A 55,176-nucleotide genomic window follows, 5' to 3' on the forward strand; every position below is an offset into this window, starting at 1 on the left:
GCATCCGCCACCGGCCCCGGACCGCCCGAGCGGGGATCAAGCCGCCGCCCGCTCCGCAACGGCGCTGCCTCGACCTCGTGATTTCGGCTGCCCCGTGACCGCGAACGTGGTGATCTCGATCGCCGTCGGCGCGGCGTCAGGGCGCAAGAGCATGCCGCACGGGACGGCTATCGGCCGGGGGTCACGAGTTCTGGGCCTCGTCGACGGTGGGGTAGACACGGAGGAAGGCATCCGCGCCGACGACGGCGAGCAGGCGCTCGATCGTCTCGGAAGGGGCGGCGATCCGCAGATCGGTGCGTTGGTGGGTGGCGATGAGGAGCCTGAGGAACATGGAGTCGGCGAAAGTGATGCCGCTGGCGTCCAGGACCACGCCGGGGTGATTGGCCAGAACCGTGTCGATCTGTGCTTCGAGGGGCGGGAGGGAGTCCAGATCGAATTCGCCGCGGGGCGCTATGACGGCCAGTGGCACGCTGCTCTGCCTGTGTTCGTGGGTCGACATACGGGGCAGTATCCCCCGCCGTGAGCCGGGGTCACGTACCGGGGGCATGTCTGCCGCGACGGCGTGGGGCGGGAGGGCCGGTGTTGTGCCGGACAGTTCGGCCTAGGCGTCGGACAGGGTGGGCAGGACGATAAAGAGCGCATCGGCGCCGGTGGTGTCCAGGCGGCGCTGGAAGGATGCGCTTAGGGGCCCGACAAGGAGAACGGGGCAGCGGGAGAGCGCTTTGATCAGGTGTCCGAGGAGCGTCTCGTCGCCGAAATGCAGAGCTCCGAGATCAACGATGAGAGGGAGCTTTGACAGCATGGCGCGGGTGAAGGCGGCCTGAACACCACCCTCGTCGTCACAGGAGGCCCCGCGTAACGTGAGCACGTAGAAATCCGGATCCCGGAAGACGGCTTCGAGGATCAGCAGGCTTTGGCCTGGGGCGCCCCTCACCGATACCGCGCGACAGGCCCCAGGGGGGTGGGCAGGCGTAGAGCGAGCAGAGCGGTGTCATCGCTGGCCCAGCCGTCGTGATGGGCGGCCAGCGCGCTGCTGATGCTCTCCACGGTCGCCGCCGCGTCCAGCCCTGTGGTGCCGGCGAGGGCGGCGGCCAGCTCCACCTCGCCGAAGACCAGCTGTCCCGATCCGGGCGCGCGGCCGGGGCGGGGGCGGGCTTCGCAGGCGCCGTCGGTGTAGAGCAGGAGAAGGTCACCCGGGGCGAGACGGAACCGGACGTCGGTCAGCTCGACGTCCTTCACGACGCCGAGAAGTGTTCCCGGTGCCCCGAGCTCCTCGACACGGCCGTCGGCGCGGCGGATCAGCGCCGGAGGATGGCCGGCCAGGCTGATACGGCCGGCCAACCCGGTCGTGGTGAGGCGGAAGGCGGTGTAGACGGCTGTGAGAAACCGGGGAGCCCGCTGGTCGAGCATGGCGGCGTTCAGCTCGCTGAGCAGCGCGGCAGGTGGCAGGGGGCGGGTGGCGTTCGCGCGAACTGTGTAGCGGGCCAGGGCGGTGACCTTGGCGGCTTCCACGCCCTTTCCGCACACGTCGCCCAGAACAGCCGCGTGGGCGCCGCCGCGGATGGCGAAGAGGTCGTAGAAGTCCCCGCCCACTTCGACGCCGCTGGTGGCACCCGACGAGGCCGGGAGGTAGGACGCGGCGACGTCCAGTCCCGCCACCGGGTGCAGAACCGGAGGAAGGAGCCCCGCCTGGAGGGAGCGCGCGAGCTCGGCGGTGTGGCGGAGGATCCGCTCGGCTGCTTCCAGGGACTGCCGCAGGTGGAGCTCGGCGGAGACCGAGCGGGCCAGGGTCTCCAGCGTGGTGAGGTCCCCCTGGGACCAGGTCCGAGGAGCGTCGTCGATGACGCAGAAGCTCCCCAGCACGTCACCGTCCGGTGAGAGCAGAGGGAAACCGGCCCAGGCACCGATGTGCATGGGCCCGACCGAAGGGTGCTCCCGGGTCCGGGGATCTCGTGCCGCGTCGTGGATGACGAACGGCTTGCCGTCCAGCCCGATCAGAAAGTAGCAGAAGCTCTCGCGCACGGGGTTCTGGCGATCGGCGATCTCCGGGGCGTCCACAGCTTGCAGCAGAAGTACCGGTGGCTGCACAGGTACCCCGCGCCGCCAACTCTCGCCGGCGGGCGGGACTGTCGGGCGGGACTGTCAAGGCGGGCCTACCAGACCGTCCGGCCCGAAGGGCTCTTGTCGGCGCTGTCCTGCAGGGCAATCTGTACACACACGCGTTTGCCGACAGCTTCACGACGGAGTTCAAAGCTCTGGCAGACCGCGAGAACGAGCTCCAGGCCGTGCTGCCCGACCCGGTTCGGATCAGCGGGCGAGGGAGAGGGCAGAACCGGGCCCGAGTCCCACATCGAGATGCTCAGCACGGTGCCGTCGGATACGACATCGAGGAGGCACGGGCCCGGAGCGTACTTGCACACATTGGTGGCGAGCTCACTCACCACCAGCTGCGCGACGTCCGCCGCTCGCCCCGAAACCGTCCATGCGCGCAGCGACTGACCCGTGGAGAGGAACTCCCGTACGAAGCCGCGGGCACGACCGATGTCACCCGAGGTCATCTCGTACGCAGCACTGCTCCGCATAGTGGTCGTGGTGACCTCCTCCTTGCCTCTTCGGCTCACGTAACCGTCAGCAACTGTCAGCCGTTGCAGCCCCGTCCCAGTCGGCTGCACCAAGCAGCCGCGATGCCGCGTACCCGCTCCTGAACCTTTCAAGTCGCCCGCCTCGATCGGACGGCACGCGCGACATTGGGCCGCGTTTCCACAGTGTGAAGGGCGTCTCGCAGTCGCCGTGGCCCTCCGCGGAAGAGGCGAGGCGGGGCGGGGCGGGGCGGTCAAAGCATGGCGAGAGCGAAACTACGGGAAGGCATTTCGCCTCCCTGGTCCGGTGGTCTTGTGCACTTCGCCCCTGGTCGATCCCAGACCGGTCTCCGGATAATGACGCTCATGCCCGCAAACTCCTCGCGCTCGCCGCCGGGCTCGACCTGCGGTCGCGACGGGGCCGTCGGGCGTCGCGGCTGCCTTCGATGCAGTACGCAATGGACATAAGGCCGCTGCGCGGACTCCTGGTGGCCGCCCCTGCGCAGCGCCTGACACGGATGGGAGTGTGATGTCGTGACGACGGTGCTGGACTGGAAGCCGGATGCGCTGGAGGGATACCACCACCACACCTTCGACCTCGGCCCGGATCCGGACGGGGAGGGCAGGGCGAAGGCGGTTCTGGTCCGCAGGACGGGAGACGCGGCCGGCGCTGAGCCGCCGCAGGCAGCAGTCCTGCACGTCCACGGCTTCACCGACTACTTCTTCCAGGTCGATCTGGCGGAGTTCTATGCCTCCCGGTCTCATGCTTTCTACGCCCTGGACCTGCGCAAGTGCGGCCGCGCCCGCAGGCCCGGCCAGACGCCCCACTACGTCAGCGACCTGACACTGTACGACCAGGAGCTGAATCTGGCTCTGGATGCCATCGCCGCGGAACACCCGGGGTTGCCCATCCTCCTGGCCGCCCATTCCACCGGCGGCCTGATCCTTCCGCTCTGGCTCGACAGGCGCCGCGCGGCCGGCATGACGGGGCCCGACATCTCCGGGCTCGTCCTCAACAGCCCCTGGTTCGACCTCCAGGGCAGCACCGCGCTACGGGGCCCGATCACCCAGATCCTCCGCGCGGCGGCACGAGTGGTGCCGATGCGCACTCTGCCCCTCCCGAGCAGCCCCTATGGCGACACGCTGCACAAGAGCCGCAGAGGCGAATGGGACTGGGACCTCGGACTGAAACCCCTCCAGGGCTATCCGGTCAGCATCGGCTGGCTCAACGCCGTCCGCCGCGGCCATGCCGCCCTCCACCGCGGCCTCGACATCGGCGTCCCGTCGCTGATCCTGCGCTCGGACCGCAGCCATTTCTCCACCGGCCTCTCGGACCTGAGCGACGGGGCGGACCTCATCCTGGATGTACGCCAGATCGCCCGCTGGTCCGGCTGTCTCGGGGACGAGACCACGGTGGTCCCCGTCGAGGGCGCCCGCCACGACGTCTTCCTCTCCCGCACCGAGGTGCGGCAGAGGGCGTATGCGGCGCTCGCCGACTGGCTGGCCCGCCCGCGCCGCGTCCGTACGGCGATGATGCCCTGATCGTCGGTGCGGCGGACGGGCCAGGGTGCGGCCAGGTCACGACAGCGTGCGCCCTGGGGCGCCCCGGGGGCTCAACGTCTACATGAGTGCCTCCGTGGGGTGCGCGGCGGCGGCCCGGTCGACGGTGGCGCGGGCCTTGGCCGCAGGGACGCCGAGGGTGAGCAACTGGCTGTAAGCAACGTCCGTTTCGTCACCGTCCCAGACCCCCTTCTGCTGGGCGGCGTGGAAGGTCAGGGAGCAGGCCTCGATCAGGTGAGCGAGCAGGTCGGCGTCCAGGGGTGACTGGAAGGCGCCCTGTTCCTGGCCGTGGCGGATCAGGGCGGCGACGGTGGTGTTGAACGGTTCCATCGCCGCGAACAGCGCATCTGCGGCACCGCGGCGCGCCACTTCGATGACCGGGCCGAACCGACTCGCCGTACCCCAAGTGCGCAGGATCAACCCCGCCATCTCCGCGGGCGCGTCGTCGGCGTGCACGTCGACCTCCCCGACGTACGCGATCAGCTCCTGCGCCCCGAGCCGCACCACGGAGGCGATCAGGTCCTGGCGGGTGGAGAAGTGACCGTACACGGTCCGGCGGACCATGTTGGCGGCCTCCGCGATGTCGTCCATGGAGGCGTCCGGATTGCTGGACAGGACGTTCTGCGCAGCGGTCAGTATCGCCAGCCGGTTCCGCTCGCGGGCCCGTAGGGACCGGCCGCGACCGGGCGCCGGTTCCGGGTGCTGAGAGTCAGGGAGCCTCACCACCTCATGTTTACACACTCCGAGCCCCTTCAATTTGCACGAGGTGAGCAAAAATGCTCAACTCGTAGTGACGGTGCCGGGGGCCCGCCCCCATCGCGGCAACCGATGCCTGCGTCCCCCGGCCCGGACATCAGGAGGGCGCAATGAGCATCACGACCGTGAGCTTCCCCTCGGGCGGCGTAGAACGGAAGGGTGCTCTGTACCTTCCGGACGACGCGCTCGGCCCGGGAACCCGCCGTGGCGTACGGGCCGCGCTTCGGCGGCGTCAAGAAAATGCTGATCCCGTACCAGGCGACACCGCCGAGCCGGGCCGGCATCGCCGTGCCGGCGATCGCACGGAGACCTCCATGAGCCCGACCGAACTCATCCCGAAACAAACCCACTTCGGCATGGAGGGGCGATGAACAGCCTCTTCGCGAACACGCCGGTCGAAAGGATGACCGGCCCATATCCGCGGCGCTGGTGGGCGCTTGCCGTGCTGTGCCTGAGCCTGCTGATCGTGGTCATGGCCAATACGTCCCTGATCGTCGCGGCTCCGGACATGACCCGGGACCTGGAGCTCAGCAGCAGCGACCTGCAGTGGGTCATCGACGGCTACACCGTCCCCTACGCCGCGCTGATGCTGGTGCTGGGGTCGCTCGGCGACAAGTACAGCCGCCGCGGCGCCCTCATCACGGGCCTGCTGATCTTCGCGGGCGGTTCGGTGATGGGCAGCCTGGTGGACCAGACGGGCCTGGTCATCACCGCCCGCGCCGTCATGGGCGTGGGCGCCGCCGTGGTCATGCCCGCCACACTGTCCCTGCTGGTGGCGACCTTCCCCAGAAACGAGCGAACCCGGGCCATCACGGCCTGGACCGCCACCTCCGGCCTGGCCATCGCGGTGGGCCCTCTGGTGGCCGGCTGGCTGCTCCAGCACTACTCCTGGGGCTCGACCTTCCTGATCAACGTCCCCATCGCGGTGGTCGCCGTGCTGGGCGCGCTGGCCCTGGTCCCGCCCTCCAAGGCCCAGGCCATGGGCCGTATCGACTACGTCGGCGGCCTGCTCTCGATCGTCTCCGTCGGCGCTCTGGTCTATGCCATCATCGAGGGCCCGCACTTCGGCTGGGGGGCCGGCCCCGTCGCCGCGGCCGTGGTCGCCGCAGTGGGTCTCACCGTCTTCGTCCTGTGGGAACTCAGGCACCCGCACCCGATGCTGGACGTCCGCAAGTTCAAGCTGCGCCCTTTCAGCGGCTCCATGATCGCGGTGCTGTTCTTCTTCTTCGGCACCTTCGGATCGATCTACTACTCCACGCAGTTCCTTCAGTTCGTCCTCGGCTACGACGCCCTGGAGACCGGCGTGCGACTGCTGCCGCTGGCCGGAGCGGTCTTCGTCGGTGCCGCGGTGACCGGAAAACTGACCCCGAAGCTCGGGGTCAAGGCCATGATCATTCCTGGTATGGCCCTCGGCACCGTGGGCGTGTTCCTGCTCGCCCAGATCGACAAGGGCTCGACGTACACCGACTTCCTGCCGTCGCTGCTCCTGCTCGGCTTCGCGATCGGTCTGAGCGTTTCCCCCGCCACCGACACGATCATGGACGCCTTCCCCGAATCCGAACTCGGCGTCGGCGGTGGCGCCAACGACACCTCGCTGGAACTCGGCGGTTCCCTGGGCATCGCCGTTCTGGGCTCCCTGCTGGGCACCGCCTACAAGGACAAACTGGGCGACATGGTCGGCGGACTGCTCCCGTCCACCATCCTGGACACCGCCAAGGACTCCGTCGGCGGTGGCATCGCGGTCGCCGAACAGATCGCGAAGACCCCCGAGGGCGGTCCCGGCCAGGCCCGGGCCCTGGTCGACGCGGTGAACGAGTCCTTCGCCCACGGCGTGGCGCACACCAGCCTGATCGGCGGCATCATCATGGCCGTCGGCACCCTGATCGTCCTGGCCGTTCTGCCCGGCCGCCGAGCCGGCGGCCAACACCGCCAGGAGAAGACCGAAGCCGGAAAGCAGCACGCCTCCACGGACGCCGCCCCCCGTAACGGCGCAAGGAAGGACGGGCTCTGAACTCCGGCCGTCCTACGCTCGAACACGGATGGCAGGCGCGCCGACCGGGACGGCGTACGCGCTGCCGCCGGTACGCCCCCGCCCGAACAGCCCTCGCCATGCAGGTAGGCGAGGGCTGTTCGGGCGAGAATCACTCAGCTTGTCGCCACCGCAGTACGTCCAGGGCCGCGGCCACCGACACGACGTTCTCCGCAAGGGGCCGGGGGAGCAGTTCGTCGGCTTGGCCGAGCCGACGAATCACCGTGTTGCGATGGGTGAACATGCGCTTCGCGGTCCCCGTGACATTGCATCGTTCGCGCACATAGGTGTCCACGGTGCGCTGGATCTCGATATCCGCATGCAGGAGCCGGCCGAGTGTGTCGCGGAGGAACTCATCCACCTGGGTGGGGTCGTTGGCCAGCATCGCGACCAGCTGGACGTCCTCGTAACGAGCGGCCTGCTGGGGCGAGTCCAGTCGGGCCAGCATCCGCTGCGTGGCGACCGCGTCGAAATGGCTGCGACGGAAGCCGTCGATCCCGGTCGCGGGGCGCCCGAACGCCACACGGACATGCGGGCTGTCACTCAGTACCTCCGACATCTGCGCCAACGCGGGCACGTCGGCGGCCGGAAGCCAGATCCACAGCGCGGAGGCACCGACCGCGATCGTCAGGCGACGGGTGGCCCTGGCCATGCGCATGACCGCCTCGGTGACAGCCTCCAGTTCACCTGATGAACTCGACGCGTCACTCCATACGATGGCCGCGGTGTGCCAACCGCCCAATGGATATCCCAGTTCGGCCTCGGCGCGGGCCGACGCGACCGGTGCCCCTTCGAGCAGGAGAGTGACGATGGCCCGCCGCTCCGCCTGTGCGTCACGGAGGAGCTCAGCGCGTTCGGTCTCCATGCGGACGGAGACGGCAGCCACCGTGTCGTCGATGAACGTCGTCATCGACAACCAGGACACTTCCAGCAGTTCCTGAAGCTCAGCCGGGTCGCGCGTCAGGTCGAAGCAGATCGGCATCCACAGTTGCCAGGCCACGTTCTGACTGACGCGATACGCCTCCAGCCCCCGCTCATCGATGCCGCTGCGTACCAGGTTACGGGCGATCTCGGCCGCTTCGGCCGCAGAAATCGTGGGCACGGGGTCGCCGGGGTGGTGCACGTTGGCCAGCGACCAGCGGAGCACGTCAGCGAGACTCGACCGCCGCGTCGACGCGAACAGCGCCGGGTCCTCGGTCGCCGCGCGCATGCGCTGACGGCTCAACGACGCAGCGTGCAGCAGATCCACCCACTCATCGCGACTGGCGAGCACGCGCTCCGACGCCTGCCGCAGAAGTTCCCGGACAGGTGGAGAGACGGCGGGCCATGACGTAGCCGGTGTAGCGCTATGCACCATTTCAAGATTATCGCAGTGCACTTTGCGCCTGTGCAACGTCTCGGAGGGCGGCAATCCTTGTTCGTGTCGAAGGATCACAGGCTCACCGAGACCACCCTGAGGAGGCCCACCCCATGGCCGATTCGCAGCCAGTCGTGGAGCACTTGGATGTGCTCGTCATCGGAGCGGGTCTGTCCGGCATCGGAACAGCGTGCTACGTCAAGAAGCTGCTTGAGGCGAAGAAGCTTGCCATTCTGGAGTCCCGTGGTGCGGCAGGCGGCACGTGGGACCTGTTTCGCTATCCCGGTATCCGCTCCGATTCCGACCTGCAAACGTTCGGCTACGAGTTCAAGCCGTGGCGCGAAAAAGAAGCGATCGCCGACGCACCACAGATCCTTTCGTACCTCCGCGAGACGGCGGCTGAGCACGGAGTCGACCGCGATATTCGCTACCACCATCGAGTGGTGCGCGCTTCGTGGTCCTCGTCCGCGGCCCGTTGGACGGTCGACGTCGAGCGTACCGACACCGGCGAGCGCGTCCAGCTGTCGGCGTCCTGGATCTTTTCCGCGGCCGGCTACTACCGCTACGACGAAGGATTCACGCCGAAGTTCGAGGGCCGTGATCAGTTTCGCGGCACGATCGTGCACCCCCAGCACTGGCCGGAACACCTCGACTACACGGGCAAACGCGTCGTGGTGATCGGAAGCGGCGCTACAGCGGTCACCCTTGTCCCTGCCATGGCGGACGATGCCGAGCATGTGGTCATGCTGCAGCGCACACCCTCTTACGTGCTGCCGATCCCGCGCCGGGACCGCATAGCCAACGCGCTCCAGCGTTTTCTCGGCGCAGAGCGCGGTTACGCGATCACGAGGCGCAAGAACATCGGTCGCATGCGGACCATCTACTGGCTGTGCCGACGATACCCGAATGCGGCCCGGCGGTTCATCAAACGGCAGATCCGCAAACAGCTGCCGACGGGCTACCCGGTCGACAAACACTTCACCCCACCCTACGACCCGTTCGACCAGCGGTTGTGCATGGTCCCCGACGGCGACCTGTTCCGTTGTGTCGCCGATGGCCGGGCGTCGATCGTGACCGATCGCATCGCCACCTTCACACCCTCCGGCATCCGGCTTGAGTCCGGACAGGAGATCGAAGCCGACGTTGTCGTCACCGCCACCGGTCTGAACCTGCAAGCCTTCGGGGGCATCGAACTGACCGTCGACGGGGTGCCGACGCACCTGTCCGACACCGTCACCTTCAAAGGCATGATGCTTTCCGGCATACCGAACTTCACCTACGCACTCGGCTACGCCCACTCCTCCTGGACCTTGAAGATCGGTCCCGTCAGCGAGCACTTCAGCATGCTGCTGGATCATATGGACACCCGTGGGCACGAGATCTGCCGTCCGATGCTCGCCGATCCCCTGATGCCGCGTCGCCCTTTGATGGCCCTGTCGTCCGGCTACGTCCGGCGCAGCGTGAACCAGCTCCCTCACCAAGGTGACCGACGGCCGTGGACGAGTTCCGTCGACCTGCGCGGAGATGTGGCGCTGCTGCGGAAAAGTGGCGTCGTCGATCCGGCGCTCCACTTCTCCAAAGCAGCCGTACCTGCCAAGGCCCAGGTGCCACAAGAGGGCTGACTCGTCTGGAGAAACCGGTGAACAGGCACGTTGGGTCCATGCCGACGTGACGAACCGGAGCCGGCAGAAGGACGTGCCGGTGGCCTTCGAAACCCAACACGATCTTGCGGAGCGAAAAGGCGGCCGAAGAAGGCTTGGACTACGGCTGGTCTGCTGTGACAAGACGGCCCATCCGTAACGATGAAGAAAACGAGGTTCCGATGTCTGACGACGCACCGCTGGTCGACGTCCACGCCCACTACACGACCGCGGAGTACATCGCGAGCGCGAAGGCTGCTGGACACCTGATGGCCGATGGCATGCCTGCCGATTACTGGCCTTCGTGGACGCCCGACGCGCATATCGAGCTGATGGACCAGTGCGGCATCGGCAAGTCCTATCTGTCGATGTCCTCCCCGGGGGTCCACTTCGGTGATGACGCCGCCGCTCGCGAGCTGGCACGGCAGGTCAATGACGCGGGCGCCGAGGCCAAGGCGGCGTTCCCGGACCGGTTCGGACTGTTCGCCAGTCTTCCGATTCCCGACGTCGGCGGGTCGCTCGACGAAATCACCCGCGCCTTCGACGATCTCGACGCGGACGGCTTCATCGTCATGTCGAACGCCGGCGGAACGTATTTCGGCAGCGTCGCAAGTCGTCCGATTCTCGAAGAGCTCGACCGGCGCAACGCCGTGGTCCTTCTTCATCCCACGTCTCCACCGGAACACGAGCTCATCGATCAGGGCTGGCCGCGACCGATGATCGAGTTCTTCTTCGACACCGCGCGATCAGTCGTCTCGTACATCGCCAACGGCTTCATCGACGAGTTCAGCAATATCAGACTGATCCTGCCTCACGTGGGCGGTGTGCTTCCGTTGCTGGCGATGCGCGTCGAAATGTTCCTGCAAGGAGGCGGGCTGGCCCAGAACCGGACGGTGCAGGAGCTGCTCGGTGACTGCTACTTCGACCTGGCCGGCAACATCGGGCCCGAGCACCTCGCCGCACTGAGCTCCGTCGCCCAACCGGACAAGATCCTCTTCGGCAGCGACTACTGCTGGACGCGGGCAGAGCCCACCCGATTGCGTCTCGAATTCGTCGACGAGCTGTTGGAAGCGAGCCTTCCGAACTGGCGAGCAACGACTTCGAACAACGCCCGCAAGCTCTTCACCTAGGTACTGTCTCCTGGAAGGCTACCGGCACCATTCCTGCAGGTAAGTGGAAGAGGTGATCTTGCAATCGTGCCCGGCGGTGTCGAGCCGATCTGCCGTGTGACGTTCCGGTGAGCTGGTGGCTGCAGACATCTGGGACAAGCGGCGGACACCGACAAAGCAGCGACCACAACCGCCGGAAGGACGTTCGATCATGCTTCGAGCCAGACCATGCATCCGCGTCTCCACCGTTGGTACTCAACGGCGGTACGTCTCCAGCAGCCGCAGCCACACCTCGCTGATCGTCGGGTACGCCGGGACCGCGTGCCACAGCCGGGCGATGGGGACCTCGCCCGCGACCGCGACCGTCGCCGAGTGCAGGAGTTCGCCAATTCCCGGGCCGACGAAGGTGACGCCGAGCAGGATCTCGCGGTCCAGGTCCACGATCATCCGGGCGCGGCCCCGGTACCCGGTGGCGTAGAGGCCGGAGCCGGCGACCGAGGCGAGGTCGTAGTCGACGGCGCGTACGCGGTGGCCCGCGCGTTCGGCCTCGGCGAGGGTGAGGCCGACGGACGCGGCCTCGGGGTCGGTGAAGACGACCTGGGGGACGGCCGCGTGGTCGGCGGTGGCCGCGTGGGCGCCCCAGGGGGCCGTGTCCAGGGGAGTCTTCAGGGCGCGGGCGGCGATCGCCGCGCCCGCGATGCGGGCCTGGTACTTGCCCTGGTGGGTCAGGAGGGCGCGGTGGTTGGCGTCACCGACCGCGTACAGCCAGTCCGTGCCCTCGACGCGGCAGCTGTCGTCCACGGTGAGCCAGGAGCCGGGTTCGAGGCCGATCGTCTCCAGGCCCAGGTCGTCCGTGCGCGGGGCCCTGCCGGTGGCGAAGAGGATCTCATCCGCCTCGATCCGGTCGCCGTCGTCCAGCTCGACGGTGACCGGGCCGTCGGGTGCGGGGCGGTGGACGGCTGTGACGGAGACGCCCGTACGGATCGTGGCCCCGGCCTCCGTCAGTGCCTCGGCCACCAGCTCGCCCGCGAAGGGCTCCATCTTCGGGAGCAGGCCGCCGCCCCGGATCAGCAGGGTCACCTCGGAGCCCAGCGCCTGCCAGACGGTCGCCATCTCGACGCCCACGACTCCCCCGCCGACGACCACGAGCCGACCGGGGGCCTCCTTGGCGCTGGTGGCCTCGCGGCTGGTCCAGGGGCGGGCCTCCTCGATGCCGGGGAGGGCGGGGACCACGGCCCGGGTGCCGGTGCAGACGGCGACGGCGTGGCGGGCGGTGAGCCGGTGCTCCGTGCCGTCGGGGGCGGTGACGGTGACCGCCCGGGGGCCGGTGAACCGGCCCGTACCCCGGTAGACGTCCGCACCGACGCTCTCCAGCCAGGCGACCTGGCCGTCGTCCTTCCAGTGGCTCGTCTCCTCGTCCCGGTGGGCGAGGACGGCCCCGACGTCCAGGGGGCCCTGCACGGCTCCGCTCAGTCCCGGCACCCGGCGGGCGTCGGCACGGGCGACGACGGGGCGCAGCAGCGCCTTGCTCGGCATGCAGGCCCAGTAGGAGCATTCACCGCCGACCAGTTCCGATTCCACGACCGCTGTGGAGAGCCCTGCGGCGCGGGCCCGGTCCGCCACGTTCTCTCCCACCGGACCTGCGCCGATGACCACTACGTCGTAGGCCGGGCTTTCGGAGGTCTTCCCTGCGTCAGTCATGGAAACAGTGTCCTCTCGGGTGTGCCCGCCGGCCACATGGGCAGGCGGAATAGCGCAAGTGCCGTCACCGTTGTGCCGGACAGGACCGTCAGGATCCCCGGCAGAGGAAGAGGTATCCCCAGCATGAGCACCGTCGAGCTCACCAAGGAAAACTTCGATCAGGTCGTCAGCGACAACGATTTCGTCCTGATCGACTTCTGGGCTTCCTGGTGCGGCCCCTGCCGGCAGTTCGCGCCGGTCTACGACTCGGCCTCCGAGCGCCACCCGGACCTGGTCTTCGCCAAGGTCGACACCGAGGCGCAGCAGGAGCTGGCGGCGGCCTTCGAGATCCGCTCCATCCCGACGCTGATGATCGTCCGTGACAACGTCGCGGTCTTCTCGCAGCCCGGGGCCCTGCCCGAGGCGGCGCTGGAGGACGTCATCGGGCAGGCCCGGAATCTGGACATGGACGAGGTCCGCAAGTCCGTCGAGGAGCAGAAGCGGGCGGCCGAGGCGGGGCAGGGGCAGGGGCAAGGGCAGGGACAGCCGGAGCCCCAGTAGCCGCCCGACCGGCACACGGGACGCCCCGGGGGCCCTGACCGACACCGTCGACACGGTGTACGCGGTCGGGGCCCTCAGTCGTGCCCGGGCGCGCGGCCAGCACGCGGTTGTCGGGGCCCTGGGTCTCGGTCATGCCCGGCCGTGCGTACGCGTTCTCAGGGCGCGGGGCGCTCGCCCTCGGCTCCGGCTACGCGGACCGACATGCCGTAGTCGAGTTCCTCCCCGTCGATGAGCACGGCCTCCACCGTCCGGGTCTCCGGATCGACGTCCGCCTCCATGCCCTCGCCCGCGTACCGGGGGTAGCCCGAAGCCCCCGTCTCGCCGGTGGCGGCGACGACCGCGGACCGGATCGGCCGGCCGGGGGCTCCGCTGCGCGTCCTGCTGTGGTCGGGGATCAGGAGGAGCTCGTAACTCTGCGGATGGCTCATGCCTCCGACGCTAGACACCCGCCGTGCACCGCGCATGTCGTCGCGCCGGAGGCGGTCAGCTGGATTCCCGGTGGACCACGCTGGTGCGGAGCAGGTCGTGGTGGACCGGTGACCCGCCCGGGTGCTGGACCATGCGGTCGATCGTCTCTGCCAGCGGTTGCGGCATGGCGAGTTCCATCCGGACCGTGCTGAGCCGGGGGCGCAGCAGTCTGCCGATGAGGGCGTCGTCCGCGCCGATCACCGCCGTGTCGGCGGGCACGGCCACCCCGGCGTCCTGGAGGGCGCGCATCATCAGCATGGCGTACTCGTCGTTGTACGCGAACACCGCGTCCAGTCCCAGGTCCGGCCAGCGGTCGGCCAGCCGCTGCGCGGACTCCTCCTCGTACCGCAGCGGCAGCGGGCAGATACGGGCCGCGGCGGCTGCGGCGGCGCGCCGGGCGCCGGCGAGGCGGGTTTCGGCGAAGGACGCCCGGCTCGGTTCCTGGGGCATGACCACGCCGATGTGGCGTCGGCCGCGGGCCAGCAGGTGTTCGACCGCGCTCACCCCGACCCGGCGTTGGTCCATGACCAGGCCGTGCGCCCCCGGCACCGGGTCGGGGCCCAGGGTGATCACCGCCTTGGCGCCGGAGCGGGTCAGGATGCCGGTGCCGTGCGGTGTGAGCGCGATGCCCGGCGGTACGACGACGGCGACGGGCCGCAGTTCGGCCCAGGCCGTGGCCGCCTCGTCGGCGGTGAGGCCGACGCTGCCGTACTGGACGACGGTGTAGTCCAGGCGGCGCAGTCCGGACTGGAGTTCCTCGAAGAAATACTGGTGCGGTGGCCCCCCGGGTATGTGGCCGGAGGGCAACAGGACCATGCGGCTGTGTCCGGCGCGCAGACTGCGGGCAGCCGCGTGCGGCACGTAACCGAGTTGGAGGGCGGCCTCCCTGACCCGGCGTCGGGTGGGATCGCTGATCCGGACGGTGGCGTTGTTGTTCAGTACGTACGACACGGTGGCCCGGGACACTCCGGCGAGGCGCGCGACATCGGCGCTGGTCGGGACGGAGACTTCGGCGGGCTGCTGGGGTAACTGGCTCATGGCGTCGGGCAGTCTTCCAGACCCGTGGGGGCGGGTTTCGGCCCGGGGCCCGCAGGTCCGGTCACGGTGGCCGGAACGCCGCCCCGCGGCCCCGGTCCGACGCCCCGCTCCCGGGATCGGGGGTCAGGCGTTCTACGGTGTTGCGATGACGTTCCACGACAGCGCGTACCGTTCCGACAACCCCTTTGACGTGCCCGGCAGCAGCGGGCCGACCGCCACCGTGCAGGCCGATCCCGACGATGTGGGGTCCGTGCGCACCTCCTACGCCCCCGATCGCGACGGCGATCCCGACCCCGGCGAGATCGTCTGGACCTGGGTGCCCTTCGAGGAGAACGACGGGCGCGGGAAGGACCGGCCGGTGCTCGTGGTGGCCCGGGAGGAGGCGGGCACGCTGCTCGCCGTCCAGCTCTCCAGCAAGCAGCACGACCGGGACCACGAGTGGGTGGCGCTGGGCGCGGGCCCCTGGGACAGCTCGGGGCGGCCGTCCTGGGCCGATCTGGACCGGGTGCTGCGGGTCCACGAGGACGGGATGCGGCGGGAGGCGTGCGCCCTGGACCGGGAGCGCTTCGACCGGGTCGTCGGGCGGCTGCGCGAGCGGTACGGCTGGAGCTGAGCGGGCCTGCCGCCGCGTGGTCGGCAGGACCTGGGCGGGGCCCCTGCCGCAGACCCCGGGGGGCGGAACCCGGGCCACCCGGGGGCCAGGATCCGGGCCACAGACCCTGGGCAGGCCCCCGGCCGCAGACCCCGGAGCGGAGCCCGTGCGGCATGCTCTTACGGCCGCCGCCGGGCGGCACGCCCTTGCGGGCCCCGGATCAGGCGAAGGCCCGCGCGAAGGCGGCCCGGGCGGCGGAGTCGGGGTTCCGGTCCAGGATGCCGAAGACGATCTGCTCGAAGTGGCCGCCGAACCGGCCGCCCTCGCCGATCAGCGCCCGGAACGCCTCCGCCACCTGCCCCGGGTCGTGTCGGAACACTCCGCAGCCCCAGGCGCCCAGGACGAGTCTGCGGTAGCCCCGTACGGCCGCGACCTCCAGCACCCGTTCGGCGCGGGAGGCGAGGGCGGCCGGGACGCGGTGGGCGGCCTCGGGGGTCTGCCGTCGGATCACTCCGGCGTTCGGCGCGGGCGAGGTGAGGAATCCCGCCGTGTACGGGGCGTCCAGGAAGTGGCCCCGGTCGTCGCGGAAGACCGGCACGGCGGGCGAGTGGATCACCCGGTCGGTGTAGAAGGCGCTGCGCTCCGCGCGGTGGTGCGCGTAGTACTCGGGGGCGCGCAGCAGGGTCGTGTGGAGGGCCGATCCGCGGCACAGGGCCTCCTCCTGGGCCTGGGCGCCGTTGAGGTAGCCGCCCCCGGGGTTGCGGGCCGAGGCGTAGCTGAGGACGGCAACCCGGCCGGGGGCCTCGCCGGTCATCCGGCGGGCGGCTGCGAGGCTGCTCTCGCCGGTGACCTCGATGTGCGGGGTGCGGTCGGTGTCCAGGGCGGCGACGGGCACCGGATCCGGGCCGTAGAGCCTGGTGCCGGAGCGTGCGGCGGCCACGGCTCGCTCGATGGACACGTCCTGACCTGCTGCGTTGCGGTACCGCCCGGCCTCGACGACCGCTTCTGTCTCGCGCGCGATGCCGCGCAGCCGCGCGCTCACCGGCGCTCCCCCGTGTGGTGCATACGGGGCATGCTGGCGGGGAACCCGGCCTGGGCGCAATCGGATTTTCCTGGCTCGGGGGCACCCTTGTGCGATCTCCGGGTACGGGTTTGGCTGGTAGGCAGGCAGCTGAGAAGGAGGCCCTCATGGCCTTGGACATTCCCGGCGCAACCGGCTCGCGACCGGACGCCGCCCCCCTCGATGAGAGCGGGGCAGAGGATTTACTGCGCGGCATATGTTTCAAGACGGGTCCGCCCCGAACCGTGGGCGTGGAACTCGAATGGCTCATCCATGACCGGGAACGTCCGGACGTCCCGGTCGGGCAGGAGCGGCTGGACAGCGCCGTCGAGGCGGTCCGCGCGCTGCCGCTGAGCGCCGCGCTGACGTTCGAGCCGGGCGGGCAGCTGGAGCTGAGTTCGCAGCCGGCCGGCTCGTTGATGGAGTGCGTCGAGACGACTGCGGGCGATCTGGCGGCGGTCCGCGCCTCGCTCGGCGCGGTCGGGCTCGCGCCGGTCGGGCTCGGTGTCGACCCGTGGCAGTCGCCGCGCCGCCGCCTGCGGGAGCCCCGTTACGACGCGATGGAGGTCGCGCTGGACCGGTCGGGGCCGGCCGGGCGGACCATGATGTGCGCCTCCGCGTCGGTCCAGGTCTGTCTGGACGCAGGCGAGGAAGAGCCGGGGCCGCTCGGTTACGGACGGCGCTGGCAGCTCGCGCACCTGCTGGGCGCGGTGCTGGTGGCAGCGTTCGCGAATTCGCCGTTCCAGCAGGGGCGGCGGACCGGCTGGCGCTCCACCCGGCAGTCGCTGTGGGCCGACCTCGACCCGGGCCGGACCCTCGCCCCGGGCCACGGGCGCGCCCCGCGCGAGGCCTGGGCCGCACATGTTCTGGACACGACCGTGCTGTGCATCCGGCGCGAGTCGGGCCCGTGGGACGTGCCGGAGGGGCTCACCTTCCGCGAGTGGATCCGCACCGGGTCGCCCCGGCCGCCGGTGCAGGCAGATCTCGACTACCACCTCACCACGCTGTTCCCGCCGGTCCGGCCGCGTGGCCATCTGGAGCTGCGCATGATCGACGCGCAGAGCGGGCCCAACGGGTGGCTGGTGCCGCTCGCCGTCGCCACGGCTCTGTTCGACGACCCGGAGGCCGCCGAGACCGTTTACCGCGCCGTGAAACCGCTGGCCGAGACGGCGGGGCCCGCGGCCGCCCCACGTAACCCGCTCTGGACGACCGCTGCCCGCGAGGGTCTCGCCGATCCGGAGTTGCGGGCCGCGGCCACGGCCTGCTTCGGGGCGGCGCTCCCGGCGCTGGGGCGGATGGGGGCGAGCGACGCGGTGCGCGACACCGTGGCCGCCTTCACCGACCGTTATGTCGCCCGGGGCCGATGTCCGGCCGACGATCTGCCGGACCCTGGCGACCTCACCGACCCGAGCCTGCTCACCGATCCGGGGCCGCTCACGGATCCGAGCCCGTTCTGCGACCCGGGCTCGCTCGCCGATCCGAGCACGCCGTCCGATCCGAGCTCGCTCTCCCGCCCCGGTCCGCCGACCGGACCGCCCGCGGGCCCGGTCGTCGGCCGGCCGACGATCCCGCCGCATCCCGGAAAGGCGGCCTCCGCATGACCGAGCCCCGTGAGGACTTCGCACACCGCGAGCACTCCGACGCCTTCGACCCCGCCCGTTCCACCGCATCGGCCGGCTTTCCCGTCGCGTCGGGCATCGATCCGGAGACCCTGCGGAGGCGCGCCCTCGACGCGCTGCTGACCGCCCGCGACCGTACCGCCCTGCTCACCGACAGTGTGGACGATGGCGAACTGACCGCGCAGCACTCCCCGTTGATGTCGCCGCTGGTCTGGGACCTGGCGCACATCGGCAACCAGGAGGAGCAGTGGCTGCTGCGTGCCGTCGGTGGCCGGGAGGCACTGCGCCCGGAGATCGACGGGCTGTACAACGCCTTCGAGCACTCCCGCGCCTCCCGTCCCTCGCTGCCGCTCCTGGCCCCCGCCGAGGCCCGGACGTACGCCTCCGACGTACGGGGGCGGGCGCTGGACCTGCTGGAGGGCGCACCTCTGCACGAGGGCGGGCGGCCGTTGGAGCGTGCCGGGTTCGCCTTCGGGATGATCGCCCAGCACGAACAGCAGCACGACGAGACCATGTTGATCACCCATCAGCTGCGTACGGGACCGGCGGCGCTCACCGCACCCGCCCCGCCCGCACCCGTCGACGCCGAGGCGTTCTCGGACGAAGTCCTCGTTCCCGGGGGCCCGTTCACGATGGGAACCTCCGCCGAGCCGTGGGCCCTGGACAACGAACGCCCCGCGCACCGGCGCGAGGTGGCGGCGTTCCACCTGGACACCTCGCCGGTCACCTGTGGCGCGTACCTCCGCTTCATCGAGGACGGCGGTTACGGGGACGCCCGTTGGTGGGCTCCCGAGGGCTGGACCATGATCCAGGAACACGACCTGGAAGCACCGCTGTTCTGGCGCCGGGATGCCGGGCAGTGGCTGCGCCGCCGGTTCGGGGTGACCGAGCCGGTGCCGGACGACGAGCCGGTGCTGCACGTCAGCTGGTACGAGGCGGACGCGTACGCCCGCTGGGCGGGGCGGCGGCTGCCCACGGAGAGCGAGTGGGAGAAGGCCGCCCGGCACGATCCGGTCTCCGGCCGCTCCAGGCGCTATCCGTGGGGCGACGAGGATCCGACGCCGGAGCGGGCCAACCTGGGGCAGCGCCATCTGCGTCCGGCGCGGTCCGGGGCGTATCCGCAGGGCCGGTCGCCCTCCGGGGCGGGGCAGCTGATCGGCGATGTGTGGGAGTGGACCGCCAGCGACTTCCTGCCCTACCCGGGGTTCGTGGCGTTTCCCTACCGCGAGTATTCGGAAGTGTTCTTCGGCCCGGGCCACAAGGTGCTGCGCGGTGGTTCGTTCGCCGTGGACCAGGTCGCCTGCCGGGGCACCTTCCGCAACTGGGACCTCCCGGTGCGGCGGCAGATCTTCGCCGGTTTCCGTACCGCGAGGGATGCCTGATGTGCCGCCATATCGCCTACGTGGGCGGTCCGGTGGCGCTCGGCGATGTTCTGCTGCGGCCTGAGCACTCGTTGGTGCGGCAGTCCTGGGAGCCGCGCCGCCAGCGCTACGGAACGGTCAACGCGGACGGTTTCGGCGTCGGTTGGTACGCGGACGGGGATCCGGTGCCCGGACGCTACCGCCGGCAAGGCCCCATATGGGGCGACGAGACCTTCACCGACCTGGCCCGGGTGGTCCGCAGCACCGCGCTGCTCGCCGCCGTACGGGATGCCACCGAGGCGGGTGCGGACGGGGAGGCCGCGGCCGCGCCGTACGCCGCCGGGCGGATGCTGTTCAGCCACAACGGGGCGGTGAAGGGCTGGCCCGGTTCGCTCGCCGGCGCGGCCGCCGCCCTGCCCGCGGAGAAGCTGCTGTCGCTGGCCGCCCGTAACGACTCGGCACTGGTCTGGGCGCTGATCCGGCACCGGATGGACGCCGGGGACGACGTGCCGCGCGCCGTCGCGGAGACGGTCCGCGAGGTCGCGGCCGCCGCGCCCGGCTCCCGGCTGAATCTGCTGCTCACCGACGGCGCCACCATCACGGCGACCGCCTGGGGCGACACCCTCTGGTACCTCACGGAGCCGGGCCGCCGCACCGCGGTCGCCTCGGAGCCGTACGACGACGACCCGCTCTGGCGCGAGGTCCCCGACCGCACGCTGCTGGTCGCGACCGCCTCGGACGTCCTGCTCACCCCGCTCAAGGAGCCCGCCGCGTGAGTCCCTTTCTGCTGACCCGTACCCTGCCGGTGGACGCGACGGACGCGGCGCTGCGCGCCGACGTTCTGAGCGGCCTGACCCGGCATCCCAAGACGCTGCCGCCGAAGTGGTTCTACGACGCCCGCGGCAGCGAGCTGTTCGAGGAGATCACCCGGCTGCCGGAGTATTACCCGACCCGCGCGGAGCGGGAGATCCTGCAGACCCGCGCCGAGGAGATCGCCGCGGCTTCGGGGGCCCGGACCGTGATCGAGCTGGGCTCGGGGTCGTCCGAGAAGACCCGCCATCTCCTGGACGTCCTCCCCGACTTGCACAGTTACGTTCCCGTGGATGTGAGCGAGAGCGCGCTGACGGGGGCGGCCGAGTCGCTGCTCGCCGAACACCCCGAGCTGTCCGTCCACGGACTGATCGCGGACTTCACCGGCGGCCTGGCCCTGCCGGGGACGCCGGGGCCGCGCCTTGTGCTGTTCCTGGGCGGCACGATCGGCAATCTGCTGCCGGAGGAGCGGGCGGCGTTCCTGCGGTCGGTGCGCTCGCTTCTCTCGCCCGGTGACGCGCTGCTGCTGGGCACGGACCTGGTGAAGGAGGAGGAGACGCTGGTGGCCGCGTACGACGACGCGGCGGGGGTGACGGCGGCCTTCAACAAGAACGTTCTGAGCGTCGTCAACCGTGAGTTGGGGGCCGATTTCCCGCTCGACGACTTCGATCACCTGGCGGTGTGGAACCCGCGGGAGCGGTGGATCGAGATGCGGCTGCGGGCCCGCCGGGCGCTGAGCGTCAAGATCCGGGAGCTGGATCTCGTGGTGCCGTTCGAGGCCGGTGAGGAGCTGCGTACGGAAGTGTCGGCGAAGTTCCGGCAGGAGGACGTCCGCGAGGAACTGGCCGCCGCCGGTATGCGGCCGGCTCAGTGGTGGACGGACTCGGCGGGCCGGTTCGCCCTGTCGCTGGCCACGGCGGTCTGACAGCAGCGGCAGGGTTTTTCCGTGTTGAGGACGGCCGTTCGTGCCCTGTCGGCCAGGGCGCGGCGGCCGTTCTCGCCGTCTGCGGGGATCGGCGCGAGCACGTCGATGTGGGCGGTGAGCCCGGCCGCCCGCACCACCCGCCACAGGGAGGCAGCGAGCGGGTCGGACCCGACGAAGGCGACGGCGCCCGCGGCCGGTCCGTCGTGGTGTGCCGCGGTGCGGTAGGCGACGCGGACCGGCCGGACCGTCGCGCCGACGTCGATCGCCGCCTGGAACGCGGCGGGCCGGAACGCGCCGCCGCCTCCCCGTCCGCACCAGGTGCTGCCCTCGGGGAAGACCACGACCCGGGAACCGGAGCGCAGGGCCGTCGCGATGGTCCGTACGGCGGCGGGCAGGGCGCGCAGCCGTTCGCGGTCGATGAACAGGGTGCCGCCGAGCGCGGCGAGGGGGCCCAGCAGCGGCCAGCGCCGGATCTCGCTCTTGGCGACCATCCGCCCGGGCAGCACGGAGGCGACCAGCGGTATGTCGAGCCAGGAGATGTGGTTGGCGACGACGAGTTCCCCGCCCGGGGCGTCGCCCGAGGGGTGGTCCACCGCGTGCCGCCGGACCGTGACGCGTACGCCGAACGCCCGTGGAACGGCGTGCGCCCAGCGCCGGATCAGCCGGCGCCGCGGGGCGGGCCCGAGCAGCCGGACCAGCGGGACGCAGGCGACTCCCAGCAGGACCAGGGTGCACCCGGACAGCAGCAGGAGGGCGGCGGGCAGCGGAGCGCGTACCGCTCCGGTGTGCCGGGCGCAGCCGGCCGGGGTGCACGGGGCGACGGGCAGCCAGACACTCATCGCAGCGGGGCCAGGGAGAGGAAGTGGCGCAGGTAGCGCGGGTCGGTGCGGCGCATCGAGAGCAGGACGTACAGGTCGGCGACGTTGAAGTCGGGGTCGTACGCCGGGGCTCCGCAGACCTGGGCGCCGAGCCGGAGGTAGCCGCGCAGCAGGGGCGGGAGGTCGGCCCGGGAGCCGGCTTCCGTGCCGTGGGCGGAGGAGTCCCAGAGGCGGTGCGGGGTGACCCAGTGCTCCTGGGGCGCGAGGTGCGACGCGCGTACGGTGTTCCAGCTCCGGGCGGCCGACACGCCGCCGTCGGCCAGCGGCAGGGAGCAGCAGCCCGCGATCCAGGTGTGGCCGGTGCCCTCCATGTAGCGGGCGAGTCCGGCCCAGACGAGGGCGACGACCGCGCCGTCGCGGTGTGCGGGGTGGACGCAGGAGCGGCCGACCTCTACGAGGTCGTGGCGGATCGGGGCGAGCCGGGTGAGGTCGAACTCGCTCTCCGCGTAGAGGCGTCCGGCGCTCCGGGCCCGGTCCGGGGGCAGCAGCCGGTAGGTGGCGACGTCTCCGGTGGCGGTCTCGCGGACCAGGAGGTGGTCGCAGTACGCGTCGAAGGCGTCGCTGTCCAGACCGGGTTCGGGCCCCTCGAGCCGGGCTCCGAGCTCACCGGCGAACACCAGGTGGCGCAGGCGCTGCGCCGCGCGCAGGTCCTCCTGGCAGGTGGCGAGGGAGACGCGGTAGGCGGGTTCCGGGGCGGTGGCCGGTTGGGGGCCGGAGGCAGAAGCGGGGCCGGGGACGGAGGCAGGAGCCCGGGCGGAGGCGAGGGCCGGGGCGGAGGCGGGAGCGGCGGGGTGCGGGGCGGGAGCGGCGGGGTGCGGGGCGACGGGCAGCACGGTCATGGCGGTCTCCGGGGACGGGAGCGGTCAGGGGCCGGGCCGTCGCGGGTGCGACGCACCGACCCCCTACTTCTCCCGTTACCGGCTGGATTCGACGTGACCGCCGTGGGGAGCGCGGATGTGCGACGGCTGAATCCCAGGGACGGAGCGTCCGCCGGGCCGCCGCCCGGATCCCCCCGGCCGCCGTCCGCCGCCCCGGGCGTGGGCTCAGCCGCTGCCGGTGAGCATGGCCGTGATGCGCTCGGAGGCGGTCTTGGCCTCCTGGGCCGGGTCGCCGCCCTGGAGCACGGCCGTCATGTAGGGCTTGATCGGGTTCTCCGCCTCGACCCTGGCCCACTGGGACGAGTTGGGGGTGGCGCGGCCGCGCGTGGCGCCTTCGGCCATCGCCGCGGTGCCTTCGTCGCCCTCGATGACATGGGCGAGGTTCGGCTTGTTGGGAACGTAGCTCATGCTCCGGGCGAGCTCCGTCTGCCACTTCTCGCTCGCCAGCGCCTTGACGACGGCGATGCCGGCGCTGCGCTCGTCGGCGTTCTTCGGGACGATGAGGTCGGAGCCGCCGGTGAATACCGAGCCTGGGGCTTTCGCGGTCTTGCCGGGAATGGGGAAGTAGCCGAGTTTTCCCTTGAGTTCGGGATTCTTCTGCTCGATGAGCGCGGCGCTGCCAGGCACCGAGATGATCTGGGCGACATCGCCCTGGGCGAATACGTCGGTCTGCGGGGGCTTCTCCTCGTCGGCGTCCTTGGGGCCGTCGCCGAGCGCCTGGAGTTCCTGGTAGAACTCCATGCCCGCCAGGGCCTGCGGGGTGTCCAGGGCGCCCTGCCAGTCGCCGCCGTTCTCGTCGGCGAGCTCGCCGCCCTCGTCCCAGATGAATCCGGCGAGCACGTACCAGTTCTGGCCGGCCAGGTAAATGCCTTGATTCCCCGCGTTGTTGAGCTTCTCGGTGGTGGCGATCCACTCGGTGCGCGTCTTCGGGACGGAGTCGATGCCCGCTCCCTCGAAGATCTCCTTGTTGTAGATCACCACCCGGTTGGCCGCGTACCAGGGGATGCCGTACTGCACACCGTTGATGCTGCCGGGCTGGGCCAGGCCGGGCAGCCAGTCCTCGCTGCCCAGGTCGCGCATCGATTCGAGGGTCAGATCCCGCAGGCCGCCGCTCTCCGCGTACTGCGCGACCTGCGTGTTTCCGACCTCGATCACGTCCGGGGCGTCGTCGCCCTCCAGCGCGGAGATGACCTTGGGGCCGATGCCGCTCCACTCCTGGATCTTGAAGTCCAGCTCGATCGAGGGGTTCTCCTCCTCGTACGAGCGGGTGAACTTGTCCAGGAAGCCGGGCGAGACGCTGTCCTTCATCAGCCAGACCGTCACCGTGCGGTCACCGCCGCCCGAGCCCGATATGTAGCCGCATCCGCCGAGTGCGACGGTCGAGACGAGCGCGATGGCTCCGGCCAGGATGCGGTTCTTCACGTGGTCACCTTCTGCGAAACGGCACGACGAAATCGGACCCGGTGTGGGGGATTGCGGGCGGCGCTCGCACGGGTGGTTGGCTGAATTTTGGTATGGACCAATCAGTAGGTCAAGGCGGACGCCCGTCCCGATTCGCCCCGCCCTCCCCCTCGCGGGACACCCGGGATTGGGGCAACGTGGTCACAGGAGAGGAGACAAACAATGGCGAACCACACCTATCGGGTCACCGAGATCGTAGGAACCTCCGAGGAGGGCATCGACGCGGCGATCCGGAACGGCGTCGCAAGAGCGGCGGAAACGTTGCACAATCTCGATTGGTTCGAGATTAATCAAGTTCGCGGCCATATCGAAGATGGCCGAATCGCGCACTATCAAGTCGGCCTGAAGGTCGGTTTCCGGCTCGACGAAAATACCTGATCAGGTACGCCCCTCGCGTTCCTGCGCATCCTTCAGCGCCGCCGAAGGATCGGCCAGGCGGGCCCGCACCACGGCAAATCCGGCCACCTCGGCCGCATCGCAGACCAGCTCGTCGTCGTCCACGAGCATGCGCACCTGCCCCGTCCGCCCCAGCCGCCGGAGGATGTCCAGCTTCGTCCGGCGGGCGGGGCGGCGGTCGTCGTTGCGCCGCATGAACAGCGTGCCCTCGGGCAGCCCCTGACGGCTCAGCCAGCGCACGGTGTCGCGGCGGCACCGCTCGGGCCGTCCGGTCAGATAGACGATGCGGCACTCCTCGGCGCTCGCGAGCACCATCCGTACGCCCGCCGGGAGCGGCGGATCGTCCACGGCCGCGGCGAAGAACCCGGGCCAGTCGCGCTTCGCGCCCTCCAGGAAGTGCTGTCGGTGGGCGGTGTCGGCAAGCGTGCCGTCCAGGTCGAAAACGGCCAGCGGCCGTGCGTCGTCACTCACTCCCCCAGCTTAGGAACAGCTGAGGAAGCGCCTCGGGAATCCCTGCGGAACGAGCGCGTTGAACTGAGCGTGAGCTCCGTGATCGCGTCGACCCGCTTCTCCGTCCTGGACCGTTCCCGCACCCGTGAAGGGCACGACGCCCCCCGGGCGCTGCGCGACACCGTGGACCTGGCCCGGGAGGCGGAAGCGCTCGGCTTCCACCGCTTCTGGGTCTCCGAGCACCACGGGGTGCCGGGCGTCGCGGGGTCGGCGCCGACGGTGCTGGCGGCCGCCGTCGCCGCCGCGACCTCCACCATCCGGGTCGGCACCGGCGGAGTGATGCTGCCCAACCACCGGCCGCTGGTCGTCGCCGAGCAGTTCGGGGTGCTCGCCTCCCTCTTCCCCGGCCGGATCGACATGGGGCTCGGCCGCTCCGTGGGTTTCACAGACGGCGTACGGCGGGCGCTCGGCCACGGCAAGGAGGACGCCGAGGACTTCCCCGGACGCCTCACCGAACTGCTCGGCTGGATCGACGGCACCCAGCAGGCCCACCCCGGGGTGCACGCCCACCCGGCGGAGGGCCTGCGCATCCCCGCGTACGTGCTCGCGATCGGCGAGGGCGCGTCGGTGGCCGCGGCCACCGGGCTCCCCCTCGTCATCGGCGATCTGCGCGGCAGGGAGAAGGTGCTGCGCGCCATCGAGGTCTACCGCCGCGACTTCCGCCCCTCAGCCCGCGCCGAGCGGCCCGAGGTGATCGTCGCGGGCACGGTGGCCGTCGCGGGCACCGAGGAAGCGGCCCGCCGGCTGCTCGTACCGGAGGCGTGGGCCATGGCGTACTCCCGTACGCACGGGGACTTTCCGCCGCTGGCCCCGGCCGAGCGGGTCGAGGCGCTCACCATGACGGCCAAGGAGCGGTCGCTGTACGAGCGGGGGCTCGACGGCCACATCCACGGCACCGAGGACCAGGTGACCGCCCAGCTGGAGCGGGCGATCGGGGAGACCGGGGCGGACGAGGTGCTCGTCACGACCAGCACGTACGACCGGGAAGGGCTGATTGACTCGCTGCGGCGGCTCGCGCGGATCGCCCGCCCGGGCTGATGCCCATGCCGCGCGCTGCCCGGTCCCGGGCGGCCGCCACCGGCACTGACGCCTAGAATCGAACTGTTTGTCCCTCCAGGTCCAGGCGTCAGCACCCCACCCGTACGGAGCCGAGCCCCATGCCCTCCCCCCACGATCCGTACGTCCGGGTGCGCGGCGCCCGCGAGCACAACCTCAAGAACGTCCGGGTCGACATCCCGCGCGACACCCTGACCGTCTTCACGGGCGTGTCGGGGTCGGGGAAGTCCTCGCTGGCGTTCGGAACCATCTACGCGGAGGCGCAGCGCCGCTACTTCGAGTCGGTCGCCCCGTACGCCCGGCGGCTGATCCATCAGGTGGGCGCGCCGGCGGTCGGGGAGATCACCGGGCTGCCGCCCGCCGTCTCGCTGGAGCAGCGGCGCTCCGCCCCGGGGGCCCGGTCGTCCGTCGGGACGGTGACCACGCTCTCCAATTCGCTGCGGATGCTCTTCTCCCGCGCGGGGGACTATCCGCCGGGGGCCGAGCGGCTGGACTCCGACTCCTTCTCCCCCAACACCGCTGTCGGGGCGTGCCCGCAGTGCCATGGGCTGGGACGGATCCACCGGACGGACGAGGAGCTGCTCGTCCCCGATCCCTCGCTGACGATCCGGGAGGGGGCGATCGCCGCCTGGCCGGGTGCCTGGCAGGGGAAGAACCTGCGGGATGTGCTGGACGCGCTGGGGTACGACGTCGACCGGCCGTGGCGCGAGCTGTCGGCGAAGGACCGGAAGTGGATCCTGTTCACCGACGAACAGCCGGTGGTGACGGTGCATCCGGTACGGGACGCAGGCCGGATCCAACGCCCGTACCAGGGTACGTACATGAGCGCCCGGCGCTATGTGCTGCACACCTTCGCCGACACCAAGAGCCGGTCGCTGCGGGCGAAGGCTGAGCGCTTCCTGGCCAGTGCCCCGTGCCCGGTGTGCGGCGGGAGCCGACTGCGGCCCGAGGCGATGGCGGTGACGTTCGCCGGGCGGACCATCGCGGAGCTGGCCGGGCTGCCGCTGTCCGTGCTGTCCGAGGTGCTGGCGGAGGCCGGGGCCCACGGCGAGGAAACGGCCCGGGTGCTGACGGGCGGTCTGCTGGCGCGGATCGGGACGGTGACGGAGCTGGGGCTCGGCTATCTGAGCCTGGACCGCACGGCCCCGACCCTGTCCTCCGGTGAGCTTCAACGGCTGCGGCTGGCAACGCAGTTGAGGTCGGGTCTTTTCGGTGTCGTCTATGTGCTGGACGAGCCGTCGGCCGGGCTGCATCCGGCGGACACGGAGGCGCTGCTCGAAGTCCTGAGCCGGCTGAAGGAGGCCGGGAACTCGGTCTTCGTGGTGGAGCACCAGATGGACGTGGTGCGGCGGGCGGACTGGCTGGTGGACGTGGGCCCGCTGGCGGGGGAGCACGGCGGGCGGGTGCTGCACAGCGGGCCGCCGGAGGGGCTCGCCCAGGTTCCGGAGTCGGCGACGCGGCGGTTTCTGTTCGAGGAGGGGCCCGCGCCGGTTCGGGAGCCGCGCACGCCGTCCGGGTGGATCCGGCTCACCGGCGTGGAGCGGCACAATGTGCGGGGCGTCGACGTGGCGTTCCCGCTCGGGGTGTTCACGGCGGTGACCGGGGTGTCCGGCTCGGGCAAGTCGACCCTGGTCGGCCAGGTGCTCGCCGGGGTGCTCGCGGACCGGCAGGCGGGCGAGGAGCCGGGACCGGGCGAGCGGTACTGCCGGGCGGCCACCGGCCTGGAGGCGGTGGACCGGCTCGTCCAGGTCGACCAGAAGCCCATCGGCCGGACGCCGCGGTCCAATCTGGCCACGTACACCGGCCTGTTCGACGGCGTACGGAAGCTGTTCGCGCGGACGGAGACAGCGCGGGAGCGCGGCTACGGGGCGGGGCGGTTCTCGTTCAACGTGAGCGGCGGGCGGTGCGAGACCTGCCAGGGCGAGGGCTTCGTCTCGGTGGAGCTGCTGTTCCTGCCCAGCACCTACGCGCCCTGCCCGGACTGCCACGGTGCGCGCTACAATCCGGAGACCCTGGACGTCACGCTGAAGGGACTGACGGTCGCTCAGGTCCTGGATCTCACCGTGGAGTCGGCCGCCGAGTTCTTCGCCGGGACGCCGGCCGTCGAGCGCGCACTGACCACCCTGCTGGACGTGGGGCTCGGCTATCTGCGGCTCGGCCAGCCCGCGACCGAGCTGTCCGGAGGCGAGGCGCAGCGCATCAAGCTGGCGGCGGAGCTCCAGCGCACCCGGCGCGGGCACACGCTGTATCTGCTGGACGAGCCGACGACAGGGCTGCATCCGGCCGATGTGGAGGTGCTGATGCGGCAGTTGCACGCGCTGGTCGACGCCGGGAACACGGTGGTGGTCGTGGAGCACGACATGGCCGTGGTGGCGGGCGCGGACCAGGTGATCGACCTGGGCCCCGAGGGCGGGGACCGGGGCGGCCGGATCGTCGCGGCCGGCACCCCGGCCGAGGTGGCGCGGGAGGCCGGGAGCCGCACGGCGCCGTATCTGGCGAAGGCGCTGCGGAGCTGACCGTGCGGGGCTGATCCGGTACGGCTCGCAGCTCTCCCCCGTCCGGCTCTCACGCCGCTGATCCCGTACGGCTCCGGATGCGAACCCGGGTCCGTACGGGATCAACTCCCCCGTCAGCGGCGGACTTTACGGGTCGCCCGCAGCCACTCCTTGTTCATCGCGGCGATCGACGGCAACGGGATGCCCTTCGGGCAGGCGGTCGCGCATTCGCCGGTCAGGGTGCAGCCGCCGAAGCCCTCCTCGTCCATCTGGGCCACCATGTCCAGGACGCGGGTCTCGCGTTCGGGGGCGCCCTGCGGCAGGACGTTGAGGTGGTTGACCTTGGCCGCGGTGAACAGCATCGCCGAGCCGTTCGGGCAGGCCGCGACACAGGCGCCGCAGCCGATGCATTCCGCGTTCTCGAAGGCGAGTTCGGCATCCGGCTTGGGCACCGGGGTGGCGTGGGCGTCCGGGGCGGTGCCCGTGGGGGCGGAGATGTAGCCGCCGGACTGGATGATCCGGTCGAACGAGGAGCGGTCCACGACCAGGTCCTTGATGACCGGGAAGGCGGAGGCCCGCCAGGGCTCGATATCGATCGTGTCGCCGTCGGCGAAGGACCGCATGTGGAGCTGGCAGGTGGTGGTGCGCTCCGGGCCGTGGGCGTCGCCGTTGATGACGAGGCTGCACGCGCCGCAGATGCCCTCGCGGCAGTCGTGGTCGAAAGCGACGGGCTCGTCCCCCGCGAGGGTGAGTTCCTCGTTGAGGGTGTCGAGCATCTCCAGGAACGACATGTCGGCGGAGATGTCGTCGACTTCGTAGGTGGCCATGGCGCCGGGCTCTTCGGCGTTGCGCTGACGCCAGACGCGCAGGGTGAGCTTCATGCGTAGCTCCGCTGGGTGGGGTGGACGTACTCGAAGACGAGGTCTTCCTTGTGCAGGACAGGGGCGCCGCCGGTGACGGTGAACTCCCAGGCGGCGGCGTAGGAGAACTCCTCGTCGCGCCGTTCGGCCTCGCCGTCCGCGGTCTGGGACTCCGCGCGGAAGTGGCCGCCGCAGGACTCGGCGCGGTGCAGGGCGTCGAGGCACATGAGCTCGGCCAGCTCCAGGTAGTCGACGATGCGATTCGCCTTCTCCAGCGACTGGTTGAACTGTTCGCCGGTTCCGGGGACCTTGATGCGCCGCCAGAACTCGTCGCGGATCTCCGGGATCTTGGCGAGCGCCTTGCGCAGGCCGTCCTCGGTGCGGGCCATCCCGCAGAACTCCCACATGAGTTCACCGATCTCGCGGTGGAAGGAGTCGGGGGTGCGGTCGCCGTCGACGGAGAGCAGCAGGTTGATGCGGTCCTCGGTCTCCGCCACCACCTCGGCGACGGCGGGGTGTTCGGCGTCGACCTGCTCGGTGTGCGGGTTGCGGGCGAGGTAGTCGTTGATGGTGGAGGGCAGGACGAAGTAGCCGTCGGCGAGGCCCTGCATCAGGGCGGACGCCCCGAGCCGGTTGGCCCCGTGGTCGGAGAAGTTCGCCTCGCCGATCGCGAAGAGGCCGGGGATGGTGGTCTGGAGGTCGTAGTCGACCCAGAGGCCGCCCATCGTGTAGTGCACGGCGGGGTAGATCCGCATCGGGACCGTGTAGGGGTCCTCGTCGGTGATCCGCTGGTACATGTCGAAGAGGTTGCCGTACTTGGCCTCGACGGCCTTGCGCCCCATGCGCTCGATGGCCTCGGCGAAGTCCAGGTAGACCCCTTGCCCGCCGGGGCCGACGCCGCGCCCCTCGTCGCAGACGTTCTTGGCGGCGCGGGAGGCGATGTCGCGGGGCACCAGGTTGCCGAAGGCGGGGTAGATGCGCTCCAGGTAGTAGTCGCGCTCGTCCTCGGGGATCTGGTTGGCGGGGCGGGTGTCGCCCTTGGCCCTGGGAACCCAGATGCGGCCGTCGTTGCGGAGCGACTCGCTCATCAGCGTCAGTTTGGACTGGTGGTCGCCGGTGCGCGGGATGCAGGTCGGGTGGATCTGGGTGAAGCAGGGGTTGGCCATGTACGCGCCGCGCCGGTGGGCCCGCCAGATGGCGGTGGCGTTGGAGTTCATGGCGTTGGTCGACAGGTAGAAGACGTTGCCGTAGCCACCGGTGGCCAGGACGACCGCGTCGGCGAAGTAGGTGTCGATCTTCCCGGTGACCAGGTCGCGGGCGACGATGCCGCGCGCCTTTCCGTCGACCACGATCAGGTCCAGCATCTCGGTGCGGGCGTGGAGTTCGACGCCGCCCGTGGCGATCTGCCGGGAGAGCGCCTGGTAGGCGCCGAGGAGGAGCTGCTGTCCGGTCTGGCCGCGCGCGTAGAACGTACGGGAGACCTGGACGCCGCCGAAGGAGCGGTTGTCGAGCAGGCCGCCGTACTCGCGGGCGAAGGGGACGCCCTGGGCGACGCACTGGTCGATGATCTCCACCGAAATCTGCGCGAGGCGGTGGACGTTGGACTCTCGGGCGCGGAAGTCGCCGCCCTTGACGGTGTCGTAGAACAGCCGGTGGATGGAGTCGCCGTCGTTGCGGTAGTTCTTCGCGGCGTTGATGCCGCCCTGCGCGGCGACCGAGTGGGCGCGGCGGGGCGAGTCCTGGAAGCAGAACTGGACGACGTGGTAGCCCTGTTCGGCGAGGGTGGCGCCGGCCGCGCCGCCGGCCAGGCCGGTGCCGACGACGATGACCGTGTGTTTGCGCCGGTTGGCGGGGTTCACGAGTTTGGCTTGGAAGCGGCGGGTGTCCCAGCGTTCGTTGACGGGGCCCTCGGGGGCCTTCGTGTCGACGGCGGGCTCGCCCGTGCGGTACTGCGTGTAGTCGGGCATGTCAGCTCACCACTCCGGTCATGACGGCGACGGGTACGGAGACGAAGCCCAGGGTCAGCACCGCCGCGAGGAGGTTGGCGAGGGTCTTCAGGATGCGGTCGCGGGTCGCGTTGCCGACGCCGAGCGTCTGCGCGGCGCTCCAGAAGCCGTGCTGGACGTGCAGGCCCATGGCGAGCACCGCGACGATGTAGATGACGTTGCCGTACCAGGTGGAGAAGGTGTCGATGACGTTCTGGTACGGGTGTCCGGCCTCGAAGCTCGTGTGCACGGTGCCGGTCGTCAGGTCGAGGATGTGCCAGACGATGAAGAGCGCGAGGATGATCCCGCCCCAGCGCATGGTCCGGGTGGCGTAGCTGGCCCGTGGCTTCTTGTGGACGTACTTGGCCGGGCGTGCCCGGATGTCGCGGCGGCTGAGCTGGTACGCCGAGACGCCGTGCAGCACGACGGCGGCGACGAGCCCCACGCGGACGATCCACAGCGCCCACTCGTAGTGCAGGATCGGTTCGCCCATGGTGCGCAGCCAGTGGGCGTACCCGTCGAACTCACCGGGCCCGAAGAAGATCTTCAGATTGCCCGCCATGTGCGCGACGAGATACCCGAGCATGATCAGGCCGCTCACGGCCATGATCGTTTTCTTGCCGACGGTCGAGTCCCAGAGCGTACGCGTCATCGACGGCCGTCGGTCCGTCCGCGTTGCCAATGCCATGGGAACGACGGTAGGGGCGGAGGCCTGATCAGTCCAAGACATGGCCTGGCTGATCTCCATAGGCAGAGCCTATCGGTGAGGACTATCGTCGACGTATGCATTTCCAGCAGCTCACCTACTTCGTGGCCGTCGCCGAGGCCCGGCACTTCACCCGGGCCGCCGAGGCGGTGCATGTCTCGCAGCCCTCGCTCTCCCAGCAGATCCGGGCGCTGGAGGCGGAGTTGGGCGCGGACCTGTTCAGCCGGGCCCGGGGCAACATTGCTCTCACCGACGCGGGCGAGGCGCTGCTGCCGCTGGCCCGGCGGATCCTCGCCGACGCGGAGACGGCGCGTCACGAGGTCCAGGAGCTGGTCTCGCTGCGCAGCGGCCGGGTGCGGCTCGGGGCGACGCCGAGCCTGTGCACCGGGCTGCTGCCGGACATGCTGCGCGCCTTCCACGACCGGCATCCGGGGGTGCGGCTGCTGCTGGAGGAGGGCGGCTCGCACGACCTCGTACGTCAGCTGGCGCGCGGAGCGCTCGACCTGGCGCTGGTGGTGCTCCCGCTGCCGGCCGCCTCGCCCGCGCTGACCACGGTGGAACTGCTGCGGGAGGACCTGGTGGTGGTGTCCGCGGCCACGGAGCCGCCCCCGGGGCGGGGCGGGTCGATCCGGATCGCGGATCTGGAGGGGGCGCCGCTGGTGATGTTCCGGCACGGGTACAACCTGCGGGAGCTGACGCTCGCCGCGTGCCGGGCGGAGGGCTTCGAGCCGACGTTCACCGTCGAGGGCGGCGAGATGGACGCGGTGCTCGGTTTCGTACGTGCGGGGCTCGGCATCGCCGTGGTGCCGAGCATGGCGGCCGCCCGGGCGGGCCACGACCTGCGGAGGACTCCGCTGGCGGGGGACGGGCTGCGGCGCACGATCGCGCTGGCGCACCGCAGCGACGTGGATCCGCCCCGGGCCGCGCGCGAACTCCAGCGGATGCTGCTGGAGCACCGGCCGGTCGCCGGCTGACGTGGGCCCGACGGCCGGGCGGGGGCCCCGCCCGGCGACCGCTCAGACCGCGTCCGCCAGCAGCAACGAGTGGATGCGGTCCGGGGCCCCGGGGCGGGCGTAGTACCAGCCCTGGGCGGTGTCGCAGCCGATCCGGCGCAGCTGCTCGGCCTGGGCGCCCGTCTCCACACCCTCCACCGTGACGGCCAGCTCCAGGCTGTGGGCCAGCGACACGATGCCCTCGACGATCTTCAGGTCGACCGGGTCCGCCGGGTGCTGCTGCATGCCCCGGGTGAAGGAACGGTCCAGCTTGAGCACGCTCACCGGCAGCCTGCGCAGGTTCGCCAGGTTCGAGTAGCCCGTGCCGAAGTCGTCGAGCGCGATGTCGACGCCCATCTCCGCGAGCTGCCGCAGCGGCTTGAGGAGATCGTCGTCGGCGCCGATCAGGGCGGACTCGGTCACCTCCAGGCAGAGCGCGCCCGGCTCCAGACCGGACCGTTCCAGTACGTCGACCGTCTCCGCGACCAACCGGGGGTGGTGCAGCTGGGTCGGCGAGAGGTTGACGTTGATCCGCAGCGGGCCGCCGTCGCTGTGCCGCTCCTGCCAGAAGTTCGCCTGCCGTACGGACTCCTCCAGCACCCAGCGGCCGAGCGGCACGATGAGCCCGGTGTGCTCGGCGAGCGGGATGAACCGGTCGGGGCCGAGCACCCCGTGCTGCGGATGGCACCACCGTACGAGCGCCTCCGCGCCGTGCACCGTGCCGTCGCCGAGGTGGACGAGCGGCTGGTACTCGATGAAGAACTCGCCCCGGTCCAGGGCGGCCGGGAGCGAGGTGGTCAGCCCGTGCCGGGTGATGGCGCGTGCGTCGGCCTCCGCGTCGGCGAGCTGGAAGCGGTTGCCGCCCGCCGCCTTGGCCCGGTACATCGTGATGTCGGCGCTGCGCAGCACCTCGGCGGCGCTGCGCTCCCCGGACGGCCCTTCGACGATGCCGATCGAGCCCCGGACGGAGAGCTCGCGTCCGTCGAGGCGAATCGGGGTGGCGAGCGCGTTCAGGATGCGGCCGGCCAGCTCGTGCACCTCTTCGGCGGTGTCCGGTCCGGTGGTCAGGGCGACGAACTCGTCGCCGCCGAGCCGGGCGACCATCTCGCCGGGTGCGGTGGCGCAGCTCTGGAGCCGGTCGGCGACCTCGACCAGGAGACGGTCGCCGGCGGCGTGGCCGAGGCTGTCGTTGATGGCCTTGAAGCCGTCGAGGTCCAGGTAGCAGAGGCCGAAGCGGACGCCTTCCTGGGCGGTGAGGGCCTTCTCCAGACGCTCGAAGAACAGGGTCCGGTTGGGCAGGCCGGTGAGTGCGTCGTGGGTGGCCTCGTACCGCAGCCGCAGGTTGAGCAGCCGCCGCTCGGTGGTGTCCTCCATGAGCGCGAGCTGGTACTCCGGGCGGCCCTCGGGATCCCGCAGCAGCGAGACGGTGAGGTTGGTCCACAGGACGGTGCCGTCGTTGCGGTAGTACGCCTTCTCGACCCGGTAGTGCTCGCGTTCGCCGCGTACCAGCTCGTCGTAGAACTTCCACACCTGCGGCGAGTCCTCGGGGTGGACCCACTCGTTCACCTTGTGGCTGCGGACGTGGTGTTCGAGCCCGCCGAACATCTTGGTGAGCGTGTCGTTGATCTCCAGGATGTTGCCGTCCAGGTCGGCGATGCCGATGCCGATGGCGGCGTCCTTGAAGACCGCGCGGAACCGTGCCTCGGTGGCGTGCAGGGCCTGTTCGGCGTGCGAGCGGGCGGTCAGCGCCGAGCGGGCGATGGCCTCCTGCTCGGCGAGCGTGCGCTCCCGCAGGGCCCCGGTGAACCCGGCGGCCAGGGTGTGCTGGATCCGGGCGCAGCGGGCCCGGCCGTCCTCGGTGGACAGCGGGCCGGGTCCGTTGCCGCCGCAGTACAGCACGAGGTAGGAGTCGACGACGCCGAGCGTGGAGCTGAGGGCGTCCGGATCGGTGCAGTGCGCCTCGATCAGGGCCGCGCCGACCCGCTGGGCGGGTGAGGCGTCGAAGGGGTGGGCGTGCAGGATGCCGTTCAGCTCGCGTGCCAGGGGCACCAGATGCTCTTCGAACTCGGGCCGGGTGAGGGAGGTGGCCGTCAGGGGGAAGATGGCCCGGCTCCAGATTCTGGCGAATCTCCGGAGCCGGCCCTCCGGGCCGTCGGGTTCCGCGTCCGGTTCCCCGGACGCCTGGGCGGGAATGCTCACGCCTTGCGCCCGACCCCGCCGAAGCCCGAGAAGGCGTACGGGTCTTCCTGTTCCGGCGACTGCGGGGTGTCGGGCCGCCATTCGGGCATCGACACGAGTCCCGGCTCGACCATCTCGTAGCCGTCGAAGAACCGGCCGATCTCCTCGTGCGAGCGCATGATCAGCGGGTTGCGGATGTTCTGGTAGACGCCGACCGTGCCGGCCGCCTCCTTCTCGGGCAGCGGGATGCCCTCGTACGAGGCGTGGGTCAGGACGATGAGGCTCCCGGGGGCCAAGGCCTCGCGCAGTTCGGCGACCGCGGCGCGCGGGTCGTCGGCGTCCTCGACGAAGTGGAGCACCGCGACCAGCAGCAGCGCCACCGGGCGGTCCAGGTCGAGCAGTCCGGTGATGTCCGGGTTGGCCAGGATCTCCTTGGGGCGGCGCAGATCGGCGGTGGCGATGACCGCGCGGTCGTTGCCCTCCAGCACGGCCTGGCTGTGGGCGACGGCGACCGGGTCGTGGTCGACGTACGCCACCTTGGCGGCCGGGTCGGCGGCCTGGGCGACCTCGTGGACGTTGCCGAACGTCGGGATGCCGGAGCCGATGTCCAGGAACTGGTCGATGCCCGAGTCGACGGCGTAGCGGACGGCCCGGCGCATAAAGGCGCGATTGGCCTGCATGATCTTGGGAAGGCCCGGGAGGAACTCCATGGCCTTGCGCGCGGCTTCCCGGTCCACCTCGAAATTGTGCGATCCGCCCAGATAGAAGTCGTACATGCGGGACACGCTCGGCACCGAAATGTCTATGCCCTGCGGTGCCCAGGCGGGACGCTCCATCGATGTCTCCAACAAGTTCGCCACGGCGATCCGGCCATGTTCATGGTCAGTGTTGACCAGAGGCTACTGATCGGCCGCCAGGAGAGCGAGTGGAAACGGAAATTAGCGATCCGTTATTGGTCACACTCAGGTGGCATACCCGGTCGGTCCGTCGCTGCGCGTGTGCGGACAGCGACGGACCGGCACTCCGGACGCCGTTTCCCGGTGGTTCGGGGCCACTTGGGGCTCCTGGGCGATTGTTCTGCGGTGGTCCGTGATTACTTGGCGGCGCCGACGAGTTTGGAATCGGGGGAAACGGCATACCAGGTGCCGCCGACTCCCTGTCCGTTGGTGTCGCCGGGCTTCTCGTCGCCCGCGAAGGTGTAGATGGGCCAGCAGTCGATGGTCTGCTGCTTGATGCCGTCGGGGCGGTCGAAGGTGACGAATCCCTTCGTCGTCACACCGTCCACAGCATTTTTGGCCATGGGGGCGACTACCGGCCACTTCTTGAGGCACTCGCCCGTGCAGGCGGTCTTCATCGGCCAGGCGGAGTCCTTGGTGAAGCGGTAAACCGTCATACCCCGGCCGTCCACCACGATGTCGCCGAGTTCCGGGTCCTTGCGGACCGAAAGCCCTGCAGGGTCGGCCGGTTCGGCGCCCCCTTCGCCGTCTTCGGCGACGCCTTCGCTGTCGGCGTTCTTCTCCGCCTTCTTGCCGTCGGGGGCCGCGGCGAACCACGTGCCGCCGACGCCCTGCCCGTTCACCTGGCCCGGGGCGGTGTCCTTCGCGTACCGGTACATCGGCCAGCCGTCGACGGTGAGTTGACTGGTGCCGTCGGGGCGGGTGACCTCGCCGAGCAGTTCTTCGTCGGTGCCGGCCGCGGCGACGGCGTTGCCCGACGCCACCACCGGCCAGGCCGTGGCGCATTCGCCCTCACAGTTCGACTTCGGCGGGTTCGCGGTGTCCTTGTCGAAGCGGTAGAGCGTGAAGCCCTCGCTGTCGGTGAGCACCTTTCCGAGCTTCTTGCTCTCCTGGACGGCGAGTTGACCGGCCTCCTTCGGCTCCGCCGCCTCCGTGTCGGCCCCGGAGCCGTATCCCCCGTTGGCCGATCCGTAGCCGCTGTCGGCCGGCTGCTGGGCCGGGGCCGCATTGCCCACCGCCTGGCCAGTGGGAGATGTGCCTCCCTGCTCCTGACCGCACGCCGTCGTGAGCGTCAACAGAGCCGCGGCGGTGACCGCGAGCGAGGCGTTGCGCCAGGTGTTCATGTCGACTCCCGTGGTGCTTCGTCGTAGCGATTTCGATGCCGGCGCGGGGCCGCGCCGTTCATGGCCCTAGGTACGGGACGTCAACGGGGTCGCGTTCAAAGGAAGGCCGAGAAGAATTCGGCGGGTCGGGAACGGCCGCTTAAACACGAATGGCCCATTAACCGCACGATCAGGCGAATCACCCGCGGGAACCGCGTGTTCCCCGGCGCCTTGGATCATGCTCCCCGTCGTGTACGGATCACGCATCGTGCGGCTCACTGCAGCCGCCGCACTCCTCTGGCTGACAGCCGTACCGCTGCCCGCGACCGCCGACAACTGCGCGGTGGCCTCGATCGGGCAGGGCGACGGCAGTTCCTCGGTCGCCGTGGCGGGCGACGGGGGCTGCGTCGCGGTCACCGAGCCGGAGCCGCCTCCCCCGCCGCCCCCGCCGAAACCGGCGCCCCCGCCACCACCACCGCCTCCTCCCCCACCGCCGCCGCCTCCACCCCCTCCGGTCGTCGCGGAACCACCGCCTCCGCCGCCCCCGCCTCCCGCGCCACCGCCCCCTCCGCCACCACCCCCTCCGGCTCCGGCACCCCCGAAGCCCTCACCCTCACCGAAGCCCCCGGTGCGGGCCGAGCCGCCGGAGCCCCGGCCCGTCGCGCTGCCGACGTACCGCAAACCGGCCCGTAAACAGCCGCGGAGCGGGCCGTCGCTGGTGTCGCTGACTCTGCTCATCACCGCCCCGGCGGTGTTCGCCGTCGCCGTGCTGCGCCCGCGATCATCCCGCTGACCAGGAGAGATGCATGTCCGAATGGCTCGTACTGAGCATTGCCATGGCGTCCGCCTGCGCGGTCGTCCTCATCATCGTCGTCCTGAACAACCGGCGGGTCGGGGACGACGACGATCCCTCCGAGACCCCCGACGTCATCGAGTACATGACGATGATGATCGGCGTGGTCTACGCGATCGTCCTGGGGCTCGCCATCGCCGGGGTCTGGGAGGGGCGCAGCGCCGCCCAGGAGTCCGTACGCATCGAAGCGCAGGCGCTGCACGAGGTGCAGGCGCGGGCGTCCGTCTATCCGGCGGAGGTTCGCGACCGCATCCGGGCGGACGTGGACGCCTATGTCAGCCATGTCGTCAACGACGAGTGGAAGGTGATGTCGGAGCGGAACACGCTCACCGAGCGCGGCACCGAGTTGCTGAACAAGGTGCGGGCGGACGTCACCGACTACGAGCCGAAGACCGATCACGAGGGGCAGGCCTACCAGCCGCTGGTCGACCAGGTGGCGGCGGCGGACGACGCCCGCAGTTCACGGGGGCAGAACGCCGGGGCGACGATGCCCGGAGTGGTCTGGTTCGGGCTGATCATCGGGGCGCTGGTGACCGTCGGGCTGATCTTCACCCTGCAGATCCGCAGAACGTTCCGGGAACTGCTCCTGGCGGGCCTGTTCAGCGCGCTGATCGCCTTCCTGCTCTTCCTGATCTGGGACTTCGACGCGCCCTTCGGCCGGGGCATCTCGGCCACCGCCGAACCGTTCCTCGACATGTTCCCGGGGGCCGCCGGCTGACGCCCGCTCCCCCGGCCGGTGGGCCGGTCGGGGGACGGACTGACCCATTCGCCGGACCCCGATCGCGGGTCGGGAGGACCGCTCCTAGCGTGTCGGGCATCGAGGTGCATTTTTCCTGCTATGTGGAAATTGGTTCCGCAGCTGCCCCTCGGGGAACCCGGAGGATCCACCATGCGCGCGATACGTGTCGCACCGCTCGCCCTGCTCGGCGCCAGTGCCCTGACGCTGATCGCCCCGTCCACCGCCTTCGCCGCACCGGACGGGGCCTCCAGCACGTTCAACCCGACGATCACGCCCTCGGTCATCGCACCGGGCGGCCGGGTCACCCTCGGCGCCGGTGGCTGCACGGGCGAGACGACCGTCAGCTCGGGCGTCTTCGACACCGCCACCATCCCGAGCGGCTCCACGTCGGCCACGGCCACCGTCGACACGGACGCCCGCCGGGGAGCCGTCTACGCGGTGACGTTCACCTGCGGCTCCACCGGCACCTCCCGCAACGTCAACCTGACGATCACCGGCGGCGCGACGAGCAGTCCCACCCCGACCCCGACTCCCACCACGGTCCCGACGGCCAGCTCGACGACCCTCGTGCCCGGCGGGGTGCGCGGCGGACTCGGCGGCAGCTCCGGCGCCACCGACACGGTGGAGGTCGCCGCCGGCGGGGCGCTGGTGGTCGCGGCGGCCTCGGGCGCCCTGTACTTCGCGCGCCGCCGTAACGCCGACCGCCGCCACTGACCGCGATCATGCGGCACACGACAGTCGCCCCGGGTCCTGATCCAGGACTCGGGGCGACGGGCGTATCGGGCCGGACGGGAGGTTCGACGCCTTAGAACGCCGCATGGCTCGTCCGCCGGCGCCGGACGAGGAAGACCGCGCCACCGACGGCCGCAGCGGCCACCAGACCGCCGCCGACCTGCATCTCCACGGAGCTCGGGCCCATCGAGCCGCCGAGCCCGCCCTGCGCGCCGTTGCCGGCGAGCACGGTGAACTTGTGCGTCGCGATCCGGTCGTTGTCACTGCACTTCACGGAGAGGTGGTACTGCCCCGGCGTGGTGTTGTTCCGGACTCGGGCGTGGGCGTAGTTGGTGCCGTCACCCGCCGACAGGCCGGTCGTGGGGAACGCGTTCGACCAGACCTTGCCGCCGTGACCGCAGCCCTGCGCGGTGACCTTCAGCGTGCCACCCTGGTGGACGGACTGAGGGTTGACGGCGACGTTGACCGGGCCGTTGGTGGCGACGGCCATGGGGGCCGCGAGCCCGACGGCCGCGAAAGCGGTCGCGGTGACCGCGAGAGCGCGTGAAGCACGCATCGTGTGAACCTCCAGCGGGAAACGCCCCCGGGGGCCTGTCCCCCGGGATCGACGAGAACGCCTCCCATGACGAACACTCACCAGCCGACCGGTGGCTCGCACTTCGGCACTGCTCCACCCCGGTGACGCGACACGCCGTACGAAAACCCCTGAACCTGACGGACCCGCAGGTCACAGACCATCAGAAGTTTTATCTGCTCATTACTCCGATGGGCAGTCATCCCTCAGGGGCCCCGCCCCGTCGCCACCCGTTCGCCTCTTCCTGATCGCCGCCCCGTCGTGACGCCCTTAACGTTCACAGCGTCGCGACGAAGGGAGAACCATGGGCCGGGACTACGCTGGCGCCGAGCGGACCAGACGTGTGCCATGGGGGGCGATCGCCCTGGTGATGCTCAGCGGCCTCGCCCTCATGCGCAACGGCACGGAGTTCGGGGAGGCGGGCCCGCCTCAGCCCGCGGCGGCCGCCTCGCTGGACCTGGGCAAGGACGTCGCGGGTCCGCCGGTGGAGGGCGAGCCGGTGCAGCCACTGCCGTACGCCCCGGCCTCCCGGGTGAAGATCGGTTCCATCGATGTGGACGCCCCGATCATCGACGTCAACCTGGACGCCAACGGGTGGATCGACGCCCCGCCCGCCGAGGACCCCAACCTCGCCGGCTGGTACCAGAACGGCATCGCCCCCGGCCAGCGGGGCACCGCCGTGGTCGTCGGCCATGTCGACAACACGTCCGGGCCCGCCGTCTTCTACGGCCTCGGCTCGCTCCAGAAGGGCCACCGCGTAGAGGTCTCCCGCTACGACGGACGGGTCGGGATCTTCGAGGTGTACGGGGTCGAGGTCTTCTCCAAGAACGACTTCCCCGGCCCCCGCGTCTACGGCGACACCGGCCACGCGGAGCTGCGGGTCATCACCTGCGGCGGGGGCTATTCCAAGGCAGGCGGCTACGACGGCAACGTGGTGGTCTTCGCCCGGCTCGTCGACACCCGCTGACCGAACCCGTCCCCCATGGTGGTGCCCCCGGCGGTTCGCCGGGGACAGCACCATGCGCACACGTGCTCAGACGCGGTGCGGCACCGTGATGCGGTAACCGGCCTCCAGCAGCCGGGGGAGATAGCGGCGCAGGGCCGCGACGCTCTGCGAGCGGTCACCGCCCGCGTCGTGCGAGAGGACGACGACGCCGGGCGCCGCCCCGTCCAGTACCCGGCGGACGATCGTGCCGGTCCCCGGCTCCTTCCAGTCCAGCGTGTCCACGGTCCAGGCCATCGGCTCCATGCCCAACTCGGCCCCGATCTCGAAGGAGTTGCGGTTCCACGCTCCGTAGGGGGCGCGGTACCACAGCGGCGGGGCGCCGAGCACCCGCTCCACCACGTCGCTGGTACGTCCCAGCTCGTCGCGGATCGCGGGGCGGGAGAGCTTCGGGATCAGCGGGTGGGACCAGGAGTGGTTGCCCACCACATGGCCGTCGTCGGCCATCTCGCGCAGCAGGTCCGGACTGCCGTCCGCCATCTCGCCGCAGACGAAGAACATCGCGCGGGCCCCGTGTTCGCGCAGGGTGGCCAGGATGTCCGGGGTGTAGAGGGGGTCGGGCCCGTCGTCGAAGCTGAGGACCATCGAGTGCCCGAGGTCGGGAAGGTGCTCGAAGGGCCGGGTGCGCACGGGCGGCCTGGCCGGGCGGAACCGGGGCGGGCTGCCCGCGGTCATGGGGTCGAGCCGGTACGGGGATGGCCTCCCCCGCACGTTCGCCGGGGGCCCCGCGGCCGGTGCGGGCGGGGTGCCGGCGGCGCGTGCGGGGCCGCTGGGCGTCGAGGCCGGATCGGCGACGATCAGGTGCACGGCGGCGGCGGTTCCGAGGCCGAGGGCGACCCTCAGCAGGGTGCGGCGCTCGGGTCCGGTGTGATCACTCGTCATGGCCAACTGCTCGCACGGCCGGACGCCTCCCTCGGCCGTCGACACCGGATGCCGACCGTTTTGTACCCGATCGACGCAGTATGTTCATCTTCACCGAAGCCCTTCACCGGAGCCCTGCGCCGTCCCGGAGTCTCGTCCTTCGAACGAGCCGATAGCCTCGGAGCCGTGACAGAGCAGCAGCCTTATCGGTTCGAACGCGGTACGGACGGCCCCAAGGTGATCGTCGCGGGGCTCGACGGCTCCGATTCGTCGATGCGCGCGGCGGCCTACGCCGCCGGACTGGCCCGTCGCCAGAACGCCATGCTGGCTCTGGTGTACGTCCAGCCGGTCATGGCGGCGGGCGCCGCTCTGGGCGTGCCGGTCGGCGACACGACGGGCGAGGTCGCGGATTCCCTGGTCACCGAGATCCGTGAGGCCACCGAGCGCTTCAGTGACGCGTGGGACATGCGGTGGGAGTTCCACACCTTCCGGGGCGACCCCTACAACGGCCTGGTCACGGCGGCCGACGAGCTGAAGGCGGACGCGGTGGTGGTCGGGGCCTCGGAGTCCGCCGGGCACCGCTTCATCGGTTCGGTGGCCGTACGCCTGGTGAAGGCGGGGCGCTGGCCGGTCACCGTGGTCCCGTAGAGCCCGGCGCCGGGCCCTACTCGCCCATGAGGAGCCCGTCCGCCTCCGCTCCCCGGCCGAGGACGACGGTACGGATACGGTCGCGGACCTCGCGCAGGTGCTCGGCCCCGCCCTCGGAGGAATCGAGGGAGGCGTTGAGGTTGACGGCGCGTCCGGCGACGGTGTCGTACCACTGCGGGACGAACTCCGCCTTCTTCACCTTCCAGCGCTCACCGGGTTTCGCGGGCGGCGCGAAGGTGAAGCGGCCCATCGAGCTCTGGTTGCCGCGCGGGTCCTGGGTCCCCTCGTAGTTGATCATCGCCCCGGCGATCTGGTCGCCCATGCCGTAGACGACCCAGGTGCCGTTGACCTTCTCGTACGCCTGCGGCACATGGGCGTGGGTGCCGATGATCAGGTCGATGTCGGGGCGGCCCCGGTCGGTGGAGGCGGTGAGCCGATCGGCGAGCTCCAGTTGCCGCGCGTCGGGCTCGTCCTGCCACTCGGTGCCCCAGTGTGCGGAGAGGACGACGACGTCGGCGCCGGCGCGCCTGGCCGCCCGCGCCTCTTCGACGATCTTCCGCTCGTCGGTCACGTTGACCGTCCAGGGCCGGTCGGCGGGCAGCGGGATGTCGTTGGTGCCGTAGGTGTACGCGAGGTGGGCGACCTTGGCCGCCCCCTTCCCCGGGCCGGCGGGCAGGATCGTGGGCCGGGCGGCCTCGGCTGCGGTACGGGCGGAGCCGGCGTGCCGGACGCCCGCCTCGTCCAGGGCTCCGAGCGTGCGCGAGACCCCCTCGGCCCCGTCGTCGAGGGTGTGGTTGGAGGCGGTGGAGCAGGAGTCGAAACCGGTGGTGCGCAGGGCGGCGGCGATCTCGGGGGGCGACTTGAAGCTCGGGTAGCCGGTGTAGGGCCCGCCCTCCTTCCCGTACACGGTCTCCATATGACAGAACGCCAGGTCCGCGCCGGAGACGACCGGGGCGACACCGGCCAGCATCGGAGCGAAGTCGTAGCCGGCGCCGCCCGCGTCGGCGGCAGCCTGGTCGATCACGGAGGAGTGCGGCAGGACGTCGCCCGCGGCGAGCAGCGTGAACGGGCGGGGCCTCTCGGCGTCCTGGCCGCCCGCGCCCCGGGCGGCGGACGGCCCGCCCGGCTCGGGGGCCGTGGGCTGCTGCCCGGTGCAGCCGGTGGCCGCGGCGAGCAGGAGGGCGAGGGCGGCCACGGCGCCCGGTCGGATGCGCTGCGTCATCTGCTCGACTCCATGTTCGGATGATTACGACCATCCGACTACATAGATTTTCATACCGCACAAGCAAGGAGCATTGCCGCATACCTAGCTGAACTGGTCGTACCGGCCGACCCCGACGGCCCCTCGACCGTTCACCGCACCATTCGCCGCACTGAGCGACCGCTCGTCGCACGCCTCGGTGCACCGCCTGTTCCCGCGCCGCCGAATGCGTTCGTATACGCCAGTCGGTAACGCGGCCGTCAGGGGCCTCGGCGGGAGAGGACGTTCATGAAGACCACCACGACGACCGACGAACGGACCCTGGCGGAGTTGCAGCGGGAACACGGGCCCGCCCTGTTCCACTTCCTCCTCGGCCTCAGCTTCGGGGACCGGCAGCGGGCCGAGGACCTGGTGCAGGAGACCCTCGTACGCGCCTGGCAGCACCCGGAGGCGTTCGACGCGCCCTACGACTCGATGCGGCCGTGGCTCTTCACCGTCGGCCGCCGCCTCGCCATCGACGCGCGGCGCTCCCGCCAGGCCCGCCCCGTCGAGGTCAGCGACACGGTGCTGGAGACCACCCCGGACGCCCTGGACACCGCGGACTCGGCCGTCCGCGCCCTGGATGTCCGTGAGGCGGTCCGCACGCTGAGCCCCGAGCACCGTGCGGTGCTGGTGCAGATCTACTTCCGGGGGCTGAGCGTCGGCGAGACGGCCGCGGCGCTAGGCATCCCGGCCGGGACCGTCAAGTCCCGTTCGTACTACGCCCTGCGGGTCCTCTCCCGCACGCTGCCCGGCTACTCGCGCAGGTCCTCCGCCCGGAGCAGCGCCAGCAGGGCGGAGGCCTCGGCCACCTCCACATAGACCCGGGCGCAGCCGTCGCAGCCCTGGAGGTGGCGGGCGACCCGGCAGGTCTCCTCGGCGTCCAGGGCGTCCAGGACGTACGCGCCCAGCAGCAGGCGCACATGCGGGTCGTCGCCGGGGTCGGCACTCATTCGCAGCCTCGCATCTCCTGGGCGATCCTCCCCTTCTGCCCACGCGGGGCGCCCGTCCCCGGTTCAATGCTGCGTGAAGCCCGGTACCGAGCAAGGAAAGAGGCGAGACGGGATGCGTCCCGAGGATACGGATGGGACCGGTGGGAACGGGCTCCGGGTGCCGATGACCTGGCTGTCCACCGAGTACATCGCCGACGAGCTGTTACGGACCGGCGATCTGATGGAGCCGACGACCCTGGAGTTCCGAGCGGGGCGCGACGCCCTCGCGCTGACGATGTTCCTGTGCGAGTTCCCCCGGGACGCACCCGCCCCGCGGGCCCTGCCCGAGCCGCGGGTCGACGAACTGCGTGTGCTCACGGCGTACGAGGGCACCTGGCGCAGCTGGATCTGCGAGCGGCTGGCGGAGTCGGAGAGCTGCGCCGAGCCCGGCGACCCCGATCTGGCGCTGGCCCGGGCGGCCTGGCGCTGGCTGGAGGAGACCGAACTGCTCGCGGCGGACCTGGACGCGATCGGCCCCGCCGCCTGGGAGGCGGCGACCGCCCCGGCGGACGACCAGGAGGTCCGGATCTGGACGCCCGCCTGGCAGTTGGGGCTGCCGCTGGGGCATCTGGCCGTCCACCTGTGCTGACGGCCTTCTTCAGGAACCGTGTACGCCCGCACGGTACTTCGGCAGCCGCAGCGTGATCTTCATGCCCGCCCCGACCCCGGTCTCGATGACGAGCCCGTAGTCGTCCCCGTAGACCTGGCGCAGCCGCTCGTCCACGTTGAGCAGGCCGATGCCGGTGGACGTACCGCCCTCGCCGCGCAGGATCTGCCGCAGCCGCTCGGGGTCCATTCCCGTTCCGTCGTCCTCGATGACCACCTCGGCCTCCGAACCGGCGTCCAGGGCGCTGATGGTGATCCGGCTGCGGTTGACCGCTCCTTCGAGGCCGTGCTTGACGGCGTTCTCCACCAGCGGCTGGAGGCACAGGAACGGCAGCGCGACGGGCAGCACCTCGGGTGCGACCTGGAGGGTCACTGCGAGGCGTTCGCCGAAACGGGCACGGACGAGGGCCAAATACTGGTCGATGGAGTGCAGTTCGTCCGCCAAGGTGGTGAACTCCCCGTGCCGGCGGAACGAGTAGCGGGTGAAGTCTGCGAACTCCAGGAGCAGTTCACGGGCCTGCTCGGGGTCGGTCCGGACGAACGAGGCGATGGCGGCGAGCGAGTTGAAGATGAAGTGCGGGGAGATCTGCGCCCGTAGCGCCTTGATCTCGGCCTCGATGAGCTGGGTGCGGGAGCGGTCCAGCTCGGCCAGTTCCAGCTGGACGCAGACCCAGCGCGCCACCTCCCCTGCCGCCCTGGCCAGCACCGCCGACTCGCGCGGGGCATAGGCGACGAGCGCGCCCAGGACCCGGTTCTCGACGGTGAGCGGGACGGCGACGGCCCAGCGCAGCGGGCAGTCGAGGTCGGCGCAGCCGCTGTCGAAGGCGGTGTCGCGGCCGTTGTCCAGCAGCGCCTTCAGGTGGTCCATCACATCCTTGCCGTGGTGGTGCCCGGCCCCGTCCCAGACCAGCACCCGGTCCCGGTCGGTGAGGCAGAGGGCGTCGGTGCCGAGGAGGGAGCGCAGCCTGCGGGCGGCCCGCCGGGCGCTCTCCTCGGTGAGGCCGGCCCGCAGCGGCGGTGCGGCCAGCGACGCGGTGTGCAGGGTCTCGAAGGTGGCGTGCTCGACGGGGGTGCCGACGTCGCTGGGGCGCAGCGGGCGGGCGGTGCGGCGGCCCAGCAGGTAACCGGCGCCGAGCAGCAGCGCGGCGAGGACCACGACCACGGCGACGGCGGCCCCGGTCATCGTTCCCTGCCTGCGGCGGCCCGCGCCGAGGAGAGGGCTTCGGGGAGATGGAAGCGGGTCATGGCGGCGTTGGTGCCGGGGGGTATGCGCCCCGGGGTGGCGAGCGAGACGAGGATCATCGCTAGGAAGCCCACCGGGACGGACCAGACGGCGGGCCAGGCGAGCAGGGCGTGCGGCCAGCCCGGCGGGCGTACGGCGCCGCTGACGGTGATGGCCACGGCGAGGAGCGCGGACCCGCCGCCGAGCAGGAGCCCCGCGACGGCCCCGGGCGGGGTGAGCCGCCGCCACCAGATGCCGAGGACGAGCAGCGGGCAGAAGGAGGAGGCGGAGACGGCGAAGGCCATGCCCACCGCGTCGGCCACCGGCACCCGGCTCACCAGCAGGGAGCCGGCGAGCGGCACGGCGATGGCGAGGACGGTGGCGAGCCGGAAGTGGCGTACCCCGCGCGAGGGCAGGACGTCCTGGGTGATGACCCCGGCGACGGCCATGGTGAGCCCGGAGGCGGTGGAGAGGAACGCGGCGAACGCCCCGCCGGCGATCAGCGCCCCGAGGAAGTCGCCGCCGAGTCCGCCGATGACCCGGGCGGGCAGCAGCAGGACGGCGGCGTCCGCGTCTCCCCCGTAGCGCAGTTCGGGGGTGTAGAGCCGGCCGAGCGCCCCGTAGATCGGTGGCAGCAGGTAGAAGAGGCCGACCAGGGCGAGGACGGCGACGGTGGTGCGGCGGGCGTCGCGGCCGTTGGGGCTGGTGTAGAAGCGGACGACGACATGCGGCAGGCCCATGGTCCCGAGGAAGGTCGCCACGATCAGCCCGTAGGTGGCGTACAGCGGATGGTCGGCGCGGAAGACGGCGAGCTGGTCGTCGAAGCTGACCCGGGGCCGGCCGTCGCCCTGCCACGCGAGGACCAGGAAGAGGGCGGGGACGAGGAGGGCGGTGAGCTTCAGCCAGTACTGGAACACCTGGACGAAGGTGATGGAGCGCATGCCGCCCGCGGCGACGGCGGCGGTCACGACGGTGGCGACGAGCACGTCACCGAGCCAGCCGGGGGCGCCGGTGAGAATCTTGAGGGTGAGTCCGGCGCCCTGGAGCTGCGGTACGAGGTAGAGCCAGCCCGCCCCGACGACGAGCGCACTCACCAGCCGGCGGACCTGCCGCGATTCGAGCCGACCCTCGGCGAAGTCCGGCAGGGTGTACGCCCCCGAGCGGCGCAGCGGTGCGGCGACGAAGACCAGGAGCACCAGGTATCCGGCGGTGTAGCCGACCGGATACCAGAGCATGTCGGGGCCGTGGACGAGGACGAGCCCGGCGACGCCGAGGAAGGAAGCGGCCGAGAGGTACTCGCCGCTGATCGCGGCGGCGTTGAGGCGCGGCCGCACGGTGCGGGAGGCGACGTAGAAGTCGGAGGTCGTACGGGAGATGCGCAGGCCGAAGCCGCCGACGAGGACGGTGGCGAGGACGACGAGGGCGACCGCCACCCAGGACGCCATGTGGTCGGGGGCGCTCACGGGGCGGGGCGGCCCTCCACCAACCGGGCGAAGTCGCGTTCGTTGCGCTCGGCCCTGCGGACGTACCACCAGGCGGCGAGGGTGAGCGGCGGGTAGGTGGCGAAGCCGAGGACCGCCCAGACCAGGGCGGAGCTGTTCAGCGCCTCGAACAGGAGCGGCAGGGTGCCCGCGACGAGGGCGAGGACGCCGAAGACGGTGAGCCCGGCGCGCAGCTGGCCGCGCATCAGCGAGCGTACGTAGGCGCCGCCGAGGGCGGTCTGCTCGTCGATCTCCGACTGGGTGCGGTAGCGGGGCAGCGGGCGCACTCGCCGCGGCTCTCCCGTGACCACTTCGCGCCGGGGGGTTGGCTCTGCGGACATGGGCTCGGAGTGTAGGCGTCGCCGGGTGGTGCTGGGAAGGGCTGCCGGAGGGTCTCCCCAGGTCAGCGGCGGCCTCGGCTTTGGTCAGCGGCCGCCCTGGCGCATCAGGAGGTCGCGCAGGGCGCGGGTGTGGCGGCGGCTGACGGCGAGCTCGGCCTCCCCGATGCGCACGCTCATGCTGCCCGCGTCCAGACGCAGTTCGTCGATCCGGCCCAGCGCCACGAGGTGGCGGCGGTGGATCCGGACGAAGCCGCGCGAGCGCCAGCGCTCCTCCAGGGTGGTGAGCGGGATGCGGACGAGATGGCTGCCGCCGGAGGTGTGCAGGCGGGCGTAGTCCCCTTGTGCCTCGGCGTACGCGATCTCGTCGATGGGGATGAAGCGGATGACGCCGCCGAGCTCGACCGGGATCTGGTCGCCGGCGCTGTCGTGGACGGGTGCGGACCGGTCCCCGACCTGTTCGGCGACCCGGCGGACGGCTTCGGCGAGGCGTTCGCGGCGTACCGGTTTGAGGACGTAGTCGACGGCCTTCAGGTCGAAGGCGTGGACGGCGAAGCCCTCGTGCGCGGTGACGAAGACGATGAGCGGGGGCGCGGCGAATCCGGCGAGGAGCTGGGCGACGTCGAGCCCGGTGAGACCGGCCATGTGGATGTCGAGGAAGACCACGTCGATCGCGGAGGGGTCGTCGGGGCCCGCGTCCACCGCGCTCCCGATGCGGCGCAGTGCCTCGGTCGCCCCGGTGGCGCCCTCGGCGCTGCGGACACGGGGGTCGGCGCGCAGGAGGTAGAGGAGTTCCTCCAGGGCGGGTGGTTCGTCGTCGACGGCGAGTACGCGCAGCATGGGCCGGAGTTTAGGACCTGTGGCGGCCGATGGCGTGAGTGATGCGTGGCTTGTTCCCGTACCGCAGTACATGCAGACGACCGAACCCCACATCCGGGTGGGGGCCTATGCGCTGGGCGTGCTCGGGAGCGCCGACGCCTTCCGGTTCGAGGAGCATGTGTCGGACTGCCCCGGGTGCCGGCGGCGGGCCGGCGAGTTCGCCGGGGTTCGGGCCGGTCTGGAGGTGGTGGGTCCGCCGGCGGCTCCGGGGCCCGGCCTCGCGGAACGTCTGACGGCCGTGGTGGCGGCGGGGCGGCGCCGGGCGGGCCGACGGCGGCTCGCGCTGGTGGCGGCCGCGGTGGTGCTGGCGGTGGGCGGCCCGGCGGCGGTGGCCGGGCTGTCGGGCGGCCCGGTGGAGGGTGCGGGCGCGCAGCGGTGGTCCGGGACGGACGGGGCGTCGGGGGTCGCCGCGGTGGTGACGGCGGCGGGGCACGAGTGGGGGACGGCGGTGGCGCTGGAGGTGGCGCGGGTTCCGGTGGTGGGGGCGTGCGCGCTGGTCGCGGTGGGCCGGGACGGCAGTGAGGAGACGGTGGGCAGCTGGTCGGCCGGGGGCGCGGAGGACGGCCCGGTGGAGGTGTCGGGCGGGGCGGCGCTGCGGCCGGAGGGCATCGACCACTTCGAGGTGCGCACGGCGGACGGGCGGCGGCTGGTGACGGTCACGCGGTGAGCTCCCGGATCGCTTCGGGGGCGCGGGTCCGCCGTCACTTGAGGAACTTGGAGAGCCTGCGATCGGCCAGCGGCTTCCCGCCGGTCTGGCAGGTGGGGCAGTACTGGAGCGAGGAGTCGCTGAAGGAGACCTCCAGGATGGTGTCCCCGCAGACCGGGCAGGCCTCGCCGGTACGCCCGTGGACCCGCATCCCGGTCTTCTTCTCGGCCTTGAGCTTCCCCGCCTCCACCCCGCTGGAGCGGTCCACGGCGTCCTTCAGGGTGGTGCGCAGCGCGGTGTACAGCCGGGTGACGTCGTCCTCGGTCAGGTCGGCGGTCCGCTTGAACGGGGACATCTTCGCCACGTGCAGGATCTCGTCGCTGTAGGCGTTGCCGATGCCCGCGATGAGCGACTGGTCGCGCAGCGCGCCCTTGATCTGGCGGCGGGCCCCGGCGAGCAGCGCGGCGAACGTGTCGCGGTCGAAGGCGTCGGCGAGCGGGTCGGGGCCGAGGGTCGCGATATGGGGGACGTCCATGGGGTCGCGGACGAGGTGCACCGAGAGGCTCTTCTTGGTGCCCATCTCGGTCAGGTCGAAGCCGTCGCCGTCCGTGGTCACCAGCCGCAGGGCGAGCGGACCCTTGCCCGGCCGGGGCGGGGCGGCGGGGAAGGAGTCCTTCCAGCGGAGCCAGCCGGCCCGGGCGAGGTGGGTGCACAGGTGGAGCCCGCCCGCCTCGATGTCGAGGAACTTGCCGTGCCGGGCGACCGAGGTGACCGGCTCGCCCTCCAGGGCGGTCAGCGGGGGGTCGTACGTCTTCAGGACGCTGATCGCCAGCGGGAGGACGCGGGCGATCTCCTTGCCGACCAGGTGGTCGTCGAGGAAGACCCGCAGGGCTTCGACTTCGGGCAGTTCGGGCATGGCTCCAGATTGCCGCAGCCGATGGGCGGCTGCCTGTCAGGACACCGGTGAACGGTCCGCGCCGGTGACGAGGGCGTAGAGCTCGGTGAACTCGTCCTCGACCGCCGCGGCGAGCCGTTCGAGGTCGGGGAGCGCCTTGCCGTCGGCCACCAGACCCACGTGCACCCGCCCGCCGTACGTGGACAGGGCGACCGCCAGGGACTGGCCCCGGGCCAGCGGCGCCATGGGGTAGAGGGCGGTCAGCGGGCAGCCGCCCAGCGAGAGCGCGGAGCGGGGCAGCGGCACGCTGGTGACCAGCACGTCGAAGAGCATGCGGGCGGCGTTGGCGGCCAGGGGTGCGCCGAACCGGTGGGCGAGCGGCGGCAGTTGGTCCGCGAGTACGGCGACGGCTCCGGCGCCCCTGAGGGGGCCGGCCGCCTTGTTGCGGTCCATCGCGCTCCGGACCGACCGGAGCCGCTCGCGGGGGTCGGCCGCGGTGACGGGCAGGCCGAGCAGATAGGCGGAGAGCCGGTTGCCGGTGGCGGCGGCCCCGCCGGGCCGGCGCCGGGAGACGGGGACCAGGGCGCGCGGGTCGGCGGCGGGCAGCGGCTCGCCCCGCTCGGCCATCCAGCGGCGCAGCGCCCCGGCGACGACGGCCAGGAGGATGTCGTTGGCGGTGCCGCCCTCGGCGCGCCGGATCCGTTGGAGATCCCCGGCGTCGAGGTCGGCGGTGGCCAGGCGACGGGTGCCGCTGGAGGGCGCGGTGAAGGCGGACGGGCCCCACAGGTCGAGGCGGCCGGCTCGGACGACGGAGGCCCCCACGCCGAGCGCCCGGCCGACCTCGCCGATCCGGCCGAGCGCCATGCCCGCCATTTCGCGGGGGTCGGGCAGCCAGGAACGGGGCGGGACGGCGGGGCGGCCCCGGGCGGCGGTGCGGGCGCTGGTGACGGCGGCGATCTCGTCGAAGATCCCGGCCCCGATGGCGACCGCGCGCATCCCGTCGGCCAGGGCGTGGTGCAGTTTCACCAGGACGGCGAAAGGCCCGTCGTCCGCGCCGCCGATGAGGTACATCCGCCAGGGCGGCAGCCCGCGACCGAGCGGTCGCTCCATCAGTTCGCCCGCCAGCCGGGTGGCCTCCGCCATGAAGTCGCCGCCGGTCACGACGACGCGCTCGACGTGCCGGTGCACGTCGAAGTCCTTGTCGACCGTCCAGGCCTTGCCTCCGACCGGCAGCAGGACGTCCCGTACGCACATGCGCAGCCGGGGGATCGCGGCGGCGCGGGTTCCGAGCAGGTCGAGGATCCGCGCCGGGCCGACGCCGGGCGCCGGGGCGAAGACGGCGAGCGCGCCCAGATGCATCGGATGGGCGTCCGATTCGAGGTGCCAGAAGGCGAGATCGAGCGGGGCGAGAAGCTCGGTACCCAAGGGGGACCTCATGTCGTCGAGGACTGCGGGGCCGGGTGCGGCCGGTCCCCCGCAGTCAATCCTTCGCGGTCGGTTACGGTCAAGTACGGACATGTTACGTACTGTTACGCGCTGCGCCGGTCACGCTCGTAAGGGCGGCGTCAGCGGGCCGGAATTCAGCGGGCCGGGATGAGGAACTCGCACCACACGCACTTGCCGCTGCCCCGGGACTCCACGCCCCAGACGTCGGCCAGCCGGTCGACCAGCATCAGGCCGCGCCCCGACACCCCGGACTCTCCCGCGTCACGGCGCCGGGGCAGTGCGCTGGAGCGGTCCTCGACGTCGACGCGCAGCCGTCGCTCCGTTCCGGCGAGCACCCGGATCGTCACGACGGCGCCGCCATCGGTGTGCATGAGCGCGTTGGTGATCAGTTCGTCGGCCGCCAGCTCGATCTCGTCGGCCCGGTCCTTCGCCCCCCAGGCCCTCACCGCGGCGCGGATCATGTGCCGGGACGAGCTCAGCGCCTCCGGGTCGTTCTGGGCGACGTGCTGCTGGAGCCGGCCGCCCGGCTGCGGGGCGTGCGCGGCCCGGCGGCGCAGCAGCAGGACCGCGACATCGTCCTGGCCGCCGCGCCCGTCGACCGCGTCGCAGAGCTGGTCGGCCAGCTTCTGGAGGTCGTGGGGGCCGTTGGTGACGAGGGCGGTGAGCAGTTGCATGCCCTCGTCGAGATCGGCGCCCGGCAGTTCGACGAGGCCGTCGGTGAACAGGATCATCGTCTGGCCGGGGTCCAGCTCGACCGTGGAGACCGGGTACTCCAGCCGGCCGAACTCCGCGGAGAGGCCGAGCGGCAGGCCGCCCTCGGCCGGCATCCTGCGGCAGCTCCCGTCCACGTCCCGTACCAGCGGGTCGACGTGTCCGGCGCGGACCACCTGGACGACGCCGGTGGTGAGGTCGACCTCGGCGTAGGTGCAGGTGGCGAAGCGGTCGGTGTCCAGCTCGTGGAGGAAGACGGAGGCGCGCGCCATGACCGTGGCGGGGCTGTGCCCCTCGGCGGCGTACGCGCGCAGGACGATCCTGAGCTGCCCCATGACGGCGGCGGCATGGGTGTCGTGCCCCTGGACGTCCCCGATGACGGCGCCGACCCGGCCGCCGGGCAGCGGGATCAGGTCGTACCAGTCGCCTCCGATGTCCCGGCCGAGGCGGGCCGAACGGTAGCGGACGGCGACCTGCGCCCCGGGCACGGCCGGGATCCGGCGCGGCAGCATCGCCTGCTGGAGGCCCTCGGCGAGGTCGTGCTCCTGTTCGTAGAGCATCGCGCGCTGGAGGCTCTGGGCGATCGAGGTGCCGAGCGCCATCAGCAGGTTGCGTTCGTCGGCGGTGAAGCCGCCCTTGTCCCGGTAGAGGAGGCCGAGCGCGCCGATCGGGCGAGCCTGGGCGATCAGTGGCATGTAGGCGGCGGAGGTGATCCCGAGGTGGCTGATGTCGGGCCACAGGACCGGGTAGGAGGCGGCGAAGTCCTCGGCGGACTCGATGAAGCGCGGGGACAGCGTGCGGACCACTTCGCTCATCGGGTACTGCTCGTCCACCCGGGTGTACCGGGTGCCGGGGACGTACGCGCCCTCGGGGCCGTCCGCCACCAGGTGGATGCGGCCGGACTCCAGCAGGCCCATGACGAGGCTGGTGGCTCCGAGGTGGGCGAGGCCCTGGGAGTTCTTGAGGACGGCGATGACGTCCTTGACCGTACGGGCGTGGGCCAGCGCGGCGGTGGTGCCCTCGACCAGGCTGGTGCGCCGGCGGCGCTCCTCGTCCAGTTCGCGGCGGGCGGTGGAGTCGGCCAGTTCCTGGGTGGCGTCGCGGACGATCCCGATGATGCGGCGCGGGCGGCCGGTCCCGTCCCGGCGGACGAAGCCCTGGGTGTGGGTCCAGCGCAGCGTGCCGTCGCGCCGCTGGATGCGGAAGTACGCGCCGTAGTTGGTGCGACCGCTCTTGAGGGCGTGCGAGACCAGCCCGTCCAGGCGCTGGGCCTCGTCCGTCGGCACGCGCGGCGACAGCGAGGCCGGCCGGTCGTCGTACTCGTCCGCGGTCAGGTCGAACACGTCGAGGGCGGGCTGGTCCATGTGCATGAGGCCGGTGTCAAGATCCCAGTCGAAGCTGCCCATTCGGTTCAGGGCGAGGCTGAGGTCCGGGTGGGCGGGCCAGTCGTCGGGGAGTGACAGGGCACCCGCTACCCGATCATCCATGTGGGCCACTCTGCCATCATTTTTCCGATTCCTCTTGTCCGATTCCGCTGGTGCGAACCCTCGGCCGGTCAGCCGGCGAACACGTCGCCGAGATCCGCTTCCATGGGCGCGTCCGGCTCGGCGGGCAGGTCCGGCTCCGCGGGCTCGGCGGGCTCCTCCGGCTCGGCGGGGAAGACCTGGGTCGGCTCGGGCGCGACGTCCGGGTCGCCCTCCTCGTACTCCCAC

At 71.3% G+C, this 55,176-nt stretch carries 55 protein-coding genes (1 of these 55 only partly in view); 22 read left to right on the top strand and 33 right to left on the bottom strand.

Going from position 1 to position 55,176, the window contains the following annotated elements:
• Positions 1-181: 181 nt before the first annotated feature.
• From ACFWM7_RS03395 to ACFWM7_RS03410, 4 genes are all read right to left on the bottom strand, one after another.
• Complete coding sequence (locus ACFWM7_RS03395; protein ID WP_383254497.1) at positions 182-499, bottom strand: STAS domain-containing protein; 318 nt, start codon at positions 497-499, stop codon at positions 182-184.
• Between the two features lie 102 nt (positions 500-601).
• The gene (locus ACFWM7_RS03400) at positions 602-934 is read right to left on the bottom strand and encodes an anti-sigma factor antagonist (protein ID WP_383254499.1); all 333 of its coding nucleotides are present in this window, start codon (positions 932-934) and stop codon (positions 602-604) included.
• Positions 931-2,058 (bottom strand): PP2C family protein-serine/threonine phosphatase, encoded by a 1,128-nt coding sequence (locus tag ACFWM7_RS03405; RefSeq protein WP_383254502.1) that lies wholly within the window; start codon positions 2,056-2,058, stop codon positions 931-933. Before ACFWM7_RS03405 ends, ACFWM7_RS03400 begins: the two co-directional genes overlap by 4 nt.
• Positions 2,059-2,153: 95 nt before the next feature.
• Positions 2,154-2,582, bottom strand: coding sequence for an ATP-binding protein (locus tag ACFWM7_RS03410; protein ID WP_383254605.1), 429 nt, complete (start codon positions 2,580-2,582; stop codon positions 2,154-2,156).
• Positions 2,583-3,113: 531 nt separating this feature from the next.
• On the opposite strand from ACFWM7_RS03410, the gene ACFWM7_RS03415 reads away from it, so the two are divergent.
• Entirely contained in the window at positions 3,114-4,121 is a 1,008-nt protein-coding gene (locus tag ACFWM7_RS03415; RefSeq protein WP_383254504.1) for an alpha/beta hydrolase, read from the top strand.
• 78 nt (positions 4,122-4,199) lie between these two features.
• Here ACFWM7_RS03415 and ACFWM7_RS03420 read toward each other — a convergent pair whose 3' ends face one another.
• The gene (locus ACFWM7_RS03420) at positions 4,200-4,862 is read right to left on the bottom strand and encodes a TetR/AcrR family transcriptional regulator (protein ID WP_383254506.1); all 663 of its coding nucleotides are present in this window, start codon (positions 4,860-4,862) and stop codon (positions 4,200-4,202) included.
• 143 nt (positions 4,863-5,005) lie between these two features.
• Between ACFWM7_RS03420 and ACFWM7_RS03425 the strand changes: the two genes are divergently transcribed.
• Both ACFWM7_RS03425 and ACFWM7_RS03430 read left to right on the top strand, forming a co-directional pair.
• Positions 5,006-5,266 carry a hypothetical protein gene (locus tag ACFWM7_RS03425; RefSeq protein WP_383254508.1) on the top strand — a complete coding sequence of 87 codons (261 nt, stop codon included), beginning with the start codon at positions 5,006-5,008 and terminating at the stop codon, positions 5,264-5,266.
• Positions 5,267-5,298: 32 nt separating this feature from the next.
• Positions 5,299-6,906 carry an MFS transporter gene (locus ACFWM7_RS03430; protein WP_383254510.1) on the top strand — a complete coding sequence of 536 codons (1,608 nt, stop codon included), beginning with the start codon at positions 5,299-5,301 and terminating at the stop codon, positions 6,904-6,906.
• 130 nt (positions 6,907-7,036) lie between these two features.
• Here ACFWM7_RS03430 and ACFWM7_RS03435 read toward each other — a convergent pair whose 3' ends face one another.
• Positions 7,037-8,173: a PucR family transcriptional regulator gene (locus ACFWM7_RS03435; protein WP_383254512.1), complete on the bottom strand. Its 1,137-nt coding sequence runs from the start codon at positions 8,171-8,173 to the stop codon at positions 7,037-7,039.
• A gap of 221 nt (positions 8,174-8,394) precedes the next feature.
• Between ACFWM7_RS03435 and ACFWM7_RS03440 the strand changes: the two genes are divergently transcribed.
• On the top strand, positions 8,395-9,903 hold the full coding sequence (locus ACFWM7_RS03440) for a flavin-containing monooxygenase (RefSeq protein ID WP_383254513.1): 1,509 nt from the start codon (positions 8,395-8,397) through the stop codon (positions 9,901-9,903).
• A gap of 200 nt (positions 9,904-10,103) precedes the next feature.
• Positions 10,104-11,051 (top strand): amidohydrolase family protein, encoded by a 948-nt coding sequence (locus ACFWM7_RS03445; protein WP_383254516.1) that lies wholly within the window; start codon positions 10,104-10,106, stop codon positions 11,049-11,051.
• A 234-nt stretch (positions 11,052-11,285) separates the two neighbouring features.
• Here ACFWM7_RS03445 and ACFWM7_RS03450 read toward each other — a convergent pair whose 3' ends face one another.
• A complete protein-coding gene (locus tag ACFWM7_RS03450; protein ID WP_383254518.1) occupies positions 11,286-12,731 on the bottom strand; it encodes a dihydrolipoyl dehydrogenase family protein in 1,446 nt (481 codons plus the stop codon).
• A gap of 123 nt (positions 12,732-12,854) precedes the next feature.
• On the opposite strand from ACFWM7_RS03450, the gene trxA reads away from it, so the two are divergent.
• The gene (gene trxA, locus ACFWM7_RS03455) at positions 12,855-13,271 is read left to right on the top strand and encodes a thioredoxin (protein WP_383254519.1); all 417 of its coding nucleotides are present in this window, start codon (positions 12,855-12,857) and stop codon (positions 13,269-13,271) included.
• Positions 13,272-13,426: 155 nt separating this feature from the next.
• Here the strand turns inward: trxA and ACFWM7_RS03460 are convergent, their stop codons facing one another.
• Positions 13,427-13,699, bottom strand: coding sequence for a hypothetical protein (locus ACFWM7_RS03460; protein WP_383254522.1), 273 nt, complete (start codon positions 13,697-13,699; stop codon positions 13,427-13,429).
• A 55-nt stretch (positions 13,700-13,754) separates the two neighbouring features.
• Complete coding sequence (locus ACFWM7_RS03465; protein WP_383254524.1) at positions 13,755-14,777, bottom strand: LacI family DNA-binding transcriptional regulator; 1,023 nt, start codon at positions 14,775-14,777, stop codon at positions 13,755-13,757.
• Between the two features lie 145 nt (positions 14,778-14,922).
• On the opposite strand from ACFWM7_RS03465, the gene ACFWM7_RS03470 reads away from it, so the two are divergent.
• Positions 14,923-15,390, top strand: coding sequence for a type II toxin-antitoxin system PemK/MazF family toxin (locus ACFWM7_RS03470; protein WP_383254526.1), 468 nt, complete (start codon positions 14,923-14,925; stop codon positions 15,388-15,390).
• Positions 15,391-15,589: 199 nt separating this feature from the next.
• Here the strand turns inward: ACFWM7_RS03470 and ACFWM7_RS03475 are convergent, their stop codons facing one another.
• Positions 15,590-16,411 carry a TIGR02452 family protein gene (locus tag ACFWM7_RS03475; RefSeq protein ID WP_383254528.1) on the bottom strand — a complete coding sequence of 274 codons (822 nt, stop codon included), beginning with the start codon at positions 16,409-16,411 and terminating at the stop codon, positions 15,590-15,592.
• A gap of 146 nt (positions 16,412-16,557) precedes the next feature.
• Between ACFWM7_RS03475 and egtA the strand changes: the two genes are divergently transcribed.
• The 4 genes from egtA to egtD are packed head-to-tail and all read left to right on the top strand — an operon-like array spanning position 16,558 to position 21,144.
• The gene (gene egtA, locus ACFWM7_RS03480; RefSeq protein WP_383254530.1) at positions 16,558-18,030 is read left to right on the top strand and encodes an ergothioneine biosynthesis glutamate--cysteine ligase EgtA; all 1,473 of its coding nucleotides are present in this window, start codon (positions 16,558-16,560) and stop codon (positions 18,028-18,030) included.
• Positions 18,027-19,430, top strand: a complete 1,404-nt coding sequence (gene egtB, locus ACFWM7_RS03485; RefSeq protein WP_383254532.1) for an ergothioneine biosynthesis protein EgtB — start codon at positions 18,027-18,029, stop codon at positions 19,428-19,430. Before egtA ends, egtB begins: the two co-directional genes overlap by 4 nt.
• A complete protein-coding gene (egtC, locus tag ACFWM7_RS03490) occupies positions 19,430-20,185 on the top strand; it encodes an ergothioneine biosynthesis protein EgtC (protein ID WP_383254534.1) in 756 nt (251 codons plus the stop codon). Before egtB ends, egtC begins: the two co-directional genes overlap by 1 nt.
• Complete coding sequence (gene egtD, locus ACFWM7_RS03495; RefSeq protein ID WP_383254536.1) at positions 20,182-21,144, top strand: L-histidine N(alpha)-methyltransferase; 963 nt, start codon at positions 20,182-20,184, stop codon at positions 21,142-21,144. Before egtC ends, egtD begins: the two co-directional genes overlap by 4 nt.
• Here egtD and ACFWM7_RS03500 read toward each other — a convergent pair.
• The 3 genes from ACFWM7_RS03500 to ACFWM7_RS03510 form a co-directional block, all read right to left on the bottom strand.
• On the bottom strand, positions 21,087-21,983 hold the full coding sequence (locus ACFWM7_RS03500) for a lysophospholipid acyltransferase family protein (RefSeq protein WP_383254538.1): 897 nt from the start codon (positions 21,981-21,983) through the stop codon (positions 21,087-21,089). The genes egtD and ACFWM7_RS03500 overlap by 58 nt on opposite strands.
• Positions 21,980-22,861 carry a GNAT family N-acetyltransferase gene (locus ACFWM7_RS03505; RefSeq protein WP_383254539.1) on the bottom strand — a complete coding sequence of 294 codons (882 nt, stop codon included), beginning with the start codon at positions 22,859-22,861 and terminating at the stop codon, positions 21,980-21,982. Before ACFWM7_RS03505 ends, ACFWM7_RS03500 begins: the two co-directional genes overlap by 4 nt.
• Positions 22,862-23,065: 204 nt before the next feature.
• On the bottom strand, positions 23,066-24,322 hold the full coding sequence (locus ACFWM7_RS03510; RefSeq protein ID WP_383254540.1) for an extracellular solute-binding protein: 1,257 nt from the start codon (positions 24,320-24,322) through the stop codon (positions 23,066-23,068).
• Between the two features lie 201 nt (positions 24,323-24,523).
• Here ACFWM7_RS03510 and ACFWM7_RS03515 point away from each other — a divergent pair, with 201 nt between their 5' ends.
• Entirely contained in the window at positions 24,524-24,739 is a 216-nt protein-coding gene (locus ACFWM7_RS03515) for a dodecin (RefSeq protein WP_030081618.1), read from the top strand.
• On the opposite strand, the gene ACFWM7_RS03520 is transcribed toward ACFWM7_RS03515, so the two are convergent.
• Positions 24,740-25,228, bottom strand: coding sequence for a hypothetical protein (locus tag ACFWM7_RS03520; RefSeq protein WP_383254542.1), 489 nt, complete (start codon positions 25,226-25,228; stop codon positions 24,740-24,742). It abuts the gene before it with no gap.
• A gap of 78 nt (positions 25,229-25,306) precedes the next feature.
• Here ACFWM7_RS03520 and ACFWM7_RS03525 point away from each other — a divergent pair, with 78 nt between their 5' ends.
• Positions 25,307-26,305, top strand: a complete 999-nt coding sequence (locus ACFWM7_RS03525) for an MsnO8 family LLM class oxidoreductase (RefSeq protein WP_383254544.1) — start codon at positions 25,307-25,309, stop codon at positions 26,303-26,305.
• Positions 26,306-26,424: 119 nt separating this feature from the next.
• Positions 26,425-28,839, top strand: coding sequence for an excinuclease ABC subunit UvrA (gene uvrA, locus ACFWM7_RS03530; RefSeq protein ID WP_383254547.1), 2,415 nt, complete (start codon positions 26,425-26,427; stop codon positions 28,837-28,839).
• Between the two features lie 113 nt (positions 28,840-28,952).
• On the opposite strand, the gene ACFWM7_RS03535 is transcribed toward uvrA, so the two are convergent.
• From ACFWM7_RS03535 to ACFWM7_RS03545, 3 genes are read right to left on the bottom strand one after another with little or no spacing between them, the layout of a single operon-like run.
• On the bottom strand, positions 28,953-29,699 hold the full coding sequence (locus ACFWM7_RS03535; protein WP_383254549.1) for a succinate dehydrogenase/fumarate reductase iron-sulfur subunit: 747 nt from the start codon (positions 29,697-29,699) through the stop codon (positions 28,953-28,955).
• Complete coding sequence (locus ACFWM7_RS03540; protein WP_383254551.1) at positions 29,696-31,645, bottom strand: fumarate reductase/succinate dehydrogenase flavoprotein subunit; 1,950 nt, start codon at positions 31,643-31,645, stop codon at positions 29,696-29,698. The genes ACFWM7_RS03535 and ACFWM7_RS03540 overlap by 4 nt, the downstream gene beginning before the upstream one ends.
• Before the next feature lies 1 nt (position 31,646).
• The gene (locus ACFWM7_RS03545; protein WP_383254607.1) at positions 31,647-32,315 is read right to left on the bottom strand and encodes a succinate dehydrogenase cytochrome b subunit; all 669 of its coding nucleotides are present in this window, start codon (positions 32,313-32,315) and stop codon (positions 31,647-31,649) included.
• Between the two features lie 131 nt (positions 32,316-32,446).
• On the opposite strand from ACFWM7_RS03545, the gene ACFWM7_RS03550 reads away from it, so the two are divergent.
• Positions 32,447-33,343 (top strand): LysR family transcriptional regulator, encoded by an 897-nt coding sequence (locus ACFWM7_RS03550; protein ID WP_383254553.1) that lies wholly within the window; start codon positions 32,447-32,449, stop codon positions 33,341-33,343.
• Positions 33,344-33,385: 42 nt separating this feature from the next.
• Here ACFWM7_RS03550 and ACFWM7_RS03555 read toward each other — a convergent pair whose 3' ends face one another.
• The 4 genes from ACFWM7_RS03555 to ACFWM7_RS03570 form a co-directional block, all read right to left on the bottom strand.
• On the bottom strand, positions 33,386-35,560 hold the full coding sequence (locus ACFWM7_RS03555) for a putative bifunctional diguanylate cyclase/phosphodiesterase (RefSeq protein ID WP_383254555.1): 2,175 nt from the start codon (positions 35,558-35,560) through the stop codon (positions 33,386-33,388).
• The gene (locus ACFWM7_RS03560; protein WP_383254559.1) at positions 35,557-36,375 is read right to left on the bottom strand and encodes an SAM-dependent methyltransferase; all 819 of its coding nucleotides are present in this window, start codon (positions 36,373-36,375) and stop codon (positions 35,557-35,559) included. Before ACFWM7_RS03560 ends, ACFWM7_RS03555 begins: the two co-directional genes overlap by 4 nt.
• Before the next feature lie 257 nt (positions 36,376-36,632).
• Entirely contained in the window at positions 36,633-37,619 is a 987-nt protein-coding gene (locus ACFWM7_RS03565; protein WP_383254563.1) for an SCO0930 family lipoprotein, read from the bottom strand.
• Between the two features lie 392 nt (positions 37,620-38,011).
• Positions 38,012-38,194 carry a hypothetical protein gene (locus ACFWM7_RS03570; RefSeq protein WP_383254566.1) on the bottom strand — a complete coding sequence of 61 codons (183 nt, stop codon included), beginning with the start codon at positions 38,192-38,194 and terminating at the stop codon, positions 38,012-38,014.
• Between the two features lie 210 nt (positions 38,195-38,404).
• Between ACFWM7_RS03570 and ACFWM7_RS03575 the strand changes: the two genes are divergently transcribed.
• Together ACFWM7_RS03575 and ACFWM7_RS03580 are read left to right on the top strand one after the other, a co-directional pair.
• Positions 38,405-39,169: a DUF4239 domain-containing protein gene (locus ACFWM7_RS03575; RefSeq protein ID WP_383254568.1), complete on the top strand. Its 765-nt coding sequence runs from the start codon at positions 38,405-38,407 to the stop codon at positions 39,167-39,169.
• Positions 39,170-39,340: 171 nt separating this feature from the next.
• Entirely contained in the window at positions 39,341-39,904 is a 564-nt protein-coding gene (locus tag ACFWM7_RS03580) for a hypothetical protein (protein ID WP_383254572.1), read from the top strand.
• A gap of 91 nt (positions 39,905-39,995) precedes the next feature.
• Here the strand turns inward: ACFWM7_RS03580 and ACFWM7_RS03585 are convergent, their stop codons facing one another.
• Positions 39,996-40,478 carry a hypothetical protein gene (locus tag ACFWM7_RS03585; RefSeq protein WP_383254574.1) on the bottom strand — a complete coding sequence of 161 codons (483 nt, stop codon included), beginning with the start codon at positions 40,476-40,478 and terminating at the stop codon, positions 39,996-39,998.
• A gap of 322 nt (positions 40,479-40,800) precedes the next feature.
• Between ACFWM7_RS03585 and ACFWM7_RS03590 the strand changes: the two genes are divergently transcribed.
• Positions 40,801-41,463, top strand: coding sequence for a class F sortase (locus ACFWM7_RS03590; RefSeq protein ID WP_383254576.1), 663 nt, complete (start codon positions 40,801-40,803; stop codon positions 41,461-41,463).
• 66 nt (positions 41,464-41,529) lie between these two features.
• Here the strand turns inward: ACFWM7_RS03590 and ACFWM7_RS03595 are convergent, their stop codons facing one another.
• On the bottom strand, positions 41,530-42,381 hold the full coding sequence (locus ACFWM7_RS03595) for a polysaccharide deacetylase family protein (protein WP_383254578.1): 852 nt from the start codon (positions 42,379-42,381) through the stop codon (positions 41,530-41,532).
• Positions 42,382-42,546: 165 nt separating this feature from the next.
• Between ACFWM7_RS03595 and ACFWM7_RS03600 the strand changes: the two genes are divergently transcribed.
• A complete protein-coding gene (locus ACFWM7_RS03600) occupies positions 42,547-43,008 on the top strand; it encodes a universal stress protein (RefSeq protein WP_383254579.1) in 462 nt (153 codons plus the stop codon).
• Between the two features lie 16 nt (positions 43,009-43,024).
• Here the strand turns inward: ACFWM7_RS03600 and ACFWM7_RS03605 are convergent, their stop codons facing one another.
• Positions 43,025-44,230, bottom strand: a complete 1,206-nt coding sequence (locus ACFWM7_RS03605; RefSeq protein WP_383254580.1) for a CapA family protein — start codon at positions 44,228-44,230, stop codon at positions 43,025-43,027.
• A 267-nt stretch (positions 44,231-44,497) separates the two neighbouring features.
• Between ACFWM7_RS03605 and ACFWM7_RS03610 the strand changes: the two genes are divergently transcribed.
• Complete coding sequence (locus ACFWM7_RS03610; protein WP_383254582.1) at positions 44,498-45,070, top strand: sigma-70 family RNA polymerase sigma factor; 573 nt, start codon at positions 44,498-44,500, stop codon at positions 45,068-45,070.
• On the opposite strand, the gene ACFWM7_RS03615 is transcribed toward ACFWM7_RS03610, so the two are convergent.
• On the bottom strand, positions 45,004-45,201 hold the full coding sequence (locus ACFWM7_RS03615; protein ID WP_006129163.1) for a zf-HC2 domain-containing protein: 198 nt from the start codon (positions 45,199-45,201) through the stop codon (positions 45,004-45,006). The two genes, ACFWM7_RS03610 and ACFWM7_RS03615, sit on opposite strands and share 67 nt — an antisense overlap.
• 112 nt (positions 45,202-45,313) lie before the next feature.
• Between ACFWM7_RS03615 and ACFWM7_RS03620 the strand changes: the two genes are divergently transcribed.
• A complete protein-coding gene (locus ACFWM7_RS03620) occupies positions 45,314-45,829 on the top strand; it encodes a hypothetical protein (protein WP_383254584.1) in 516 nt (171 codons plus the stop codon).
• Positions 45,830-45,838: 9 nt separating this feature from the next.
• On the opposite strand, the gene ACFWM7_RS03625 is transcribed toward ACFWM7_RS03620, so the two are convergent.
• The 4 genes from ACFWM7_RS03625 to ACFWM7_RS03640 all read right to left on the bottom strand — a co-directional run bounded on the left by ACFWM7_RS03625 (position 45,839) and on the right by ACFWM7_RS03640 (position 49,727).
• A complete protein-coding gene (locus ACFWM7_RS03625) occupies positions 45,839-47,029 on the bottom strand; it encodes a sensor histidine kinase (RefSeq protein WP_383254586.1) in 1,191 nt (396 codons plus the stop codon).
• Positions 47,026-48,531 carry a cation acetate symporter gene (locus ACFWM7_RS03630; protein ID WP_383254589.1) on the bottom strand — a complete coding sequence of 502 codons (1,506 nt, stop codon included), beginning with the start codon at positions 48,529-48,531 and terminating at the stop codon, positions 47,026-47,028. The genes ACFWM7_RS03625 and ACFWM7_RS03630 overlap by 4 nt, the downstream gene beginning before the upstream one ends.
• Positions 48,528-48,890, bottom strand: coding sequence for a hypothetical protein (locus ACFWM7_RS03635; RefSeq protein WP_006129159.1), 363 nt, complete (start codon positions 48,888-48,890; stop codon positions 48,528-48,530). Before ACFWM7_RS03635 ends, ACFWM7_RS03630 begins: the two co-directional genes overlap by 4 nt.
• Positions 48,891-48,974: 84 nt before the next feature.
• Positions 48,975-49,727: a LytR/AlgR family response regulator transcription factor gene (locus ACFWM7_RS03640; RefSeq protein ID WP_383254591.1), complete on the bottom strand. Its 753-nt coding sequence runs from the start codon at positions 49,725-49,727 to the stop codon at positions 48,975-48,977.
• Positions 49,728-49,797: 70 nt separating this feature from the next.
• On the opposite strand from ACFWM7_RS03640, the gene ACFWM7_RS03645 reads away from it, so the two are divergent.
• Positions 49,798-50,433, top strand: a complete 636-nt coding sequence (locus tag ACFWM7_RS03645) for a zf-HC2 domain-containing protein (protein ID WP_383254593.1) — start codon at positions 49,798-49,800, stop codon at positions 50,431-50,433.
• 34 nt (positions 50,434-50,467) lie between these two features.
• Here ACFWM7_RS03645 and ACFWM7_RS03650 read toward each other — a convergent pair whose 3' ends face one another.
• From ACFWM7_RS03650 to ACFWM7_RS03665, 4 genes are all read right to left on the bottom strand, one after another.
• Positions 50,468-51,328 (bottom strand): Fpg/Nei family DNA glycosylase, encoded by an 861-nt coding sequence (locus ACFWM7_RS03650; protein ID WP_383254595.1) that lies wholly within the window; start codon positions 51,326-51,328, stop codon positions 50,468-50,470.
• 36 nt (positions 51,329-51,364) lie between these two features.
• A complete protein-coding gene (locus ACFWM7_RS03655) occupies positions 51,365-52,732 on the bottom strand; it encodes a wax ester/triacylglycerol synthase family O-acyltransferase (protein ID WP_383254597.1) in 1,368 nt (455 codons plus the stop codon).
• Between the two features lie 155 nt (positions 52,733-52,887).
• Positions 52,888-54,951: a SpoIIE family protein phosphatase gene (locus ACFWM7_RS03660; RefSeq protein WP_383254600.1), complete on the bottom strand. Its 2,064-nt coding sequence runs from the start codon at positions 54,949-54,951 to the stop codon at positions 52,888-52,890.
• Positions 54,952-55,019: 68 nt separating this feature from the next.
• On the bottom strand, positions 55,020-55,176 hold part of the coding region annotated (locus tag ACFWM7_RS03665; protein WP_383254602.1) for a DUF6777 domain-containing protein (this coding region is incomplete at its 5' end). 850 nt of the annotated region lie beyond the right edge of the window; 157 of 1,007 annotated nt are visible.

Origin of the sequence: Streptomyces sp. NPDC058375 (assembly GCF_042723425.1) — a bacterium.
In the GTDB taxonomy this organism is placed as follows: Bacteria; Actinomycetota; Actinomycetes; order Streptomycetales; family Streptomycetaceae; genus Streptomyces; species Streptomyces durocortorensis.

Coding starts and splice junctions, on each gene's coding strand:
- ACFWM7_RS03395 (WP_383254497.1), bottom strand. CDS start 499: ATGTCGACCCACGAACACAGGCAGAGCAGCGTGCCACTGGCCGTCATA.
- ACFWM7_RS03410 (WP_383254605.1), bottom strand. CDS start 2,582: ATGCGGAGCAGTGCTGCGTACGAGATGACCTCGGGTGACATCGGTCGT.
- ACFWM7_RS03425 (WP_383254508.1), top strand. CDS start 5,006: ATGAGCATCACGACCGTGAGCTTCCCCTCGGGCGGCGTAGAACGGAAG.
- ACFWM7_RS03430 (WP_383254510.1), top strand. CDS start 5,299: ATGACCGGCCCATATCCGCGGCGCTGGTGGGCGCTTGCCGTGCTGTGC.
- ACFWM7_RS03440 (WP_383254513.1), top strand. CDS start 8,395: ATGGCCGATTCGCAGCCAGTCGTGGAGCACTTGGATGTGCTCGTCATC.
- ACFWM7_RS03445 (WP_383254516.1), top strand. CDS start 10,104: ATGTCTGACGACGCACCGCTGGTCGACGTCCACGCCCACTACACGACC.
- ACFWM7_RS03450 (WP_383254518.1), bottom strand. CDS start 12,731: ATGACTGACGCAGGGAAGACCTCCGAAAGCCCGGCCTACGACGTAGTG.
- trxA (WP_383254519.1), top strand. CDS start 12,855: ATGAGCACCGTCGAGCTCACCAAGGAAAACTTCGATCAGGTCGTCAGC.
- ACFWM7_RS03460 (WP_383254522.1), bottom strand. CDS start 13,699: ATGAGCCATCCGCAGAGTTACGAGCTCCTCCTGATCCCCGACCACAGC.
- ACFWM7_RS03465 (WP_383254524.1), bottom strand. CDS start 14,777: ATGAGCCAGTTACCCCAGCAGCCCGCCGAAGTCTCCGTCCCGACCAGC.
- ACFWM7_RS03470 (WP_383254526.1), top strand. CDS start 14,923: ATGACGTTCCACGACAGCGCGTACCGTTCCGACAACCCCTTTGACGTG.
- egtA (WP_383254530.1), top strand. CDS start 16,558: ATGGCCTTGGACATTCCCGGCGCAACCGGCTCGCGACCGGACGCCGCC.
- egtB (WP_383254532.1), top strand. CDS start 18,027: ATGACCGAGCCCCGTGAGGACTTCGCACACCGCGAGCACTCCGACGCC.
- egtC (WP_383254534.1), top strand. CDS start 19,430: ATGTGCCGCCATATCGCCTACGTGGGCGGTCCGGTGGCGCTCGGCGAT.
- ACFWM7_RS03500 (WP_383254538.1), bottom strand. CDS start 21,983: ATGAGTGTCTGGCTGCCCGTCGCCCCGTGCACCCCGGCCGGCTGCGCC.
- ACFWM7_RS03505 (WP_383254539.1), bottom strand. CDS start 22,861: ATGACCGTGCTGCCCGTCGCCCCGCACCCCGCCGCTCCCGCCCCGCAC.
- ACFWM7_RS03515 (WP_030081618.1), top strand. CDS start 24,524: ATGGCGAACCACACCTATCGGGTCACCGAGATCGTAGGAACCTCCGAG.
- uvrA (WP_383254547.1), top strand. CDS start 26,425: ATGCCCTCCCCCCACGATCCGTACGTCCGGGTGCGCGGCGCCCGCGAG.
- ACFWM7_RS03535 (WP_383254549.1), bottom strand. CDS start 29,699: ATGAAGCTCACCCTGCGCGTCTGGCGTCAGCGCAACGCCGAAGAGCCC.
- ACFWM7_RS03540 (WP_383254551.1), bottom strand. CDS start 31,645: ATGCCCGACTACACGCAGTACCGCACGGGCGAGCCCGCCGTCGACACG.
- ACFWM7_RS03545 (WP_383254607.1), bottom strand. CDS start 32,315: ATGACGCGTACGCTCTGGGACTCGACCGTCGGCAAGAAAACGATCATG.
- ACFWM7_RS03550 (WP_383254553.1), top strand. CDS start 32,447: ATGCATTTCCAGCAGCTCACCTACTTCGTGGCCGTCGCCGAGGCCCGG.
- ACFWM7_RS03560 (WP_383254559.1), bottom strand. CDS start 36,375: ATGGAGCGTCCCGCCTGGGCACCGCAGGGCATAGACATTTCGGTGCCG.
- ACFWM7_RS03565 (WP_383254563.1), bottom strand. CDS start 37,619: ATGAACACCTGGCGCAACGCCTCGCTCGCGGTCACCGCCGCGGCTCTG.
- ACFWM7_RS03575 (WP_383254568.1), top strand. CDS start 38,405: ATGTCCGAATGGCTCGTACTGAGCATTGCCATGGCGTCCGCCTGCGCG.
- ACFWM7_RS03580 (WP_383254572.1), top strand. CDS start 39,341: ATGCGCGCGATACGTGTCGCACCGCTCGCCCTGCTCGGCGCCAGTGCC.
- ACFWM7_RS03585 (WP_383254574.1), bottom strand. CDS start 40,478: ATGCGTGCTTCACGCGCTCTCGCGGTCACCGCGACCGCTTTCGCGGCC.
- ACFWM7_RS03590 (WP_383254576.1), top strand. CDS start 40,801: ATGGGCCGGGACTACGCTGGCGCCGAGCGGACCAGACGTGTGCCATGG.
- ACFWM7_RS03595 (WP_383254578.1), bottom strand. CDS start 42,381: ATGACGAGTGATCACACCGGACCCGAGCGCCGCACCCTGCTGAGGGTC.
- ACFWM7_RS03605 (WP_383254580.1), bottom strand. CDS start 44,230: ATGACGCAGCGCATCCGACCGGGCGCCGTGGCCGCCCTCGCCCTCCTG.
- ACFWM7_RS03610 (WP_383254582.1), top strand. CDS start 44,498: ATGAAGACCACCACGACGACCGACGAACGGACCCTGGCGGAGTTGCAG.
- ACFWM7_RS03615 (WP_006129163.1), bottom strand. CDS start 45,201: ATGAGTGCCGACCCCGGCGACGACCCGCATGTGCGCCTGCTGCTGGGC.
- ACFWM7_RS03620 (WP_383254584.1), top strand. CDS start 45,314: ATGCGTCCCGAGGATACGGATGGGACCGGTGGGAACGGGCTCCGGGTG.
- ACFWM7_RS03625 (WP_383254586.1), bottom strand. CDS start 47,029: ATGACCGGGGCCGCCGTCGCCGTGGTCGTGGTCCTCGCCGCGCTGCTG.
- ACFWM7_RS03635 (WP_006129159.1), bottom strand. CDS start 48,890: ATGTCCGCAGAGCCAACCCCCCGGCGCGAAGTGGTCACGGGAGAGCCG.
- ACFWM7_RS03640 (WP_383254591.1), bottom strand. CDS start 49,727: ATGCTGCGCGTACTCGCCGTCGACGACGAACCACCCGCCCTGGAGGAA.
- ACFWM7_RS03645 (WP_383254593.1), top strand. CDS start 49,798: ATGCAGACGACCGAACCCCACATCCGGGTGGGGGCCTATGCGCTGGGC.
- ACFWM7_RS03650 (WP_383254595.1), bottom strand. CDS start 51,328: ATGCCCGAACTGCCCGAAGTCGAAGCCCTGCGGGTCTTCCTCGACGAC.
- ACFWM7_RS03660 (WP_383254600.1), bottom strand. CDS start 54,951: ATGGATGATCGGGTAGCGGGTGCCCTGTCACTCCCCGACGACTGGCCC.